Genomic DNA, 57,671 nt, shown 5'->3' with positions numbered 1-57,671 from the left:
ACTCCCTGCGCAGCGACGGCACCCAATATAAAACAAACCTGTGCAAAGCGTCGTGCCGGCATGAGATATTTTCCTTCGAACAGTTTACCTCGTTTCCTTTTCAACAAGATTGGGTGCTTTCTCCTCACTATGCCTTTGACTCTGACTTGGAGCAGCTTGGCCATCAGATGAGACGCTGGAAAACCATGCGGGGCAGGAGCCTGCCACCCAAGCATGAAACCTTCCCTGCTATTGATAAGATTCCCCTGCTCTTCGATGCAGCGATCGTCGCAGGGCTTATGAATGCTTGGTTAGACAGTCATGATCATCCATCCATACGTTGCTCAGCAGCCACGCTTCGCTTTGAGCCGGGAGCAGTGGCCGATTCCCTCCCTCACCATCCGTACGGCTATCTGCTGCCACCGGCCACCCTTCTGTCCCCAGGAGACAGGAACAGTGAATTGCTGGAGGCGCTGCGTGAATATCCGCCCTTCTTTGGACATTACGATTGTCAATTGCCCTTCCACCAAGATCAGGTTCATTCGCCCTGTGCGATTTTTGCCGCGCTCACATCCAAGGGGCTTTATCAGCAGGACAGGCTGCGGGTTTGCGAAGGGATCTCCCAATTGTACACAGAGGAGAAGACAAACCGATTCCATTTGTTACCGGCCTCCATGTATGAGACAGACCTGGATTCTTGCAAGCCTGTCGCCCCTGTCTGGATCACTGGAGATGCCTTGCCGTTGTTTTCCTGTCTCCTGGCTGGCTTTGGTCCCAAGCAAACCATCTGGCCTCTTTCCGAAAAAACTCGTTCTTTTTCATTGCCTGCCTACCTGTTTTACCATCCGTTTGAAAGGAGCCATGCTTCGTGAACTATGAGGAAGCCCTTTTGCAATTGTTACAAACTGCAATCCGCACAAAACTGCCCATTGGCATCAAGTCTTACCAATATTGTCTGGATGAAAAAGTCATGATTTCTTCCGCTGGGACGCAAACGAAGGAGGCTTTTGCCGACATTACCCTTTATTGGGAAGACTCCAGTCTGTCGCGCCACCGCATCGCTCTGCCTTTTCCCCCAGACACTCCATTGCCTATTCACGTGTGGCAGCGCGTACGATATTTTGATCCACACTCGGCATCACTGGATTCACAAACGTCTGGACACTCCTCGATTGCTTGCGATCAATCAATCCTGGCATTGCTGGAGAAGCCTTTCTCCGCACGATTTTCAGGACCTTTGAAAACAACTGCTTACATTCATACGCGAAAATTAGCCAGCTCTCATGGCGAGCAAAAGCAGGAGATCGTCACGGAAGCTCTCTTGCAGGATACCAGCCCTTATGCAAACACGGTATACCACAAGCGCAGATTACCGAATGAACAGGAATTGACCTATCTTCACGAGGAGCAGCTCTGGATGCGAACAGTCGGCAGCCATGTGTCGGGCCCATTGGGTCAACGTCAGGAAAAAGCCTTCCTCCTTTTTTCCCCCGATGCCTTGCGTGCGATCCTGCATTCCGGATTTGCCGCTTTGTTGACAGACAAGCGAAAACGGGAGCACATGCTGCCTTTTATCCGGTTTTGTGCCGATCATTCCAGGCTTTCCGTTTCCCACGATCCCTATCGGCCGTGGTCAATCGGTACCCGCTCTCTCTGGCCAGATGGTTCCCTGCCAAAGAAGCAAGTGCTAATCGCACCTGCGCTCACAGAGCTTACGGAGCTGCCGCGCTATTATGAGGCTGCTTCCCTGCATGTGAATCATCCGAACATAGGGCAATTTCACCAGTGGCTTTCTCAACAGGAGCATGTCGATTATGTGCCGCATGTACAGGTCCAGCCTTCCTTTTCCCCCTATTCGCAGGAGATGGGGTGGGTATCCTGTGCGACCCGCTTCATCCAGGGAAGGCCGACGGTACAAGGCAATTTGACGTTCACTTTTTCCTTGGCGGCACTGGTTGCTTCCCCTCATCTGACACTGATCGCCAAGGTTGGCTGGGACGGATATGGACTTGCTATCCCCTATCGCGATCTGGTTTACACTCCCTGAGTAGGTTGGGCCACCTCGAATCAAACTAGCTACTGGAGGTGGCCAAAAATAATGAAAAAGCTAGTCTATCCGCTTTCGTTACTCATGATCGTCGCGGCGATGACGGCCTGCGGCAACAACAACGCAGCTGACAATAACGGAGCCATGAATCGCGGTGCGCAGACGCAAAGCGCCAATGATCAAGCACACCGCCTGAATGGTTATCAAGCCCCGACATATACACGTGGAAATTACAGCAATACCGGCACACTCGGCACACGCTATGGCAATAACGCCGGTTACGGAACCACAGCAAACAATTATGCAGGCACCCAAGGGTACAATCGAGTGCTGGCTGACCGCCTGGCCACAGCAGCCGACCAGGTACCCGGGGTAGAAAGCGCAACCGCCATCGTTTATGGAAACGACGCGGTAATCGGGGTCAACACCCGTTTTGCCACACTCAATGATACGCGCCAGCGCAGTGTCGTAGAGCAGCAGGTTCTATCCCAGACAAGATCGATAGCGCCTCGGATGAACATCCGCGTCACATCTGATCCGAGCATGATGACGAGAATCCGTAACCTGGATACTACTTTCCGCGGGAATGCTGGCACCACTTACGGCACCACTACTGGAAATGGCTACGGCTACAACGGTACGGGTACGGGCTATCGCCCCGGTACAGGAATCACAGGTGGTAACGGTACGCTCACTGATACCAATCGCACCTTCACCGGAGGTCCGGCAACGGTTCCTGGCAACCTGAGCAACGCTGCAAACGATTTCGGCGCTCTGGTGCGAGACCTCGGCCGTACCGTCACCGCTCCTTTCCGTTAAACGGTTTATGAACGAAAAAAAGAGGAGCATCTCGCTCCTCTTTTTATTTTTTCACCATATCTGGCACTTTCACCACAGGCTCTTCAACTTGAAGTTCGCCAATGCCGCGCACCAATTTTTTCGCATAAATTTTTTCCGGTTTCAATACGGATACCATGTAGTCGATCGCCAATTGAGGATCCACTGTTTCACCACAGGTGTAGCAATCCAGCGCAGCAAATCCGCGCTCAGGATATGTGTGGATGGATAAATGACTTTCCGAGAGAAGAACCAGAACGGTCGCTCCTTGTGGAGAGAATTGCTTCGCCTGAACACTCAGGACGGTAGCACCACATGCCTCTGCGGCTTCGATCATTTCTTTTTTCAAGAATTCGGCATCATTCAGTAGATCAAACTGAACTCCCCATGTGTCAATGGCAACGTGTCTTCCGAAAGTAGAGTATTCCATCTTTCGGTTCCCCCTTCCTAGCATGTGTAGTATTAAACATCGCTAGGACCTGCGTCATTCACTAACGGGGGCGGTTTCTCTCATGTTATCCACCCTTTAAAGTGAATCCTGGTTCCTAATCCTGTTTTCTCAACGAAATCAAAAATAACATGCTTCGGGCGAATTGACAATACCCTTTTCAAAAATTAAATGTTGGAAAAAGAAAAACGGGCGCATTGCGCGCCCGTCCTCATGTTTGCCCGCGTCGTTACGCTTCCAGCGTGAACAACTGACGCGACAAACCCGCTAATTTTCCGTCGATCGAAGAAACTTTTTCAGGGGCATGTTTCATTGCCCAATTACGCAAATCAAGCCATTTGTCCGTTTCTTTCCGGATCATGCTAATTTGGTCTTCAGCGCCATTCTGTCTGAACAAGCTTTCTAGCTGCTTCTTCATGTCGTGTGTATGATTTTCGAAGACGGAGACTTCCGCATCTTCGGTCACTTCCTGAATACTGATGACCGAACCTTCATCGTAGTGATAGACCACGGTGAAGTTATCATAAATGCGATGGACGATACCATGCCCGCGAAATGCTTTCATCGCTTTGCGCATCGTGTTCGCCAAGTGAATGTCCTTAATCATGTATGAGCTTTCGCAGATGTAATGATTCCCCATGCGCTGGAAGCTCAACTGGATTTCGCCGGACCGGTCGGCCAGAATGACATCCCGATCTCCATTATCGCAAATCTTAACTTGTACATTGATGTTTTCATTTGTGAAGTGCTTGATGAATTGGTCAAGCTCATCTCCACTCATGGTGAAGGTGGCGGTCGCGTAATTGGTAGCCAAACGCTGTGCCATAACTATCGCCTCAATTCTCCTTTTTTGCCAAGCCAGACTAACGCAATACAGTCGATGTTTCCGACTTACGCATCCAAGGAGTGGAGCTAGGTATCAACAAACGAACGTTGCAAAACTTGGCCTTGCCCCGAGAATCGAACATCGATTTGGGTAATGAAGGCGGATCACCTACTTTTAGGATTTCAAACAATCATCCACATTCATTATTATACACAATGCCACCCCAAAAGTCTTGAGAGAAAAGCGGAAGAATTCCAGCAAAAACAGGAAATATCCGTTATCAGCCGGATTCTGCTGAAAAGAACCCCACACTTCTAACGGATATCTCCCGTTTCTTTGGAAATCCAGCTTGATTTACCCGATTTTGGCAGAAGCCTTTTTGATGGCGGTCAGCTCTTCTTCCGACAGATTGTAAATGGACTTGCCCCCCTCTATGGGCTTGGCGTAAGTCCTCGATTCTTCGCGTCCATAGATGCTGGTGATGACAACCCCATTGAGATTATCATCCAAAAGAGCCAAGGAGAAGCTCAGATCGCTTCCCGTATCGCCAAAGGCATTGTAGCGGATCACGCTCAGGTTGGCGCATTGGTTGGCGATTTTCTGTGCGAGTCGATTCAATTGGAACTGCTGATCGCTATGCTTCTGCTTCCACTCGTTCATTTCATCCAGCAATCTGATCAAGCTGCTCTCTAGATTGTCGCCACCTACTCCGGTAAATACTTTGCGATTGAACTTGCGCATCCGGTTGGTACGGACAAACAGGATGGTCAAAAGGATGATAAATAACAGATTGAGAGCGATCAGACCAAGGATCACTTCAGGTGAGACAAATAAAGACATGATCGGCGGCATTCAATTTCTTCCTTTCTAACCTTCACGAGACTAACATACCCTTCCCTATTTTACATATGCGTTGGCCATCCAGCAATTTGATTTGTTTGCTTCTTCATCCGCGGCCAGTTTTTGCATATTTATGCACCAGTCCTTTCCTGGTCAGCAGAGACATGGGCATGCTGACAAAACGGCTGCAAGGAACATGTTGAACACTGCGGCGATCGTTTTCGGCAAGTCTCTTTTCCGTGTTCCACGATCAACGCATGCAGCAGCCCCAGCTCGTCCGGTGTATGCAGCTGTGCCATCATTGCCGATCGGATCGGTCCATATGTTCCTCTTTCTCCGGTTAGACGTTCATGCAAGCGTCTTGCATAAGCATCCCCCGAGATGGCAGGGCGAAGAAACACATAGGCGAGAATCGTGTCTGCAGTCTCCTCTCCAATCCCTTTTATCGAAAGGAGCTGTCGCCGCAGTACTTCGGTCTCCAATGCTGTAGAAGCTGCCTTGTCGATGCCCCCAAGATCCACCAACCAAGCGGACAGGCGAATGATCGTCTCGGCTTTTCTCTGCTGAAAGCCTGCCGAATGAATGACGGGAATCAACTTCTCTGGTGTTTGCCGGGCCAGTATATCCGCTGCGAGCATCTCTTCCCCCTGCATACGAGTAAGAGCCTTGCTCGCATTTGACCATGTTGTGTTTTGAACGAGCACGGAACCGATCATTCGTGCAAACGGATCATCAAGTCCCCACCACCCGTCGATCGTTACCGTCGGATATTGGCCACGAAGCCGTTCGTAAATCATGTGCCACACGAATGGATCACCTCCTTTTTCCCATTATACTGTCTCCATAAGCAAAAACGAAAAAAGCGACACTACTCACATGCGGAGCGCGTCGCTTTTATCCTGAACACTCATAATCCAGATCCATGATCAACCTACCCATCATCCATAATGTTGCCCGGTTACACTTCCAGCAAAAGCATCTCGCGGCGGAGCTGCTTCAGCCTTTCTTTGGAGCGTTTCACCTGTGCCTTGTCATTGTCTTGAATGGCGTCATGCAACGTAGCCAATTCATAATCCAATTCGAGCCGCAGAACGGGAATCCGTTCCTCTGCATCCTTTCGTTTCAACGCCGCAATCACCTGATCCATCGTTACACTGCACGCTTTTTCATAGATCACTTTTTTCTCAGCTCCTTTAATCTCGACTATTCTCACTGCCTCCCCATAGCGGATGTTTTGAACCACAATCTGTCCTTCATCAACAATTTTCACAATCGCGTGCCCCTTTGCCTGCTCGATGAAGCGATAGAGCGTAAAGGCCAATCGGATGTCACGAACAAAGTAGTCACATTCATCAAATTTGAAAGAACCGTTGATTTTTTGAAACGTCAAGGTGCTGGGTCCATCTGATGTGTGAACTTGAAGCTTAAGCTGTTTCTTTGATTCTTTCCAGGCAACATCGAGACCTGCTTCCACCAACGCATGCATCATCTGATGAACAGTGGGGCGATCGAACCATACAGCGACATTGCAGTACTCCAACTCTTTGTGTGCCTTCATACATAAACCCCTCCCGTTTCCTGAAAACTCTGACATATGCGGCGGCGGTCTGTTGAGGGAGTGAGTGGTATATCATATTATTCGACCTTCACTTTTGCTATTCCCTCTTCTGACTTTTTTCTTTTGCTACTTTTTTACCCGCTTTTCCCGATCGCGAATCCTTTTTTTAGATCTTTCTGTTATTTGTTATTATCCGATTTTTCCGACACTTTTTCTACATGAAGTTATTGGGAAAATTCGCTTCGATTATGTTATTATATGGTGGATTTTATCGCATCATCACAGGACAACCGCCTGTTTTGTCCATAGATGTCAAAATTCACTTCCCGGGAGGCGCAAAATTCCTATGGTCTCATTTACAGGATTTCAGCAAGAAGATTTCGATGTTTTTGCCATTGACGGCTTGGATCAACGCATGGAAGCCATCAAAAGCGTCATCCGGCCAAAATTAGTGGCGTTGGGCGAGCATTTCGCACCAGTCCTCAGCGTATCGACTGGCGACGAAATGGTCTATCACGTAGCGAAGCATGCGCGGCGTACGGTGAACCCGCCAAAGGATACCTGGGTTGCCTGGGCCAATGACAAACGCGGCTACAAAAAACATCCTCATTTTCAAATCGGCTTGTGGGGTACGCATCTTTTTGTCTGGTATGCCGTCATTTATGAATCTCCGTTTAAAGAGCAAATCGGACAAGCCATGGAGAAGCAGGTGGAACAGATTCTCAAGACTGTCCCCGCTGATTTCGTATGGTCGCCTGATCATATGCAGCCGGAGAGCACAGCGCAAAGCGAGCTTGGCAAAGATGGTCTGCTCACCCTCATCAATCGCCTGCAGACCGTGAAGAAAGCTGAACTGCTGTGCGGCATTCGCATCGACCGCCATGATCCGATCCTTGCTAATGGTCCGCAATTATTGAAAAAGATTGAGAATTCATTCGCTGTGTTGACACAGCTGTACAATCTGGCGAAGCCAAACGCGGTTGCCTCAGCGCGGTAAGCCTTTGGTAGTCTAGATTATATGCAAAAGAACAGGTCCGCTTTCTCTTGATTTGCGGGTGCCTGTTCTTTTTTGTGTTCGTTATTCCAGTACGTATTCGTCGAGGATGTAATTGCGGTAAATATGCGGCATGATTTGTTCCATGGCGAAGATCAGCTCTTGCTTATCCTCTTCCTTCAGCCGTTTCATCGGCAGCATGTGGGTCATTTGATGAATGGCCCTGCTGAGTGTACTCGTATCTGCGAAGACGAGCGTATTGGTCTGGTCATTTTCATCGATGACGATCATTCGCCAATCTGCGTCTTTTTCCTTTTCCAGGTATACATCCTTGACAATGTATTTGTTTGCCGTCGTCGTCATCTGCATCCTCCCTGTTGCATGCACTTTTGATGTCGTCACTAGTATGGGAGGAATGAAGCGAAAATATGAAGATTACCCGTTCATCCGCTCCAAGCGTTGTAGAGACGATTGCAGCCCGGAGAACATCCGTTCAAAAAGCTGTGCCACGGTCGGCACGTCCTCGATCAAGCCAATCACCTGTCCAGCCCAACCAAACCCGTTTTCGGCATCTCCCTCATAAATAAAGGTCTGGTTATTTTTCCCGCTGATATACGGCTTCAACTGCTCAAAATCGGCGCCTTCAGCTTCCATAGTCAGGATCCGCTCCGATCCTTTTGTTTTCACCACGCGCGCAGGGGCACCGAGCGTCCGCTTGATCACGGCCGTATCGTGCTCCGTGCCTTTGAGCAGCGCTTCCTTATAGGCGGGATGCGCATGTATGCACTCTTGCGTCGCGATAAATCTTGTTCCCATCTCGACCCCTTCTGCTCCAAGCGCGAGAGCTGCCAGGATGCCACGACCATCCCCAATCCCCCCGCTTGCCAGCACGGGAATCTTGACGGCATCCACCACCCGCGGGATCAGGACAAATGTGCCGATATCATCGCGTCCAAGATGCCCGCCCCCTTCCTGACCGACTGCCATGACCGCATCGGCACCAATGGACTCGGCTTTTTGTGCCTGCCTGACCGCCGCGACCAGGACCAGCTTCTTCACATCGTAACCTTCCATTCGTTTGAACAGGGGCTCTGGATTACCGCCTGTCACGGATATCACCTTCACCCCTTCCTCCAAGGCGACCTCCAGCATGTGCTCATAGGGGCGGTTATGCTGTCCGATCGCAAAGTTCACACCAAACGGGCGATTTGTCATTTTTTTCGTTTTCTGTATTTCCTCACGGAGGGCTTCCGGTGAAGGCAAGGACATCGCCGTAATTTGCCCCAAGCCGCCTGCATTGGAAACGGCTGCAGCCAGCTCCGCATAGGCGAGGTAGGCTAGTCCTCCTTGCACCACCGGATATTGGATTTGCAACAATTCCGTTACACGTGTTTTCATGAATTTTCCACCTCCACTTTTTCACTTCTCGACTAAGCAAACCTTCTCCTGCCCACCCTAGCAATAGTCATGAAAATTCCCTTGCTTTCCGACCTGTTTTTGCTATACTCAATTTGTTTGTTTTTTCCCCTTATTCTTATAGGCAAGCGAGGCGATTCCCTTGAGACAAGCGAAAACTCCGTTATTTTCTGGACTGTTGGAGCACGCAAAACGAAACCCGATCCAATTTCACATTCCTGGCCACAAAAAAGGCATGGGGATGAATCCGACGTTCCGCGAGTTTTTGGGAGAAAATGCGCTGTCCATTGACTTGATTAATATCGCCCCGCTCGATGACTTACATCATCCCAAGGCGATGATCAAAGAGGCGCAGGAATTGGCAGCCGAAGCGTTCGGCGCAGACCATACATTCTTTTCGGTACAAGGGACAAGCGGGGCCATCATGGCGATGATCATGGCGACTTGCAATCCCGGCGATAAAATCATTGTCCCGCGCAATACGCACAAGTCCGTCATGGCAGCGATTATTTTTGCCGGTGCCATGCCGATCTTTATTCACCCCGTCATGGATGAGCGGCTGGGCATCTCCCATGGCATCACACCAAAAGCGGTGGAAAAAGCTTTGCAGCAGCATCCGGATGCAAGCGCGGTGCTCGTGATCAATCCTACCTACTTCGGTATCGCGGGAGACCTGCGGCAAATCGTCCGGATCGCCCATAATTATGAAGTACCTGTATTGGTTGATGAAGCGCACGGCGTTCATATCCATTTTCACGATGAGATGCCCATCTCCGCGATGCAGGCAGGTGCGGATATGGCCGCGACCAGCGTGCACAAGCTTGGCGGCTCATTAACCCAAAGCTCGATTTTGAATGTGCGTGAAGGACTGGTGGATGTCAATCGCGTGAAAACCGTACTCAGCATGTTGACGACCACTTCGACGTCCTACATACTGCTGGCATCGCTGGATATGGCCCGTCAGCATCTTGCCCTTAACGGACATCAGCTGGCTGAGCAAGCGATTCGATTGGCGAATCGTGCCCGCGACCTGATCAATGAGATCCCGCGTCTGTATTGTGTCGGCCCAGAGATTTTGGGGCAGCCTGCCACCTATGCCATGGATCCGACCAAAGTGCTCATTCATGTGCGCGACCTGGGGATTACCGGCTGGGAAGTGGAAAACTGGCTGCGGGAAAAACATCGCATCGAAGTGGAAATGAGCGATCTGTATAACATCTTGTGCTTCGTGACCGCAGGAGATACGGAGGAAACCATCCAAGCGCTTGTGGGTGCGCTGCGCGATCTGTCCGTGGAATTTTCCCATGCGCAGCCGGAGGAGAGACCGAAAATCTCACTTCCAAAAATTCCGGTTGTTTCCCTCTCGCCCCGTGATGCTTTTTACGCGGAAACAGAAACCATTCCACTGGAGGAATCCGCTGGCCGCATTATTACCGAGTTTCTGATGGTGTATCCGCCGGGCATTCCGATCTTCTTGCCAGGAGAGGTCATTACAGAGGATAATATTGAGTATATCCAACAAAACATTCGTGCTGGCCTGCCTGTGCAAGGCCCAGAGGATGAAACCCTGCGCACGATCAAAGTCGTCAAACGACAAACAGCGATTTCCGGTTAAGACTGGCTGGATCGCCAACCTTCCAGCATCTTTCGTAAATATTCAAACCAACCAATGAAGAGGCCTCCGGTGCATGTTGCATGAATGAATCGGAAAGCCTCTTCTTTTTTGAAGACATGTTGGCTTGCTCATTGGTTACCCTACTTCGTCAAAGGAGGCCCATCAGATGCCTGACTGGTCCTATCATCCCCTCTTTCGTCCCCTGCTCTTTTCCCTTTCCGCGGAAAAAGGGCGCGATCTTGCGTTAACGGCGATGGGGACACTTGCTTCTTTGCCTTTTGGTCCCGCTGTGATTGAACTGCTTGGTCACATGGAGCCGCCAGAACAGCTGAAAACCAGCTATTTCGGCATTTCATTTGATTCCCCTGTCGGACTTGGCGCAGGTCTTGATGTCCATGCCAGAGCCTTGCCTGCCTTGGCCAAATTTGGTTTTGGCTACCTGGAGGCAGGACCCGTAACCGTTCTTCCCGTCAAAACGGAGCAGCCCATTCAACGGATCACTGGAACGGCCGACATCTTTTATCCGGATCCTCCCCCCAATGATGGGGCAGCGGCATGGGTCAACCGGTTGCAAAGAATCGGTACGCTTCCCGTCCCGCTTGCCATGCGAATCGGATGTTCGATTGCCTCTTCTCCTGCGAAAGCTGCTTATGAGCTCCTTACACTCATGGAGCTGCTGGAGCCGTACTGCTCCTTTTTTACAGTAGAAATCCCAAGGCAAATTCAGTCACAGGAATGGTCACTAACGGAATGGCGCGAGCTCCTTTCTATCGTGAAAGAACAGAAGCGTGGCGACTTGCCTTTGCTCTTATGTATCCCTCCAAATATCCGGGAAGATGTCGCTACACAGCTGCTTGAACCGGCTTTGGAAACCGGATTCGCAGGGGTGTTGATCGGCGGCGGCATCGAGGCTGCTGATCACGCTGCCCGTATCGTGGGGGGATCAACCTTTCCCCAAAGTCTGGAGTTGGTACGCCACATTCGCAAATGGGCCGGAGAAAGTCTGCCCATTATTGCTTCGGGAGGGATTCAGGAACCAGCCGATGCCCTTCTGATGCTGGATGCTGGCGCTTCTTTGATCCAGCTGCACAGCGGGCTGATCTACTCTGGTCCGGGATTGCCCAAACGAGTGAACGAGGCCATCGCCTTTTACCAAGCGCAAGACGCAGCTATTCTTCCTCATTCGCAAAAAGAAAACCGATCCATCCCAAGCTGGGTCTGGGCAGCCATTCTTGGCGCCGGCATGATCATCAGTGGAATCATCGCTTGGCTGGTGGCAGCTACCTCTGTCGTTTTGCCCTATGATCTGAGCTTTCTCAGGATGGATGCCACCGAGCTGGATGCACTGAATCCGCTTCTGCTTCCTTTCATGTCGCATGACCGCATCAGCCTTGCCGGCACCATGATATCGATCGGCGTGATCTATCTGCAGTTCGCGATCTTTCCTTTGCGAAGGGGCATCGCTTGGGCCCGCCACATTTATATTGCTTCCAATACAGTCGGATTCGTCAGCTTCTTTCTGTTTATCGGGTACGGCTATTTTGACTGGCTACACGCATTTCTTGCCCTGCTGCTGTTTCCCTTCTTTCTCTTGAGCCTGCGAGGCTTGCACAGTGTTGCAGGGCAGCCATCCCTGCCGCCTAACTTGGTAAATGATTCACAATGGAAACGCGGACTGTGGGGACAGCTCTGCTTTGTGATCATTGGTTGCGGATTGCTCGGAGCCGGTCTGATCATCTCGCTGATCGGGGTCACTCACGTTTTTGTTCCTTCCGATCTGGCTTTTCTAGGTGCTCACGCTCATCAGCTGCATGGCGAAAATGAACGGTTGATCCCGCTTATCGCCCATGATCGCGCCGGCTTTGGAGGCGCCCTCGTGTCGGATGGAATCGCTGTTCTGCTGCTATCATTATGGGGGTTTCGCCAGGGAGAGCGCTGGATCTGGTGGACCCTGCTCACAGCCGGCTTTCCCGGTTTTCTCGCAGGGATTGGGGTACATGTATCCGTAGGTTATCTGGATTTTTGGCATTTATTTCCTGCTTATGTTGCTTTTTTGCTGTTCCTGGTTGGACTTTGGCTCTGTTATCCTTATTTGTGCAAGCAAGCTCCTCTTGTTTCAAATGCGAAATGAAATAAGGTACAAAATGAAGCAGGCGCGATGGCCTGCTTCTGATTATTCTTTATTCGTTTTCTTTCGTGTAATTGCTGCATTCGCAGTCACAAACTCCGTAAAGCGTTTTCACTTGATTCGATTCAAAATGATCAATGATCTTTCCACATTCTTGACATACAATCGTACCCACAAGTAATCCCCTCCCAAAACATTGATCGTAAACATTATCTGTACTTGATTGAGCAATTGTTATGTTACATTTATTTTATTATGCCATACCAATTGGCGTCAATAGACAATTATTTACGGGTTTAAGAGATGGATACGTAGATGTATATTCATTATCCTTTTTAACTAGTATGTCACAATCACGTTTTTGCCTGCTGATTGTGTAACCATCTCACCAAATCGGCCAGCACTTGGTCGCGTTCCGGTTCATTCAAAATTTCGTGGTAAAAGCCGTCATATTCGATATACTGCTTTTCAGGATACGGCAATTCCCGGGCAAACGCCGCCACTGCCACAGGGTCAACCAGTTGATCCGCACCCGCTTGCATGATCAATGTGGGGAGCCGAAGCTGATCTTTCTCCTTCCAAGCCAATTCCATGGCGCGCAGCAGCTCATTAAACCAACGTACGCTTGCCTTTGGGTAATTCAACGGATCGGTTTGGTACTGCACGCGCACCGTCGAATCTCTGGTGACCATCTCAGGAGTAATGCCATTGGCAATCCGCAGCGTGGGCCACACTCTGTTCAGATAGCCGGCCAGTTCGACCTTCCAGCGTGGTACGGCAAGCTTTAATTGCAGACAGGGTGAGCTGAGAACCAGTCCGTCCAAGCGCTCAGCCCCGTATACTTCCGCATATCGCACGGCAACCAATCCCCCCATGCTGTGACCAAACAGATACAATGGCAACTCCTGGGGAAGCTGATTTCTCGCCGCATCCACCCAGCTGTCTACTGTCCCCAGATAATCATCGAAGGAATCAATATGGCCCTTTCTTCCGTCGGCTTTGCCCCAGCCGGGAAGATCTCCTGCCCATGCTTGAAAACCATGATCGTTCAAAGCTCGTACAACGTGAGAATACCGCCCATGATGCTCGCCCGTACCGTGCACCACTACAACGGCGCCTCTAATCGGCTCCTTTTCCCAATGGAACACTTCCATCCCGCAAACTCCTCCCACTCCGATCCTTCCATGCCTTTGGCTGGGCTTTTTGTAGTATTTATGTATAACGCAAAAATTTCCTCTCTGGTTTTACGAAAAAAATAGAGCAGAAGCGAAGGCTTCTGCTCCCTTACCGTCGTCGTTAGTATTGGTCATCAAATTGCAAGGCAGGCAGATTTTCTTGGAAGAAATGTGCCAATGCTTCCGCCTCTGCAAAAGAATCCAGTCGGAAAATACGCTTCAGTGTGTTGGGGTCAATCGCATCCTCTGAACTAAGAATGGTCGATTGCCCGGTTTGCATACAGATGACTAACGGTTTCCCATAAAAACGATGGGTAAAGACAATTCCAAAATCATGACGTGACTGATCAGAGGCGAGTCCCATAAAGCGGACTTGCGCGGTTTCCGACACATCATACAAATTGTCGTATCGATCCATGCGGCAATCACTCCATTCTTTTTTAAAATTCAGATTTCTTATTATTGTACCATTTATTTCCGTATCCGTCACGGGTGATCGCCGATTGACAGCTACGTTTTTTCAATGGCTTATCCTTCATTTTGCCTTATAAAGGAAAATCTATGCATCACTGGTTAGAGGTTTCATCAGTCATTGTAGTTGGGGAAGGGAAAAACAGGCGGGGCTGTATTCTTGCCACACCTGCATGGGTGAGTATTCCATAGAAAATAAAAAAGGAGGGTCTCTGTCCCTCCTTACATATGCGAATTCTCCAAGCTTATTTACTGATTAGCTGATATTGGCCTGGCTCAAAAACGGTGAACGATCTTCGCTCTCCTGGATCCAGCGAACCTTTTCAACGCCGTGCAGCGCTTCTGCCAAAAAGGAAAGGCACTCAAAGAACAAGCCGACAACCGCTCTGCTGTAGCGTTCCTCCAGCTGCTCCAGGGCATATGTCAGGCGGAAGATGATCGGCACACTGCTCCGGCTGGTTTCAATGACCTCTCGCCCTGCTTGCGTGGGATATACGTGAACCACACGTCCATCTTGATCAGACTTCTCTATCGTCACCAAATTTTTTTCCATCAGCTTTTTAATATGGATGACGATGGAGGATGGATGCCAGAAAGTCCAATCCGCGATCTGTGTCACGCGTACCCCCTCATAACAGTAGATAATCCATAGAATATTCAGTTGCACCGACGAGTCCAGACCTACCTGCTTCGCCGCTCTCTCCCAATCTTCTTTATTGACAACGTTAATGGCTCGCAACGTATTTAACGTCTCGTAAACATGTCGAACGGACACGTCTTGCATGGACACACTCCTCCACTGATTCGTCTCTTTTTTCTATTTATTTTCGTTAATTTTTTTACATTGTACACTTTTCTGAAAAGACTAGCAATTGTTTTCCTTCGTCGCTTTCCTGTGTCAAAGTTGTCAAAGGGAGGAAGGAATGCTACACTACTTGTTGGAAATAAGTTTGTCGCGTATGGGAGTGAAGGTCCACGTGAATATGCAATCGGCCTATATTTATCTAGTAGAAGGCTCCACTGTCACGCAGGCAACGCTTGCGGATGTAAAATCGACGTTGCAGCACTATATGGAAACCACTAAAAAAACGGGACAACAACTAGGATGGACATACAGCGATGTGGCTTTCCCTTATCAGCTGGAAGAAAAGCACGACGGCACGAATGCATGGTTATTGCTTCGCGGCAAAGATCCAAAATCGTATAAATATATCATCATCGGTGTAGGTTCCAAGGAAGAGAACGGGAAAGAAGTACATTACATTCAGGTAACACTGCCTGAAGCTGGGACTCAGGGCGATTACAACAAAGCCAACGAGTACTGCCGGTTTATCGCCCGCGAATACAAGGGAGAGCTCCATTTATTCAATAATCGCGTTCAATATTTTCAACCGCGTAAACCTTAATTCGTAAAATGTGGCTATGCCCGTTTTTTGGCGAAGCCTTCGTCGACGAGTGAAAAACAGTCCTGATTCTTCAGTGACTGTTTTTTTCTTTCCTCCATATGTTGATACCAAGGGAGGGATGAATGCTGGAGACAAGTGAATTTATCAATTTGGTGGCAGGTCCAGCCCAGCGAAGTTACTTGGATCATCATATTTTTGCGTCGGTGACCATCGCACAAGCCATTTTGGAATCGGGATGGGGGAAATATATTCCCGTAGATCCCGCTACACAGCGGTCCTCCTATAATTTGTTCGGGATCAAAGGAGTCGGTCCAGCCGGCTCTGTGCGCATCGCCTCTCAGGAAGTGGAGAATGGTCAAACCATCACGCGTGTCTCAGAATTCAAAGCCTATTTTAATTTTCAGCAATCCATCGATGATCATGCCCAATTTCTCTTGCAGCCGAAGTACAAGCAGGTGATCACCGCCAGCGACCCATTTGCAGCAGCCCACGCTCTGGAGACAGCCGGATATGCCACGGATCCCAGCTATGCGGAAAAATTGTCCAATCTCGTTCGCACTCATAATCTGACCCGGTTTGATCTGGTGGAGCCGGCTGTCCCAGCGGTCCCGCCATGGAAGCTCGACATCGGCAAACGCGCGCTAAATGAAGGCTTGCTTACCGATCCAGAATGGCTTACCAAGCTGGATGAACCCATGCCGACTTGGGCGGTGTTAACCGTTGCGCTCCGGGTGCTTGATAAAGCCAGAGGCATTCCGTAGGGAAAACAGCAAAAAGGTTCTCCTCTTGGGGAGAACCTTCCAGCGTCAACGTCCTATGTTATGAAGCTTGTGAAATGGTTTCAGATCTTGACAGCGAATAAAATCTTCCATCAATCATCCTGATCCCCAGGTCGACACAATACACCGCGCTGTCCGTGACTCCATACAATACCCATTCCGATGAGTGATGGTTGATATCGAAATCGGTATAGGAATCCATGCCATCATTTCGGACTTCCAAGCGGTCAGTCACGTCATACAGTCTGAGCACAAACGGAAGTTCTGCAAACGGTATCGCGAACTTCTGTTCCACTTCCTGTCGATAACCGTCTGTCATGTGCCATGTGGCCAAAATCGATTGCTCATCTTTCCAAGCAATCCGTATACTCGGGCCATCGACGTCTGTGGAGGAACGTGCGGAGTTGTTCTTCATTCGCTTCCATCTTCCCTTTCTTAAGCAAACTAGCGATAAAGGCCTTTCCTTTTCGTGCTTATATTATACCATGACCCAGATAAATGTGAAACCGCATACAGGCTGTAACTCTCCCTAAAATACAGTTGGCATACACCAGTCCAGCTGATGTATGCCTGATCGGTACGTCATTATCTGCCTACAGTAAAGCTGTTTTCACCAACGACTACGTAATCCTTGTATTTTTCTGTTTTCATTTTTAATTGCACTTTGTAAGTCCCGTACTTGGACAGCTTCGTGGAGACGAATGGCTGGGAGAAGTAAAAACTGGACCCGTTCTTGGTGGAATAGGTCACCTCTTTGTCTTCCACCTCTTTGCCATCCGGATCGATCAAAGCGAGCTCCATTTTCAGCTGCTTCGCTTCAGGCGCCCCGTCCACTTCTACAAACACGCCGAAAGTCCGCGGCACATCTTTGTCATTGTACGTTTTGATCGGATTGCTGAAGACAATATTTTTGCCCTTTACCTGCTGGATGCCTTCCAGGATCAAAATATTGACTTTTGGTTTTTCCACGCTCAGCTTGCCCGTTTTTCCGTCATAGCTGGTAAATCCGCCCAGTGAATGGACAATCTTTTCAACCGAGGAGGATTCGGAGGCGGGAACACTTGTATCGATCCGGTCTTTTCCCATCCATATGCGAATCTGACCCTCACCAATGGCGGTTGTGGCGACGCCGGCAATCATCATGGTCATCAGTGCAGTCATCCAAACTTTCTTCATCTTGCAGTCCTCCAATATCATGTACACCATTGTGGATAATTCGTACCGTTTACTGATTCATATACTTATACGCATCAGGAAGAAAATAGTTGTGGTGTTTTTGATAATTTTTTCAACAAAATCCACAATATCCACAGGCAGAAAATGGACTAGATTTTCGACTTATGCACATGGGTGTTAATAACTTCCAGTATTGCCGAAAATACAACAAGACCTTCTCCTAGCAACAGGCTGGAAAAGGAAATGAGAGGACTGCCGTGTATAAAGCCTTTTTTCTTACATGTTTATGCCGTCAAGATACAAAAAAACGCCATAGCCTGGCGTTTTTTTTATATTTATGCGGATTCCGTCGCTTTCTTTGCCAAATAGCCGGTGACCATCCGAAGCGCCACTTCAATCGCCTTTTCATCAGGTTCAATCTTGGCATGATGCAGTCCATATGGCGTATTCACGCCCAGCCAGAACATAAAACCGGGGATCTCTGCAAGCATATAGCCAAAGTCCTCTCCTGTCATCGCTTCGGAGCAATGGATCACTTCGATGCCCGGCTGCTCTTGGGCCCACTCCATGAATAGCAGCGTCTCCTGCTCGTCATTAAAGACCTGACAGTAATTGGAGCCATAATCGATGGAAGCCTTGCATGCAAATCCTGTTTCAATCCCTTGGACGAGCGCCTCGATTCGCCCTTTTATTTTTGTCATCGATTCCATGGAAAGTGTGCGGATCGTTCCCTCGATGCGCGCTTTCTCGGCAATGATGTTTTGCTTGGTGCCGCCCTCGATCTTCCCGATGGTCACGACTCCTGAATCAAGCGGATCGATATTGCGGGCGATGATTGTCTGTAATTGAGTAACCAAATGGCTGGCTGCGACCACCATATCATTGGCCCGATGCGGATAGGCGGCATGGCCCCCTTTCCCCGTCAATTCGATAAACAGCTCCGATGTGTTGGCAAACAGGATGCCCGGGCGAGTCGCGATGGTGCCTACCGGATACTCTGGCGCGATATGCAGGGCATAAATCAGATCGGGACGCCACGCTGCGAATTCTTCACTTTCCAACAGCGGTTTCGCTCCTCCTGGGCCTTCTTCCGCTGGTTGGAAGATAAACAGCAAGTCATCTTCCACTGGATGATGGACAAAGTGGGTCAGCACACCCAGCGCAATGGCCATGTGCATGTCGTGACCGCAAGCATGCATATATCCTTCGTGCGTGGAACGAAATGGGTAATTGGTCTCCTCCGCAATCGGAAGACCATCCATGTCGGTTCGCCAGGCGATCATTTTGCGCGGATGGCTGCCCTTCACTTTGACCAGGATGCCAGTGCGCCATGTCTTGATATCGATTCGATCCTGGGGAAGATTTTGCAGATAATCCAGGACATATCGCTGTGTCTTGAATTCCTGGAAGCCCGGCTCCGGAATGAGATGAAGCTCCCGGCGTATTTGGATAAATGTTTCTACGGACATGCGCTTCTTCCTTTCTTATGCAGTTGGCGCTCGATATGAAACATCCGCCCATCCTTGGCAAAAGAATGAGCGGATGTTACCATCTGACCTACAATTGGCGAAGCTCTTGCTTAATCTCTGTTTTCGCTTTTGTTTTTTCGTCAATTTGCTTGATGACACGCGCTGGTGTGCCAGCCACGACCGTATACGGCGGAACGTCTTCGATCACTACCGCTCCCGCAGCTACAACCGCTCCTTTACCGACACGAATCCCTTCCAGAATGACCGCATTGGCGCCAACCAATACGTCATCTTCAATGATGACAGGCTGTGCCGATGGTGGCTCGATGACACCCGCAACGACCGCGCCAGCACCGATGTGGCAGTTTTTCCCGATCGTGCCACGACCGCCTACCACCGCGTTCATGTCGATCATGGTGCCTTCCCCAATGACAGCCCCAATGTTGATGGTCGCGCCCATCATGATAACGGCATTGTTTCCGATGGTGACTTGGTCACGAATGATCGCACCTGGCTCGATCCGCGCCTGAATGCCTTTTGCATCGAGCAGCGGAATCGCGGAGTTGCGGCGATCGCTTTCTACCACATAATCTTCAATCTGCGCTTGGTGCTGTTCCAAAACAGGCTGGATTTCTTTCCATTCGCCAAACAGCACGCCAACTCCGCCTTGAATGAAGCTTTTCGTATTGGCGCCAAAATCAATGCCATCGAGCTGGCCTTTAATATGTACTTTCACTGGCGTTTTTTTCTCGCTCTTTTGAATAAACGAGATAATTTCATTTGCATCCATCATGTTCATGTTCTTTTCCTCCTAATTGGCTTCCATATTTACATACAAAAAATGCAATGAGTCAAGGATCGCCTTACTCATTGCATGTCATACTCTCGCAAATCATAAATAGCGCTCCATGAAAGTCTCCTTCCATGACAGGATGAATGTTTTTCACGATTCACCCCAGCTCCGGTCGCTCGGGGCAACAGCCGGAACTTCGGCGCATTGGCCTTTCCTTCTCTTCACGTTCCCCAACCTCGTCAAAGAAAAGAAGTAATCATCCGTTGCGCACCTCTATTTAGACAAACATATGTAATTGCTATTAACTGTATCAAATTCCTCTTCCGGTGGCAACCATCTATCTTCTCGTATTCACGTTTGCATGTTACAATTTATAACCCAATGTCTTTGAAACGGAGGAGAATCTCTATGCGGCAATGTGAACCTGCTCTATCCATCCGCCCTTTCCACGAGGTGGATGCCCATTCCCTTTTGGAGGTGCGCGTGAGAAATCGAGAATTTTTGCAGCCTTTTGAGCCTATACGGCCGGAATCCCATTTTACCCTGGAAGGATGTCAGGACCATATCGCTGCAGCCGGACGCGACTGGCAGGAGGACAAGGCTTACGCATATGGCATTTTTCTGGACGATCAGTTGGCAGGCCGGGTTGCTTTGGCCAATGTCTCCCGCGGTGCTTGGCAGAATGCGACGATCGGGTATTTTATGGATCAGCAGCATAATGGAAAAGGCTATATGACAAAAGCGGTACGGCTTGCTGTCACGGAAGCCTTCGACAAGCTCGGCCTGCATCGTGTGCAAGGTGCCGTTATGCCGCGCAACGTCGCTTCCATCAAGGTATTGGAGAAAGCGGGCTTCCGTTATGAGGGCTTGTCGCTGCGTTACTTGAATATTCATGGCGTATGGGAGGATCATGTGATCTATGCCATCACGAGTGAGGATTTGCAGAAGCAGGATGAATATTAGAAAACCTTGGTTCCGCCAAGTCTTTGGTGAAGCCTTCGTTTGTCTTATGTCACTGAAATTATATATCGACAAAAAAACTTGCCCCTTGTTATAAGAGGCAAGTTTTTGTCTTTTATTTCAGTACAATTGTAGTTGTAAAGACTTGTTCCTGTTCGACTCTATCGATATCCTTGTCATCTACATCGTGACGTCTGTCAACTTTACACTCATTATTCGCAAGCTCGTGGGTGATCCGGATCGTATACTTTCCTGGCTTCGCATCGTTTGCTTTAATGATGGATTCCAGGTTCAGCGATTTCATGCCGGATTTATCCCCAAAGTCCCGTTCACTCTTTGGCCGGATCGTCTTGATCACTTTGCCTTCGTAGAGAATGTCGACTTTATTTTGGGAGAAAATATTGCCGCCAAAATTCTGTTTTTCTCCAAAATAGTTCACATCGTATTCCCAGCGCACATCCGGAACGTTCAAATAGGTACGGTTCGATTTGGAGCCCTTTTTAATCCGTTTGGTCCCATAGTTGGCCACATGATTCGCCTTCATGGTCAAGGCATCATACTTGGACAGCTCGGATAGAGAGTTGATTTCCACACTTCCGTTTTCCGGCAGTTCCTCTCCCTTGTCCGTCTCCAGACGAATTGGAATTAGCTGCGGGCTTGGACCGGATTCATCAGCCTCGCAGGTCAAGGATGCCAACACAGGCGGCTCGTCTTCAATGATGCGGATGCTGCCGCACCACTGCGTCTTTGTGTTTCCCTTGCTGATGTATCTGATATTGTGCGTCCCAACGCCAAACGAAGCAATATTGAGCCCGGTATGATCCCAGTTCAATCGGGCAGCATCTACGACCACATTGTTTACAGCCCAGATACCCGGACCTTCTTCTTCATCTGCCCGGCTTCCATGCTCCATATGGTCAGCTGACGTGGTAATCCAGATTTCATGCAGCGGGTCTTGATAGATATCAAGCGTCGTGGTGGATGACTTCAGATTGATTTTTTCCAGCTCCAGATCGGAGTCATCGTTCGATTTTGTCATGATGTCCAACGTGGCCAGCGCTTGACTTGGATCGCACGTATTCGTTGCAGGACTCTCTCCCACTGGCACGTCAATTTGCACTTGGCTCGGGGTGGCACCATCAAAACCATCCGGTTGATAGTAGACGGTTACGGTCATCCCGCGGAGCGTTTCAGGGAGCATGACTTCAAAATCTCGCTCATTCGTTGTTGCCTGATTGGTCCCGTTTACGTACCATCTCCCGGGTGTATCCGCACTCAGCTGGATAATAGCCGGCACACTGGGAGCCGTGATTTTTTGACCCGGTGCTATTTTTTGCTTTTCCCCATTCACGATCTGGTAGATCGGGGGCAATCCGATTTCGAGCGTGATTCGCCACTCTTCCGCCCCTTCCTTCAGCGGCTTATAGGCGATCTCATAGGAGCCGGCTTCCAAGGTACCCGTATTGTATCGGAGTCCGTACGCACCTTTTAACTCCGTGGCCGATCCCTTGGTATATACCTTCCACGTTCCCTGTTCGCCCGCATAAAACCTCATGGAGCCACTGCTGGCGAAAATGGTCTGCGTAGAGCCCGACGCAATCAGCGGTCCTGTGGCATCCGTTCCTTGGTAAACATTGAGACTGGACGCTGGCTCCTCGACGATAAATTTCACGCTGACCGTCCCCGCCTGGCCATTGCCATCCTCCGCGATAAAAGTCAGGAGATGCTCGCCAGCGGAAAGAAGGGATGCCGGAATCGTAAAGCGCGGTACCTTCCAAGGAAGCACATGCTCTGGGGAACTTACCTCCCCGCGATACTCAACCAGCTCGGTTCCGTCTAAAATGACTTTTTTGCGGTTAACCGCATTCTTCCCCTCTGACGAATACGTATATTGCAGTATATCAATATCCAGCGGAGTATTGGCCGGCAAGATAAACTCATTATTGCGCACCCAGTTCCATCCATTTTCATTTAATCCAACGACCTGGTAATCATTGAAGGAAATCTGGTGATGGAGCGGCTTTTTTACTGTGGCCACGTTCTTTTGGCTCTGCAGCGCTGCATTAGCCGCAGCGGCATTGGAACGGTTGGCTGCGCCGGCGTCACCAACAGGGACGACGCCTGCAACCAAAAGGACGGTAGCCAGCAGGCAGGTAACAGATCGTTTCACTCTATGTCCCTACTCTCTTTCTTTTTGATAATCGTATTCTGTAGTATATTACCACGATTCACTCATTCATTTCGACACTGAAAAGCTGGTATTTCGTGAAAATTGTCGCCACATTAGCGGATATCCTTGCCCCGCAGCTGGGCAATCCCTTCTTTGCAGACCCCATACGGCAGCCATGAGCAGCCTGCACACAATACATCCAGATCGTCCGGGGCTACTTTTTCGCGGGTCAAGGCCACCAGCTCCGACTTTTGGTACGACTGATTTTCCTGCAAGCCGAGATGACCGATCACATTGCGATCAAGCGTCTGTACGTGCTCTTCGGATCCTTCATTGGCTTCGCAGGCTACTGCGCCCTTATGGGGACAGACCTGACAGGTCATATCAAAGCCTCTGATCACCTGGATCGGAAAATCAGTATCGACATCCCGAATCTGCTCCACGACACTTCGCATTTTTTCGACAAATGCCGGACTGTATCCCATGCCGCGAAATCCGTGCACGCACAGGAGATGATGTCCGCGCAAGACTACTTTCTCCATAGATCCCCGTCCCGTCATCCCTTTCTTTCTATCATAACACATGCAAGCGCTTTTCTTGGGACAAAATAGCAATAACATCAAGAAGGAGAGGTTACCTGGATGAGTCGGATGGATACAAAACAGAAAAGTCGTATGGGCACGGGAACGATCTTGGGCATCATTTTTGGTACATTGGCCTTGCTCATTGTCCTCACCTATGTGACGTTATACAGCTGAAAACGTTTTGGGCGGAACGAAAAAAGACCCGGCACTGGCTAACAGCCGTACCGGGTCTTTTTTCGTTGCGAGTGTGAATGTTGTCAGGCTTTTACAATACGTACGAGTACGTAAGCATCATCGTACACTTTTGCTTTAATTTTTACAGGATAATCATATGGATTCGTAAATTTAAAGTCCAATGCACCATAGGCTACCGTCGCATCTTTGCCTTGGGGAACATACGGAACCGTCTTGCTGTGTGAATGGCGCTCGACCATCACCATCCCCGCTTTCTCCGCCGCATTGAACAAGGTAGAGGATACTTGGCAGATCCCGCCGCCGTAATCTTCGACCAGTTTTCCGCCAACGTAGGTACCTGCTTGCTTCCAGCCATCTCCTGCAATATTGGAGTTGCCGACGGTCTCATTGTACGAGAATGTTTCGTTTGGGCCAATCTCGACACCATTGATTTGTTTCGCGGCTTTTCTCACATTATGAATGCGCTCGTCCGTGCTGGTGAACATCGTCGTCACGTAGATGCCCAGAAGCGATGGGGACTGGCGTGTAAGAATCTTTTTCAAATCCTTGTCCATCTTGTCATCCAAAAACGGGGAGGTTTGTTCATTCGCAGCTGCGGCTTTCGCATCGGCTGCTTGCGGGAATCCGCCCAAGAGGACTCCGCAAGTCAAGAACAGGGCAAGTGCCGCGATTGTGATACGCTTTTGATTCATGCTAAGCATTCCTCCTGTTTTTCTATCGATTTATGTTTATGTCAACGACCATTTCAGGCGAAAGAAAAACCAGCCATCAGCTGGCCGGCAATCTAATTAACGCTACATCATGTTTTGTTGAGGGGTTGTAGTTGCTACAATTGGAGTCTACTACACGGCGGGGATCCGGCTCAATGCAAAAAAAGTGGAAGGAGAAGAAAAAGACGGATCTCTCCGTCTTTTGGCTTCGAATTTATGCCGTTGGCAGCATGCCTGCTGCGTAATGCTTGCTTGTGTTCTTTTCTGCCGTCTCCAGCGAGATTTCAACAGGAAACTGATAGCGGGCTGCCAGTTGCTCCAGTAGTTCTCGCGAGCGGTCCAGCTGCCGGCGATCCGCCTTGAACTGCTCCTGTACGCCTTGCTGATATTTTCCGCCGACCAATCCGATCTGATTGATCATCACGGTGCAGCCGCGGCCCTCGATCTTACCGCTGGTCGCGTGTGTGCAGATCCGCAGGAATACATTCTCTCCCAGCTTGTTCAGCTGCAGCGGATAATCATAATCCGCATAATCGTAGTCCCACATGCTGCCGCGGATAAAGCCCAGCTCATGCAGCACATCATCCAGCTCAGCAAATGAAAATTCCTGACCTACCAGATTCGTTTCAATGTTTTTCATCTTGGTTCTTCCTTCCGTCGTATGCCTTCTTAGCTCATACTATAGAAGGAAGAGCGCTCCGCATTTGTGATGTTTCTCACAAAAATCGTGACGAAATCATGAGCATTACCGTTCAGGGACCACAGCATCCCAATCGGGCAGGAGCCTTTCCGCTTCACTGACCGGCAGCTCTTGCACACTGCGCAGGCGTCTTTCGATGGCACGGGTGCGAACGGCCGCTGTTTCGATGGTGCTGCTCGCTTCCTGCAGTTTTTTCTGTGTTTTGGCGAGCACGTCTGCAAACTTCCCAAATTCGGTTTTCACCGCGCCCAGCAGCTGCCAGACCTCGCTCGACCGCTTTTGGATCGCGAGCGTGCGGAAGCCCATCTGCAAGCTGTTCAGCAAAGCTGTCAGCGTCGTCGGGCCGGTAATGATCACCCGGTACTCCCGCTGCAGCGTGTCCCATAGGCCGCTTCTGCGCAGCACCTCCGCAAACAAGCCTTCGATCGGCAAAAACATAATCGCAAAATCTGTCGTATATGGCGGCTCCAGATATTTCTCCCGTATCGTTTTCGCCTCCAGCTTGATGCGCGCTTCCAGCTGCTTCGCCGCTTCCTGGGCAAGCAGCACATTGCCTTCTTCCTGCGCATCGAGCAACCGCTGGTAATCCTCGAGCGGAAATTTCGAATCGATCGGCAAGTATATATGGCCTGATTCTTCGCCAGCCGGCAGCTTGACCGCAAATTCCACGCGATCGGCCGAACCTTGTTTGGTCGCTACATTTTGCTCATACTGCTCCGGGCTCATCATCTGCTCGAGCAGATTGCCCAGTTGGATTTCCCCTAATGTGCCGCGCGTCTTCACATTTGACAGCACTTTTTTCAAATCGCCCACACCCGAAGCCAATGCCTGCATCTCGCCCAGCCCTTTGTGGACCTGCTCCAGACGCTCACTGACCAGCTTGAAGGAATCCCCCAATCGCTGTTCCAGTGTGGCATGCAGCTTCTCGTCGACCGTCTGCCGCATCTGCTCCAGCTTTTTATTGTTATCCTCCTGCAAAAAGGTAAGCTTTTGCTCCATCGTCTCTCTGACCTGTCCCAGCATCTGCTCGTTCAGACGGGTCATTTCTCCCAGACGGTCCGCAAAGCTGTCCAGCAGATGCTTTTGCTGTGTGGCCATCTCGCCCATATTGGCCATCAGCGTACGATTCATCAAGCTCAGGGATTGGTGCAGCTCTTCCCGATTCTGTTTCGCGGTCAGACTGCCCTCCTGGCGGTTGTGCGAAATCTCCTCGCGCATGCTTTTCTCCAGCTTGTCCAGGCCATTTTGCAAGACAGCAAAACGGGACTCCCACTCTCTGCCGCGATCATCAGGTGCCTTGCGGGTCAGCAGGATCAATACCAGCACCAGCATGATCAGGTTGAGACCTACCGAGGCCACCATCAGCCATTCATTCATTGTTGTACCACCTCTTGCCACATACAGATTGTCTTGTATCTATACTTTACCATAGTTGCCCAGATAAAGCGAACAATCGTTCTTATGCTATGGTACCAGCTAAAAAAATAACCCGGAAGCATTTTGTCCGGATCATTTCTGTTTTTCCTTTTCCATGGCCTGGATTCTTTGCTGCAGCTCATGCACTTCTTTCTCCAGCTGTTGGGTACGGCTTTGACTTGTTCGATTCGCCAGCCGGACGACGAAATACACCACGGAAATCATGATGAAGAGGGGGATGGAAAGAAAGAGTAGCTGGATGCCGATGGTGCTGCTTTCCAGCGAAATGCTTCCTAAATCGATCATGGGAAAACACTTCCTTTTCTATTGAGCGTCATCCTTATTTTACCAGACGAAAAAAAAGAGCCTTGGTCATTTTTTTGATCCTTGGCTCCTGTTGTATTTACAGCTGTTTGTCATTGTCATTGTCATTCATGGCTTCGGCCGGTAGGATGTTCATCCCGCGCAGAATGGTTTCTGTTTTCTTCCTGGCACGTTCTCCATTGCGATCCTGGCCGCTGGTTAGATGTGTGGCAAAAACAAACGTCTTTTCCTTCGTTTCCACATAACCGACGTACCAAGCGTTTTCTTCCTTTTCGCTAGCCATACCTGCGTATACGAGGCCATCCTGTTTGTGAATAAGCATTCCCTCTTTTACCGCATCGATCTTGTCTTGATCAACCGACAACTGCCCTGACAGCATGCGCACCAGAAATTCGACCTGCTCGCGGACGGTGATCGCGGTCGTGCCATCGCTTGCTTGATGACCGTATCCGAGCTTCTGAAGAGATTGCTGCAACGCTTCCTTCTTTTGCGAATCTTGTGTCAGAAACGCGAGTGGAATATGTACGGTTGATAAAGGTGAAAAGCTTTTCTTCGCTTCCTCTTCATTGACCATATAGGTTGACGTGCTTTGCAGATCGCGCATGACAAAAGCGAGTTTTTCCTCATGGATCGCCGCGGTTTGTTTCAACATTTCTTGGCCCTGTGCTTGGGCCTTCTCTTTCTGAATCCACTCTGGTATCTCAATCCCAAACCCGCTCGCCACCGCTAGTAACAGCAGAGCCGCCAGCATGAGAAGATTGATCTGTTTCATATGAATCCCCCTGTCCAAACACCCTAACAAGTCTCCCTAACGTACGATACCTCACGCATCGTCTGTCTTCCATAAAATCATCTTCACATTTTGATGATAAAACGATGATAGCTCGATGATACGGATCGGCAAGATAAGCTTGTTTTCGTTAGAGGTCAGGACCAGGCGGAATGTTGATTACCGCACAGAAAGCCAAGAGAGTACTTTTTCGATGACCACAGGAAGATGGGATGTAAAACCGTGATCTCCCTCTTCTACCAGCAACAATTCCTTGGGCCCGTGGTATTGCTCGTAGAAGATACGGGAACCTGCTGCGGGCACAGCTGCATCCTGTGTGCCGTGAATCAGCAATACAGGGGCTTGATAGCTTTTGCTTGCCTCCACCGGATCATGACCGCTCTCCAGCAAATCATGGACAAACGTCGGTTCCAGAAAATAACTGCTGCCATAAAAGTGAGAGATGGTCTTGCCGGATTCCGCTTCAGCCCATTGCTTAGGACCGATAATCGTCTCACGAAAGTTATCGACCAGATTGATCACGGGAGCGAGTGCAATCCGTCCGGCGATCGGCACTCCCTGTACATCGGTCAAAAGGACGATCGCTCCGCCAAGGCTATGGCCCAGGAGATAGAGATGAGATTGGTGAAAACGTGGTTGTCCAGCAGTCCATTGGACCACCTCATGGAGATCCTCTATCCATCCGGAGACGGTCGTCTGTGCTGCAAATGTGCCTTCACTGTCCCCGGATCCGGCAAAATCGAAACGAATCGAAGCATAACCCGCTTGTTCCAGCGCATTGGCAATATGTACAAGCCGTTGTCCACCGCCTACTTTTTCCCCGGTAAAGCCGTGTGCGATCACGACAACCGGCGGATGCTCCACTCCAGTCGGCAGCTGCATCATGGCAGACAGCTGCATGCCGCGGCTCTTGATCCAGACATGTTCCTTCGCCATCTCGTTTCCCACCTCTCCTATTTCTTATCGATCAAGCATATAGCCAAAGCGGGGGATCGTGACAATCTGATCACCGTATTTGCCCAGCTTTTTACGAATCCGATAGACAAGAACGGTAATCTCATTTAACCCAACATCCGGAACGCCGCTTGCGCTTTCCTCCTGACGCTCGGGCCAAATATGCAGCTTGATCTCGTCAAAGCTGACCGCCTGATTCGCCTTCTGATAGAGAAACAGCAACAATTCCATATCCTTTCCGGCCAATGGGATCAGGGTACCGTCTACAAATACTTCCCTGCGCTCAGGGTGGATGATCAATCCCCCTGTTTTGCCTTCTTTCCAGCCAGGAGGGAAGACAAATTCCTTCGTCTGCTCCCATTCCTTTTCAAATTCATTATGAAAATGCAAGATCGCCTCACCCTTGGCCAAGCGAATCTGGTCGCCATCCCGCAGTAGCACAGGTTTGCCGGTAACCGCCACACCATTCACCTCGGTGCCGTGCTTGCTTTCCAGATCCTCCAGATAGCATTCCTGCTGCTGGCGCCTGATCACCGCATGCGCCCTGGAAATATACAGGCTGGTGAAGGCGATATCCGGGATATGATGATGCGTGCTTCTGCCGATGGCATATTCTTGATCGGTAATGGCGATGATACTGCCTTCAGGGAATGGCTCCCCTTTTTCCACCACCACATACACGTCGTGTTTCATTTATGGTTCACTCCGCTTTTCAAAATACTAAGCAAAAAAAAGAAAGCCCTTTACGCAGATTGTACACGAAAACGCTCGATCGTGTAACTGCTCAAAAGGCTTTTCCCTGTTTCAGCGGACATTCCAGGAATTTAACTGCTCGATCGGGATGATGGCCGTGCTGTTAATCATGGGGGTACCGGACACTTGTGCGATATTTTCCGTAATATAGACGCGGACTCCCGCAGCGAGCGTCATGATGCGGACCCCTTCCCTGCCGTTGAGGAACCGATTGTGTCGAATGGTGACCGAACCTCTCGTCATTTGCACGGCGATCGCACGGTCCGAAAACCCGTCGAACACATTTTGCGTGATGTCGATCATCCGATTTGCCGTTGATTCGCTTTTGCCGATGAAGATGACATACGGCGAGCTGTTGTTGCGGAAACGATTATCCCGAATGAGCGTGTGAAGATTTGCATCCTTGCCGGTCTGCTCGAGCGTCAGGATCGATTGCCTCGTGCGATTTTCGAGAAAATCATTGTCAATAAACCGGATATCCTCCGCAGATTCATCAACCATGATCAAGTGAGAATACGTGGTCCCATCGACGGGATCGGTGCCATTATTGCGAAAGATATTACTTTGCACCAGGATGTTTTTCCCGTTGGCTAAGCCTAAGCCGAGCGCGTTATTTTCCACCCGGTTCTGCACAAACCAGGCCTTGAATGTCGTTCCACCCTGATTGTTCTGATCCCCCGACAGCTTCAAGTTGGCCGGGTAGCCCCGAATATGATGGAAATAGTTATTGTCAATGTGCAAATACCGTCCGGAGCCAAACATATCGATGCCGTCCCCATTCAAATGACGAAACTCGTTGAAGGAAAGATATAGGTTTTCACTGTCTCCTCCGTTGAATTTCACTCCGTCTCCCGTTGCTTTTTCGAAGAGGCATTGAGTGATGACGACATTGTTGGCCTTCTGAACCATGACGAGGTTGTCCACAAGATATTCCCCGGAAACGGTGCATTTCTCCAGGCGCAAAAATTGATTCCAGAAAGTCTTGTCTTGATAATCGATTGGGTCGCCGTCATAGGTGCCATAAAAATACGCCAGGGCGCCATTGGTCATATGGCAGTCCAGTAGGGTCACGTGTGAAAGACGAATACCACGCAAAAACCGGGCTGCCCCTTGCGTGGATGGTGGTTCATACGTGAGTCGATACACTTGCACATGCGAAGAATCCTGAATTCGGAATAAATCGTGCTTTCCCCCTCTGATGACAGACCCGTTTCCTTCTATAAAAATGCGATTGGCTTTGGTCAATTCCAACGGAGCCGAGATTTTATAGATGCCTTTCGGAAAGAGAAGTACAGATGCTTTTCCGCTCGCCACGACCTTTATCGCTGCCTTGATCGCGGCTGTGTCATCGGTGCTGCCGTCTCCTTTCGCGCCGTATTCCATGACGTTGACTCGCTCTCCAGCCTCCAACTGAATGGCCATAACAGCTTCCCCCTTCCTTGCGGGTATCGTGCAAGCCAGTTACTATCACCATTCTATGTGGGCGAACATTGAAATGTGAGCGTTTTCTTTTCACTCTTTCTCACGTTTTCATGAATTCACGGACCGTCGCACCTTGATAAGTAGGAACGATATGATGCAGCAACATGATGATTTCCTCGTTTAAAGAGGGGGTATAGCTTTTTTGGACGATCTGCTCCAGCTTGCGCAGCACATAGGTGAATTCCTCGTACGAAAGCTCGCTAGGTTTGCCTACGAAAATGCGATTGTGCTTGGAGGCGGTTGCTCCTTCTTCCTGCGTCAGGATCTCTTCAAACAGTTTTTCTCCAGGGCGTATGCCTGTGTATACCACCTGAATGTCAATCCCCGGCTCCAAGCCGGAGAGACGGATCAGATCATGGGCCAGATCGGCTATTTTGACTGGTTTGCCCATATCGAGGATGAAGATTTCCCCTCCTGTCGCCAACGCTCCTGCTTGAATGACAAGCTGCACCGCTTCGGAAATCGTCATGAAGTAGCGGACCATCTCCGGATGTGTGACCGTGACTGGCCCGCCCTGCCTGATCTGCTGCTTGAACAATGGGATGACACTTCCCCGGCTTCCGAGCACGTTGCCGAATCGCACGGCCACGAATTTCGTTTGGCTCCGTTTATCCAGGCTTTGGATCATGAGCTCGGTAATTCGCTTTGTCGCTCCCATGACGCTCGTCGGGTTCACCGCTTTGTCCGTCGAGATCGCGACAAAACGCTCTGCCTGGTACGCATGCGCGCATTCCGCCAGATTGCGGGTGCCAAAAATATTGTTCTTGATCGCTTCTACGGCATTGCGTTCCATCAGCGGCACATGCTTGTGCGCGGCCGCATGAAAGACGATAGCTGGACGGTACATCTCGAAAATCGATTCAATCCGGTTGCGGTCCTGGATATCAGCAATGATCGGGATGATGTAGGCCGTCGGATCCAACCGTCTCAATTCATTTTCAATCGCATAGATGCTGTTCTCGCCATGGCCGAGGAGCAGCAGCATGCGCGGATGGAAAGAGGAGATTTGACGGCACAGCTCAGAGCCGATCGAACCGCCTGCCCCTGTTACCAGCACGACTTTATCCATGATGTATGCGGAAATTTCCTGCAAATCCACCTCCACTGAGTCGCGTCCCAGCAAGTCCTCCACTTGCACGTCGCGAATATGATCCAGGGATATCTTGCTTTGGACCATATCGCTCAGCCGGGGCAGCAGCTTGACCTGGATCCGGGCTGCTTTGCAGCGTTCAATGATGCTCGCCACCTCCACCTTGTCTAAGGAGGGAATAGCAATAATGACGAGATCGATCCGGTAGGCTTCCACCGTCTTGACGATATCGTAACGTGTCCCGACGATTGGAATGCCCATCACATTCAGCTTTTGTTTTCGCAAGTCGTCATCGAGGAAAGCAACCGGAAACACATCCGTATCGGCAGAATGCAGAAGCTCGGAAACAATCAGCTTGCCAGCCGAGCCGGCGCCAAACACCAACGCTCGCTTCTGATGGGGCTGATACTTGTTCATGCTGTTATGAAAAACACGCCATGCGATGCGGGATGAACCGATGCCGATCCAGGAGAGCAAGCAGGAGAGGATAAAAATCGAGGTAGGAATCGGGATGTGAAACTCGATGACCTGCAAGGCATGGTAGGCGCTCCATGCCATGACCACCGCGAGCACTCCGGCCTTGATGATCAGGAGCAGCTCTCGAATCCCCGCTTGCCGCCACGAGCAGCTGTATACCTTCAGGAGAAAAAACGAAACCAAAAAGCTGCCAGCGATCAACAGCAGCGCATAGGGAATCCCCGCGAGATACCGTTCCGTGACACTCCCCTCGAAGCGGATCAGGTAACTCAACAGGACAGCCACAGCGAAAAGCATGAGATCCAGTGCGATCGAGGATAACAGCCTTTGGTTCCGATTCATTGTTTATCCTCCCATGACTAGTAAGCCTACCCACCCACGGTCCGGCAGGGTCTATATAGATCCTATGGTCTTATGCCTCATTTCATGAGTAAAATGACTGGACTTATTGCCCACGTATTGCTTTCACCAGCATGACTTCATCGTATTTGAGCATCGTGCTGCCTGCTTCATAAGCGCCAAGCCGCGGTACATTGGGCCTACCCTGCAAATTGGCGGCCAGGCAGGCGAAGTAGTCCTCCCCGCACAGGTATGCATGCGGATAGCCTCCGCCAAATCTCGGGTTGATTTCCGATATGACATACGACTCTCCAATTTTAAAGCAGTCGATATCGATCGGCCCTCTTGGCTGCAGCTTATCAATCAGCCGGTGAATCAGCCCGGTTAAGGCAGGGTCTTGGATCGCCAGCGATCGATCCGTTTCCCCGGCTCGCATCCGCAGCTTCCTTTTCGTAAAGATCGAGACAGGCTCTCCTGAAATCAAATCTACGTAGGCGTCGACCCCGTATTCATCCCCATGAAGATAAGGTTGGACAATCAGCTCTTCTAGTCCTTTGCCAAGCACCTGCTTCAGATCGGTGATGGAGGTCACCACCGAGATTCCTTGGCTCGCGCTCCCTTTGCGAGGTTTCACCAGCATCGGGAAGGAAAGCACGCCCTCGGAGATCGCATCCGTGATCTCTTCTACTGTCCCATAGGTCGGAATGTGCGGGAAATCATGCTTTTGCAAAAAATCACTCGTTGCTTTTTTATCCAGACATAGCTCTACCACTTCCGGAGAGGAAACAATGACCTGCACCCCTGCATCACGGAATGACTCCGCCTGCCGGGCGAGTAAAGACAGTTCCGGATCGATCAGGGAGAGCACGGCTTCAATCTGATAATGGATGCATATCTGTAACAGCACATCTACATAGTCCGGCTCATCAATCCGCGAGACGATTTGATGCGCATCCGCCGCATAAAGCGCCGGCGCCGTCCAGTCACAATCAACCGCTACGACCTTTCCTTTGCCCGCCAAGGACTCCTTCAGGCAACGCACCAAGTTTACGCGCCGTCCCACACTCGTCAACAATACATTCATCTCGCATTCTCCTCTTGGCCGCTTGGCTGGCTCGGAAAGTGGTACAGCTCATCGGAAAAAAACGCTTCGATCGTTTCTTTTCTCCTGGCAATCAGCCATTCGTCTTTGCGTGTTGCGATTATCGGAGGTCTTTCTTTGATAAACGGCGGGGAAAATACGATGGTATAGGCGCCGACATGGCTGAACAGGAGGAAATCCCCTATCTGCGGCTCAGGAGCCTTATGGCCAAACAGCAGGTAATCCTTTTCCATACAGGTGTACCCGACCACGTGATATTCCGCTTCCCCATTACGCGGATCGGGACTGATGATCTGCATCGGCAGATTATGGGGATGCATGGTCGGTTTTATGTTGTGGACGCTGCCATCTACCAAAACGAAGCGCTTGCCGCGATTTTCCTTGCGATCGATCACTTTGCAAACAAATATAAACGTATCAGCTACCAGTGAAATGCCCGGTTCCAGTATGAGGGTTGGCTTCTTTTCGAGCTTCCGCAGCTCTTCGTGCATAGCCGAACAGATCACCTCGGCGTAATCCTCGTAGCTGGGGATGTCTGTTGCCTGGAATGTATCCGGGAGCGGGCCATACATACCACCGCCGACGTCGATGTAGGAGAGGTTGTCCCCCAACGTCTCGACTGCCAGTTGGCACAGTGTACGCGTAATGGTTTCGTAGACGGACAGACTGCGATTCGCAGAAAAATGACCGTGCAGCCCAACGACGCTGACATTGGCTACCCCTTCCAATCGCTGTAAGGCCATGTGGTAGCTGCCATTTTCTACGCAAAATCCAAAACGACTCACCTCATATCCGGATTGAAGCGGACTTTTTCCATCCTGATCGAGCTGAAAATTGACCCGCAGTCCGACGTTGATCTGCCGCAATGGGTTCTCCCTGGCACAGTTGATGACCATCTCAAGCTCGGCCCAGGAATCGAGATTTACGATGCAGCCCTTTTGCAGCGCTTCCTGCAGCTCGGCTTCTCTTTTCAAGGGGCCATTGAAAATGATGTGCTGCGGAGCAACCCCCAGCTTGCATGCTAGTTCATACTCCAAGCCGGAGACCACCTCGGCATATGCCCCTGCTTCGTGCAGCGAATAGCAGAGATAAGGCAAATAATTCGTCTTGTACGAATAGCCAATCCGCACGTCGGGATATCGCTGTGCAAAGGCCTGACGCATTCGGCTATAGTTGCCTAGCAAGCGATCGGCATCAAACAAGTAAAAAGCGGATTGATAGAGCTCATACCATCGGGAAAGCTGATCATAGGTATACATGCAAAGCCTCCCCGCTAGAATGGGATTGGCAACTCCGGATCGTTTCGATCACGCGCAGCTGCTCTTCTTCTGTCAGGCTGGAGCCGGAAGGGAGACAGATACCCTGATCAAATAAGCGATCTGCTACGCTGATATTCTCGTCATGCGGATAGAAGAGACATCCGGTGAACAAGGGCTGCTGATGCATGGGCTTCCAGACCCTCCTGGACTCGATGTCGGCTTGCTCCAACGCTTTGATGACCGCCGACGCGGTGCAGCCAAAACGTGTTTCGTCAACAGTAAACACACTCAGCCAGCGTGTAGATCGACCCGTTGCTGCCTCTGGCATGCTCTCCCAGCCTGGCAGATGCGCCAGCCCTTGTTCATATCGCCTAAAAACCTGACGTCGTGCTGCGATACGGTCTTCCAGAACACGCAGCTGCCCTCTTCCCACTGCTGCGAGCAGATTGCTCAGCCGATAATTATATCCTTGTTCATGATGCAGATAGTAAGGGACTTGCTCACGTGCCTGAGCAGCAAGGAACCGGGCACGCTCGAGCGCGGCCCTATCATCGGAGACGAGCATACCTCCGCCGGATGTCGTGATGATTTTGTTGCCATTGAACGAATACACGCCAAATCTGCCAAACGTCCCACATGACTTTTCCCAATACGATGCTCCAAGTGCTTCCGCAGCGTCCTCAATGATCGGCACCTCGTATTCCTGGCACACCCGGACGATTTCATCCATCTTGGCGGCTTGCCCATACAGATGGACGACGATGACCGCCTTGGGTAACCGTTTTTTTTCCTTCGCCTCCTGCAAAGCCCGGCGCAATGCAGCTGGCGACATATTCCACGTATCAGGCTCCGAGTCAATGAACACGGGTGTGGCTCCCAGATACAACACCGGATTGACGCTGGCGACAAAGGTAAGGCTGGAGCAAAACACGAGTTCCCCCACCCCGATGTCCAGCAGTCTCAGGGCAAGATGGATGCCCGCAGTCCCTGAGGAAAGAGCCACCGCTCCTTTTGCTCCGACCCGCTCGGCCAGCTCCCGCTCAAACGCTTCCACCTGTGGCCCCAGGGGAGCAATCCAATTGGACGCGAAAGCTTCCGCCATAAAAACCTGCTCTTCTGTGCCCAGATGCGGAGGCGACAGATAGATACGCTTGTTGGTCGTCATCGTTTCTCCTCCTGTTCAGCCGAATGATTGCCCGTCCACCGCTTCCTTTTTGCTTCCGGCAAAATCCTCGACGACCAAATACTCCTGCTGGGCAGTCTCTTCGCGATGAAAGACTTTTCCCGCCGTCATCCAGAGAATGCGCAGGTCAAGCAGGAAGGAGCGGTGATCCACGTACCACACATCCAACGCGAACTTTTCTTCCCAGGTCAGCGCATTCCTACCGTGTACCTGGGCCCAGCCGGTGATCCCCGGCTTTACCTCGTGCCTTCTGGCCTGTTCGGGACTGTAAAGCGGCAAGTACTCCATCAGGAGCGGCCGCGGCCCGACAAGGCTCAACTCGCCTTTCAGCACATTCAACAGCTGCGGCAGCTCATCCAAGCTGTACTTTCGCAACATCCTGCCCAAAGGAATGATTCTGGCCTCATCGGGCAGCAGCCGCCCTTGCTCATCTCGCTGATCCGTCATGGTGCGAAATTTATAGATGATAAACGGCCTCCCCTGAAAACCTGGGCGCCTTTGCTTGAACAACACCGGAGAGCCGATTTTGACACGAATCAGAATGATCAGAACGATGAGAACGGGAAGAAGGCAAAGCAAAAGCAGCAAAGCGACGGTGAAATCGAGGCATCGTTTCATCTGCTTGCCTGAGTTGTGCTTTTCAGTCTGACGAGACGGGTTTCCAGTAGCTTGATGACTTCTTCCCCCATGTCCGTACGGGCTAAGGCGAAATCAATGGTTGCTTCGATGAACCCCAGCTTGTCACCGACATCGTAGCGTTTTCCATGCATCTCATAGGCCATGACCGCCTGACGTTTGGATAGGAGCCGCAGCGCATCCGTCAGTTGGATTTCTCCGCCCGCCCCCGCCTCCAGCCTTTCCAAAATAGCGAAGATCTCCGGACGGATGACGTAGCGTCCCATAATCGCAAGGCGAGAAGGCGATTCCTCGCGGCGCGGCTTTTCGATCAGATCGCTGACATGATAGAGACCACTGCTGGCAGGCATCCGTTCCCCACAGACGATTCCGTACCGCTCCACCGCTTCCTCGCTTACCTGCTGGACACCGATGACCGAGGTATGGAAATGTTCGTAAGCCTCGATGAGCTGCCGCAAACAAGGCTTCTCCGATACCACGATGTCGTCTCCCAGCAGCACCGCAAATGGCTCATCGCCGATAAAAGTACGGGCACACCAGATCGCATGTCCCAGCCCCTTTGGGTCCTTTTGCCTGATGTAATGGATGTCGGCCAGATTGGTGATCCGTTCGATTTCCTCCAGTTCGGCAAGCTTCTGCTTGGCAGAAAGAATCGCCTCTAATTCATACGATTTGTCAAAATGATCCTCTATGGCTCGCTTGCCCCGCCCCGTGACGATGATGATATGCTCGATCCCCGAGGAAACAGCCTCCTCGACGATGTATTGGATCGTTGGCTTGTCTACGATGGGCAGCATCTCCTTCGGCTGCGCCTTCGTGGCAGGCAGAAAACGGGTCCCAAGCCCCGCTGCCGGAATGATCGCTTTTCTGACCTTCATTTTGCCCATACCCTCCCTCTGGCAGATACCGTCTGCGCCTGGTTCAATGCTTTTGCCAATAGCTCCTCCATTTGGCCGGCTAACTTGATGCGGTCGTATTTTTCTTCTGCCAGACGCCGTGCACGAATCCCCATGTCCCACAGACGTTCCTTGTCGTTTTTCACAGCACGCAGCAAACGGGCGAGATTCTCCGGCTCGTGCGGATCGACATAGAAACCGACCCCATACGACTCTACGATCTCTTTCGTCCACCCTGCCGCATTGACGATCACCGGCTTTCCTGCTGCCAAAGAGTCGAAAAACTTGTTGGGAGAATTGGTCGCGAGGATCGGCAATGGACGAAACGAAGTGACCGTCACATCAGCCATGGACAAATAAAGCGGCATCTCTTTGCGCGGAACAGCCCCCGTAAAAAGGATGTTGGTTAATCCCTGTTCCCGTGCCGTTTTCTCCATCTCCGGTCTGGTTTTTCCCTCTCCCGCAAAGATAAAGAAAATCTCGCTTTCTCCCAGCTGCTGTAACAGGATGGCGGTGCGGATGAGAGAATCAAGCCCATTGGCGACGCCCATCGCCCCGCCATGCAGGACGACCAGCTTTCCTTCAAGAGACAGTTTCCTTCTTATCACGGCGGCACTCCCCTGCACCGTGGCGTTTGATGGGTCAAACAGTTCCAGATCAGAGCAGTTGGGGATCATGCTTACCTTTTCCTGCGGGATCCCGGTGTCTAGGATACCCGCAACCATCCCCGGCGACAGACCTACCACCTGTACCGCCTCCCGATACGTGGTGCGCTCCAGCCATCGCAGCAGCCGGATTGCAAGCCGGGAACGGACTGCCCCCATTTGGATCGGAGCCTCCGGCCAAAGGTCCCGCACCTCAAACACAAACGGAATCCTTCTAAGCTTTTTTAGCAGTAAAGCAGTGATGGCGACAGTCAATGGGGTCGAAGTGGCGAATACGAGGTCGTGCCGCTTGAGAAAGAGAGCGATCCACGTGGAAAAGAAGACGAAGGCGAAAAAGGCGAGCGCTCGGCGCAGAAAGCCCATGTAATTGGAGTACGCATTTTTTACGGCAATGATCCGGATTCCGTCCACCGTGCAGGTGCGAGTGAACCAACCTGCCTCCTCCCCCTCCATCGGCGGCAGATAGGAATCCCCGGTCAGTACGGTCACCTGGTGCCCCTTTTTCACGAAATATTTGGCGAACTCGTAGGAACGGGTGCCGAGCGTGCCTTCCCGGGTCGTAAAGTATTGATGGATATACAAAATTTTCACCGGGACCACTCCTTTTCGCCTAGCAGTTGCCAGCATGTATTGTTACTAGTACTTTATTCATGGCCATCCCTGCACAGAACCAAAGTCCCCTATCGGTAAGACTGGCGCAGCCAGATCTCCAGTGCCAACGGATTGAAAATATCCTTGAACCAGATGGTGCCTTTTCCTACAGGCTGACGACAGTACTGCTCGTACTTGGCCAACAGGTTTTGCCGGTGGATGAGTCCATGGGTAAAAATCAGGCTATCCGGTGAAAAATAGCGGAGCACCTCGTCTCTAAGCTCATGCTTCAACCATTCGCTTTGCGGATTGACGAAGCCTTGCTTATCCTTTCTCCAGGCGATTTGCGCTGGAAGCAGCGGCTCCATGGCTTTGCGGAGCAGGTATTTGGTCCAGCCGTCGCGCAGCTTGAAGTGCGGGGGCAAGGGAAGGAGCATCTCAATGAGTCGATAGTCCAAAAAGGGCAACCGCACCTCTCGCGACCATGCCATGGACATCCGATCCTCGTAATGGGTAAGCACAGGCACCGAGAACCGGGTGATATCGAGCAGCTGTCTTTCTGCTACCGTCATGCCTTTTTCCAGACCGAGCTGAACCGGTCGATAGCTCTGCAGCGCTTCGCCGGCAATATCGGCTTCCTTTGCTTTGAAAAAAGATGGCAAGTAGCGCTTGGCTTCCGAGTACGAAAATTGATGCAGGATCGTTTTCTGCCGCCAGAATGCAACCAGCACCTGCTGTGCCTCCCGATACTTCCCTTGGTGCATCAGCGCTTGCAGATAGAAGCCCACATATTTCCGGTAGCCGCACAGCAGCTCATCCGCCCCCTGTCCGCTCAAGATTACAGTAATCCCGAGCTCCTTGGCATGCTGCATCAGCAAGTAATGCGCCACGGTGGAAAAGCTGCCGATCGGTTCGTCGTTGTACCAGGTCACATTATGCAAGTAATCAAAAGCCTGCTTCGCCTCGAATTGCAGCATGACTTTATGAACAGGCTGCTGCAAATGCCGACTCATCATGTCTATATGGGGACTCTCGTCAAATCGCGTGTCATGACTGACCGCTGACAGGATATGCAGGTTGTCTTCCCCTTTGGTGAAGGTGTTCATGACTGCTGCAATGGAGGAGGAATCCAGACCGCCGGAGAGCAGCACTCCGACCGGAACGTCGCTGCGCAGACGCAGCCGCACCGCATCTGCAAACAGCTCTTGGACTTGTTCGATCAGTTGCTTCTCTGTCTTCGCTTCGTTCGTCTGGAGCTGGGGAAATTGCCAGTACGGCTGCAGCTTCATGTCAAGGGAGCCGGAAGCCAGATCGAGCGAAAGCGTATGGCGAGGGGGGACTTTGCGGATCTCTTGATAAAACGTGTCTTCTGTGGCGCAGAGCAATGATTGCTGGATATAAGCGCCGATGGCGGCATGATTCAGGGCAAAGGTGCGATTCGCAAGCTTGAGAATGGTCTTGATTTCGGAGGCGAACAAAAGCTCACCGCCTACCTCGGCATAGTAAAGCGGCTTTACGCCGAAGCGATCCCGACTCAGATGCAGCTTTCGATTGTCGAGATCAAGCCAGGCAAAAGCCCACATGCCGTTGAAACGCGGCAAGGCCGCTTCGATTCCCCAATGATGCAAAGCCGTCAGCACTACTTCTGTATCACTGTCACTGATAAACTGGCACCCTTGCTCGTGTAGCTCACGGCGTATTTCCTTGTAGTTGTACACCTCGCCGTTGTAGATCAATACCCCTTTTTTCCGCTGGTAGACAAACGGCTGTGCGCCTAGCTCGCTGCGATCGAGGATCGAAAGCCGCTGGTGGGCAAATCCCACGGTACACTCCCCGAGCCGATAGACACCAATCCCTTGCCCATCTGGTCCGCGATGACGCTGTATCGCTTCTGCCTGCAGCAGTTGTTCATGGATGGATGCAGTCGCTTTGGTTACGATGCCAGCTATCCCGCACATCGGTTAGCCTCCTTTCTCCATGGCGAGATCTTGAAGCGCCGTTCCTCTACCGACACCCAGCAGCGGGAGAAGGATGTCCCCGATGACCCGCTGCTCGGTAAATCGCTGTGCTGTCCTTCCTGCAGCCGCGCTGAGCTGGGCGTGTAACGCCGGAGTCTGGAGAACCTTTTCCACATAGAAGGCAATCTCTTCCGGACTCCGCGGGTTGACAAGAAACCCGTTTTCACCGTGATGGACAAGCTCAGGGATCATTCGCCACTGAGAAGCAACCACAGGTACAGAAGCAAAAAACGCTTCCACGATCACTGCGGGATACCCTTCTCCCGGGTGGTAGCTGGGCAGCAGCAGCAAATCATAGCCGGCTATCGTTTGCACCACGTTTTTTTGCGCCAGGATGCCCCCATAGCTCGCTTCGGGAAGCTCCGCCAGCAGTTGAAAAAATCGCTCACGATCCTGCCGAAAGATCGGGCCGTAAAAGGTACAGGACATGCCTGGCACCTGCTTCATAGCTTCGAGGATGTCAAAGACACCTTTTTCAGTGCGAATCTGACCCACGAAAACGGTACGGATCTTATCAATGACTGGCTTTTCCGTGTACGCGATGGGCTCAAAAGGGAGAAAATTGGGGAAATGCACCACCTTGGCCTCCGAGACTCCCTGCACTTGGGTAAAATAGCGGCAGAGCTGTTTCGTTTGCGGCAATAAAACATCCACTTTCGAGAAGATCCGCATAGCCAATCGTTGAAACCAGCGCGGGAGTCTGCCGAACTCCTCGGCAAAATCTCCGCCAAACAGCTTGAGGATCAGCCTTTTGTTGAAAAAATGAAACAGCAGGATCAGCACCAGCCCGATCGTATAGGCAAAGCGATTGTTTGCCCAGATCAGCATGCCGTCAACCGTGTTTCGCTTGAATAGAGCAGCACCGGCAATTCTGATAGCATTGCACAAATCGCGCCAATCAAGCCTGCGAACGAGTCTGCTTTCTTTTTCTTTACGTGAAGTATCAATGATCTCAAGCTGAATCCCGGCTTCGCGTAGAAGACGATTTTCTACTAACCGGGAAAAGGAGATGGTATCTCCGCCAATGGGAGGAGGCAATGGTCCTACCGCCAAGTACCTGTACGTTCGCATCTTTCCCCTGCTCCTTCCTCTACCCTCCCATGTTCAAATGCTTGCTCGTAGGCGTTCACGACCTGTTTTGCATCGTATGCCAACGCGCGTTCACGACCGGGAGCAAACTTGTATTCCCCGCACAGCACGCTGATCATCCCCGCTGTCAAGGCGGCTACCCGCTCCGGTTCGACCAGCAAGCCATATCGGTTTCCTTGTAAAATTTCACGAGGACCGCTTGGACAATCTGCCGCGACCACCTGACATCCGCAGGCTAGCGCTTCGAGCAAAATGTTGGGAAAGCCCTCCCAGCGCGACGGAAGCACAAACAGATCGGCTTGGGCCAAAAAAGCATATGGATTTTCTTGAAAGCCCAAAAAACTAACCCGTTCCTCTATTCCGAGCGCGCGAGCCTGCGCTTTCAGCTCGCCCTCCAGCGGACCTTCTCCGAGGATCGCGAGCCGAGCATCTTGTACAGCCTTGGCCACTTGGGCAAAGGCAGCCAGCAGCAGGTCAAACCCTTTTTGATAGGTCAGTCTCCCGGCTGCGACAATCTGCTTTCCCGCTGGCAGCAAAAAAGCTTCCTCTTTCCTCGCCGCTTTTTGGAGTACGCTCGCCACATCAAGCGGATTGTAGATGCGGATCACTTTTTCCTGCGAGAGATGGGGTAAAAAGTCTAGCAAATCCTGTTTCATTCCTTCTGACTGCACGATGACCAGATCTGCCTTCGGATAGAGCAACCTGTACAACGCTTTAAATGCCACACGTTTCAGAGAAGAGAGGGCTCCGATGGCATGTGTAGGCGTATTGGCTTCCCTGATGACAATCCGCGGCTTTTTCGCAAACGCCATCTTCCCCGCAATTACAGCCAGGTTCATATAATCCATCGTGGACATCACGACCGCTGGCTGCAGACGGTTGATTTCTTTGACCATCTTTCGCCAAGCATGGCGCACTCTTCCCGCCTGCAGATTCACGACCTGTACATCTTCCGGGATCAACGCGACATACGGTCCTGACAGCTCGACGGTCATCAGGATCGGTTCAAAACGGCTGCGGTCCAGATGACGCAGCACCGTGACCATGACCCGCTCCGCTCCGCCGCCTGCCAGATTGGGCATCACGAAAACGATTCGTAACGGTTGCTTCATCGTGTTACCCCCTTGCTTTAATGCGCCCTCACACCGGTCGTGAAGGAAGCCAGCCACGCTTTCCTTGTGCTTCATACAGCAGATAGAAGGAAGCCGCGGTCAGCAGCCAGCAACTTTTCTCCATATAGCTCACCATGCCAAAATCCCAGAGGAAGGAAATGACGGTCATCAACAGGACCAACAGATTGCGGCTGTCCGCGAATATTCCCCGCATGCAGAAGGCGATGATGACCAGATCCGTCAAGTAAAACAATGTCGTCCCAAGTAGGCCGAAGTCAGCCAGCATCTCCGCAAAATTATTGTGCGAATACGTGCCATAAGACCCTAATACACGGAACTGGTCGATGCCATTGCCGATCAACGGATGCTGCACCCAGAGTGCGAGCGCCTCCTCGATCATCGACAGCCTGGTTGCCGAGCTTGTATTTTCGCCGGCCAACAGATCGAGGAAACGTTTCGTTACCGTTATCTCCTCCAGATGACCATACAGATAACTGCCAACAAACAGCGGGATGGTCACAAGCAGCAAATAGATCGCCACCATTCCCGCCTTTTTCAAATAGGAGGTACGTGACCATACATGCAGCTTTACCGCCGCAAAAAACAGAAAGACCGCCCAGAATAAAATCATCTTGATGCTGCCCGAGAAGATCGTGGCAAACAGTACAAATCCGGTTGCTGCCAGACCGTGGCCAATCTTTCCTTTGTCCGCCGCCATCATGATAAAAGCTGCGGTTGTCAGATGAATCGCCATGCCGTTGGGATTGCCAAGAATTCCCGCAAGCCGCATATTGCTTTCCGCTTCTGCCATTTCCGGCAAGGTGCTGAGGATAATGATGACACCGCTCCACAAACAACCTCGCACCACCGCCTGCCAGGAAGCGCCAGCCAACAGCGCAGTCCACACCACAAAAGCCCCCGCGGAACTGGAAAGCAGACTGACCATCGAGATGAGGGCAGTGCCCTGGTCAGCTGCCCAAAGGATGGTTGCTAGCGCATAGATGATAAAGAGAAATGGCAGCATCATCCACCGCGATAGCAGCAGCTCCTCCCGCTGGTGATACCGGATCAGCAGCATAAAGCCGATGATGCCGGCCAGCACAATGCTGCTGCGGGAAAGGAGGGGGATTTCCGGAAAAAGCAGCACGCTGCAAACGTATAGGAAAACCAATACAGACAAAGGACGATCGCACTCCGGTTCATGTGCTGGTTTCATGACCCTTCACCCTCAACGTGTCACATGGGATATCGTATACCGGTATTTGCCGGAGGAAGTCGGAAGTATCTCGTCCAGAAATTCCACTTGCACCTCGCATGCCATCACACGTTTGATCTCCTGCTTGATGCCCGCAACTTCCTGGGCGTACACCGCATGCGGATCGCCCCCCTTTTTTACGGGAGCAATCAAGATCCGCAGCAAATCGACCCGTTCCTGAATCACTTGGAACTTCCGGATAAATGGCTTCGGATCAAGGATATAGAGAAAGACACGGCCATCTATCCAACGCCCATCCGTATCCACAAACATATCTGTGACGCGTCCGGAAACCTCCTTTAACAAGGGCAGCCCCCGCCCGCAGGAGCATGGCTCGGTGGCCCATGCTCCCATGTCACCGATTCGGTAACGTATGTAGGGCATCGCATAGTTTTGCAGCAATGTCACCACGATCTCCCCCGTCTCCCCGGGCTTTGCCGGCCTCCCTTCCTGATCCACGATCTCGAGCAGATGTGTGGCGGAGGAGACATGGAGACCTTGATGACATTCGCATTCACAGGCCATGTCGCCGGCTTCCGTGGAGCCATAGCGATTGAATACTGGCGCTTGAAAGACGCGTTCGATGGTCTGGCGCATGTAGTCGTATAAGGTCCCCGCCGAGGTCATGATCGCTTGGGGCGAATAGACGGTCAGACCTTCACGCTCGCAAAACCTGGCCAGCTCATAGAGGCTTTCCGCATACGCCAGGATTTGAACCGGACGAAATTCGTTCATTTCTTTTACATACCGAATCATATCGTCCGGCTTCATGCGAAACGAGCTGTACCAGCGTTCATTGCGAAACCAGCGGCCAATGTGCGTTCGGATTTTTTCGTGGCCGTCCATGATGTCCCGCTCCGACCCCCACAGCCGCACCTGTTTGTCAATCAGCGAACGCCCCGTCCATTCATCGTCCAGCGCTTTGATGGCCTGATTCCAGCAAAAATATTCCCTGTCCCGGACAAAGCGAACCGGCACGCCCGTCGAGCCACCTGTCGTCCCCTCATACCAATTGCGCGCAGCAAGATCATCAGAGAGCAATTCCTGAAAATGCTGGGTAACGGCTTCTTTCTCCAGAAACGGGATCGCCGTAAACCGCTCCAAGCGAACCTGCCCAAATCTGTCGACAATCGCATGCCGCTGGAACAATTCGCGATAATAGCGGGTATGATCATAAGCATGCTGCAGTACGGCGAGCAATCGCTGCTGCTGGAGCTCATACAGCCGATCGGCAGGCAGCCACTGCCATTCCCGCAGCTGATCCAGATAATCGAGGGTCTTTCCCTGCCAGGACACCCTTCTCTCCCATACAAATCGTTTGAAATGACTCATGGCGTACCCTTTCATCTCGTTTTGACCTTGGATACCGTATAGCGATATTTCCCGGAGGCCGTAGCCGGGATCTCGTTCACGAACATGATCGCAATCTGGCAATCCTCCCCCATCAGGTATTGGCACTTGGTACGAATCAGATCGACGTGCTCCCAATACTTCGCCTGCGGATCCGGGACATCTTGATGGAGGACGATGGCGATGGAAAGCTGATTCATATCTTCCTGTACGACTTGAAATTTTTTAATGAAAGGTTGTGTCCCCAGCAGGATGACGAACAAGCGGCCATCGACCAACTCCCCGCCAGTCTTCACGAACATGTCATTCATCCGCCCTGTAATCTCGCCCAAAAGCGGCAGCCACCTGCCGCAGGAGCAAGGCTGATCCGCCCACTTGCCAATATCGCCAATGCGGTAGCGGATCAACGGCATGGCGTAATTGTGCAAACACGTGATGACGATATCTCCGCGCTCCCCCGGTTGAGCAGGGATACCGTCCTCCCGAATCACTTCCACGTAATGTGTCAGCATAGACACGTGCAGACCACGGTGCACCTCGCATTCACAGGCAATTGCTCCGGTTTCCCGTGAGCCGTAGCGATTAAAGACCGGGGCCTGAAATACCCTCTCGATGGTGTCGCGCATATGCGGATAAAGCATACTGGCCGTCGTCATGATCGAGGTTGGCGAGTGAACCGGCAGGCGGCGCTCCTCTGCAAAGCGGGCAAGCTCGTACAGGCTTTCCACAAAAGCCAATAATTGCACGGGCTGAAACCGGTTGATTTGCGCGAGATAGTCTTCCATCCGAGCTGCGGACATATTTCTCGTGTTCAACCAGCGCTCGTTGCGCATCCAGCGGCCCATGCAGGTGCGCCAGGTCTCATGACCGACCATCAGATCGCGCTCAGACGCCCAAAGCATGATTTGCCGATCGACCAGATCCCTGCCGCTCCACTGATCAAACAACATCTTCAGCGCCTGATTCCAATTGAAATACACTTGATCCTGCAGCAAGCGAATCGGCTGACCGGTCGAACCTCCCGACCAGTTCTCATACCATTTACGCCGTATCAAGTCATCGGACGTCAGCTGATCAAAGCAGGAATGAAAATGCTCACGCTCCAAGAAGGGAATATGCTCAAACCGCTCCAGCGACACCTTGCCCCCAGTTCCGACGATACCCGCTTGCTGCAAGACATTCCGATAGTAAGGCACATGTTCATAGGCATGCTGAAGCAGCCTGATGAGTTTCTCAGCTTGCAACTGGCGCAGCTGATGATCATTCAACCATTGTTTTTGACCCAGCTCCTGCATGTAGCTTAATGTGTGCCCCTGCAAGGCAATCCGTTTTTTCCAGGCGTACGCCTTCAAATTGAGCATGCTATCCCCCTTCCCGCTGTCCCAGCTCTTTGGCCGCCGCTTCCTCCAAGCGAAGCTTCCGCCATCCGTAGACCACGACGCAGACAATCAACAACCCGTTGAACAAAGCCCCTACCACACAATAGAACGCGATGCTGGTCCGTGCATCGGCATGGGTCACTCCCCAATACAGAATCGATGTACGGGATAAAAACAGGGCGATTTCGTATCCGAGGAGAAAATGCTGGAGACCGTACACCTGCGCGGTAGCAAAGGAGGGCGAGCCCAAAAATCCGATGAACAGCCAGATGACCAGCCATTGCCCATAGCGTCCCGCCTCCTGCCACTGCTCCCCGAGCGCAAGCATAAACAACTCGGGGCCAAACATGATCACCAGTAGAACAGGGATCAAGACCGTTAAGGCGAGACTGATGGTAGACTTCACCAGGAGCCCGTACACATCCGCTTTTTGTTGAGAAGCTGCCGAAGCGCGCTGGTAATAGACTTGGGTCAACGACTGACCGAGCAGGCTAAGCGGCATTTCCAGCAAGCGATGAGCGAGCGCATACCAGCCAACCACAGTTGAACCATAGGCATTCATCAACAGAAAAGTCGGTACATTTTGTGATATGGCATTCAGCAAGGATTGGGGAGCGCTGTAGAGAGGAAAGCAGAGATAACGGTGACCTGCCAGTTTGATTTTCTCCCAAGACCACATCTGGCGAAATAATGAGCCTTGATCCTTCCACGTCTGATAGGCAAGGACACCGGAGGCCATGAGTTGACCGAGGAGTTGACCGCCAAGGAGTCCGATTAGACCTTGCTGGAGGATGCCGCCAGACAGCTGCGCGGTATTCACTGCGACGGAGCGGCTGATTTGCGCAGCGGAGAGGCGGACATACGCTTCCTTTCTCGTGCTCCAATAGGTCAGGCTTTGAAACACTCCCATCGCAAGCAGGCTCAACGGAATCCACCAGAGCCAGGGAACGATATGCCTAGGGACATAATCGGCGACGAGCTTTTGCCCACCGAAAAGCAAAAACAAGAGGGCGGCACTGGATATGCCAGCTGCGGTCAGGATTGCGAGCACCAGGAGATGACCGGCTTCTTCATCACGTTTTGGCAGGCAAATCGCCACCTCATAGCGCAAGGAGGCAATGACCGCAAGCACACTGACGATCGAGGAATAGAGAGAAAAGTAGCCAAATGCGGATGGCTCATACAAACGGCTGATGATCGGAGCAAGCAGGACCGTGATCACTTGAGCGAGTCCCGTCCCCGTCATCACGATCATGATTTGTCTCACGAAGCGGCTTTGGCCAAGCCGGATCACACCTGCGAGCCGGCTTGTTTTCATTTCAGGGAGCGAAACCAGCGCACGTATTCCCGCAGCCCCTGCTCAATCGGGACTTGCGGCTGATACCGCAAGATGCGCTTGCTTTTGCTGAGATCGGCCCAGGTAGCGGGCACATCCCCTACTTGAACGGGTTGCCATTCGATGATGGCTTCTTTGCCAAGCACACGCTCTAGGGTACGGACGAGATCGATCAGCTTGGTCGGCTGATCATTGCCAAGATTAAACACATGATAGCCGGTCAGCTCGACCTCCATCGCCTTGCGGATCCCAGCCACGATATCCGAGACAAACGTATAGTCGCGGCTGGTTGTACCATCCCCGTAAAGCTGGATCGGTTCCCCTTGCTCCATTTTTTTGACAAACGTATGGATGGCCAAGTCCGGTCGCTGTCTGGGTCCATAGACGGTGAAAAAGCGCAGGGCAATCACATCGAGTCCATAGCAATGCGCGTAACTCTGACAAAGCGCTTCCCCGGCGATTTTCGTAGCCGCATAAGGAGAGGCGCAGCGAAGGAGAGGATCCGTTTCCGCAAATGGCACCTTCTCATTGAGACCATAAACCGAGCTGGATGATCCGAAGACAAACCGCTTGATGCCATATTGGACAGATAAATCGAGGAGATGGGTCGTACCGACAATATTTGCTTCCACATAAGAGAGCGGCCGCTGGACGGAAGGGCGTACGCCCGCGCGAGCAGCCAGATGCAGCACCATCTCCGGCTGCCAGGATTTGAATATCTCTTCCAGCATCCCTCGGTCGCAGATATCCACTTCACTGAGCAAATATTTGTCGTGCAATCGATGCTGGGCGATGTTTTGCTCCTTCACCTGGCGATCATAGAAGGAATCGAATTGATCCACAACATGTACATCGAACCCGTCCTCCAACAGCTCATCGACGAGATGACTGCCGATAAACCCTGCTCCTCCTGTCACCAGGACACGCTTCCTAACAACTCGCTGTCCCTGACCGATCCCCGTGTATTGAAAGCCTGCCTGGCGCAAGTGATTGGCGTTCAAAAAATTCCGTGCGTCCACAATCCTTCTTTCCGCCATGCGCTCACCAAGCTGGGTATAAGGCAGATCGCGGAATTCTTTCCATTCTGTTACCAAAATGACCGCGCTCGCCCCCGTAAACACGTCCTCCACTCGTGGACAATAAGTGACGCTTAGATCCGGGAAAGCTTTTTTCGCGGCATCCATCGCTACCGGATCGAATGCTTTCACGCTCGCTCCCTTTTCGTTTAGCTGGCGAATCAGATCAATCGCCGGAGCATCCCGCAAATCATCTGTATTTGGCTTAAAGGACAACCCGAGCAGCCCAATCGTGCGGCCATCCAGTCTTGGAACCGCCTCCTCCAAAAGCTCGATCACATGCTCGCGCTGTTTTTGATTGACCGTAAGCGTCGACTCGACGAGCTGCATCCGGATGCCAAGCCGTTTGCCCTGCTGGACGATCGCCTTGGTGTCTTTGCCAAAGCAGCTCCCGCCCCAACCGATTCCTGCCTGGAGAAAATGCGTCCCGATACGCCTGTCCAGACCGATGCCTTTAGCCACATCCCCAATTTGGGCCCCAGCCTTCTCCGCCCAATTGGCAAACTCATTGATAAAGGAAATTTTCATCGCTAAAAACGCATTGCCCGCATATTTGATCATTTCCGCACTGGCGGAGTTGGTCACCAGCCATGCAGGTTGCGTATATCCATCCGGTCTCGGAGCGGCAGCAGGCGGAGTAAACTGCTGCTCCAAAATCGGTTGATAAAGTCTGCGGATCAGGGCGAGAGTCTGCTCGTCATCAGCACCGACGATGATCCTGTCGGGATAAAAGGCATCCTGCAGCGCTTCCCCTTCGCGCAAAAACTCCGGATTGGACAGGACCTCCACCCGGCCAAATTGCTTTCGCCGTACCAGCTCCTCCTGAATCACGTCACGTACGGCTGCCGACGTTCCTACGGGTACGGTTGATTTGATCACAACCGGCGGCACGGCCTTTCCTACCACTCGTTTGCCGATCTCTCTGGCCGCAGCATGAACATAGGAAAGATCCACTTCACCCGATTCCAAGGAAGGCGTTCCGACAGCGATGATCATGACGTCCACATCAACCGGAACATCCTCCCAGTCGGCGGTGAAGACCATACTGCTTTTCGCTATGGAAAAAACCTCAGGAAGGCCTTTTTCATGGAAAGGTACCCGTCCGTCTTGGAGGCTCCCGATTTTCTCCTGATCAATGTCCAACAGGGTCACTTGATGCCCCAAATATGCGAATACGCAGCCCGTCGTAAGTCCTACATAGCCCGATCCAATGATCAATACATGCATACTTCGGCCTCCCATTTTACGCTTGCTTACCAAAACCACCATTTCCTTGCGGGAGCTTGCGCAGGCTCCTTCACGCGGCACGGCAGACCCCGCAGCACCGCTTTTGCATTTTCGTGAAAAAGAGCCGCCTCTTCCTTGGACAGGAGTTCTGTGAGGACGGAAAAGGCAGCGGAAAGCTCGGCCCGCCGGTGTGTCGCATGGTGAGCATCACTGGCCAGCAGGTGAACCAACCGATTTTTCACCATGGCTTCCGACACCCGTTTGGTGCTTTTGCCCATCTTTCCGGTGAGACTATCTGCCGTTACCTGTGCCACCGCTCCCTTAGCGATCCAACGTGCGAGCAGCTGCGGTTGGTTACAGAGCACCTCCAGCCTTTCCGGATGGGCAATAATCGGCGTAACTCCCTTCTTCAACAACTCCTCAATCAATTTATCCGTAAAACGCGGCAATTGGTACGAGGGCAGCTCCAGCAGCACATACTTGTACTGGTCGCAGAGGGTTGCCAGCAGAGCCGTTTGGAGATTCTCCACCAACTCGAGATGGATATGGATCTCTGCTCCCACATGCAGCGTCAGCGGTATCCCGCGACTGCTGAGCACCTGCTGCAGCTGCTCTACCGCTTCTCTGATTTGCGCCAAAGAATTGTGGTAGATGCCGTCATGTGTGTGGGGGGTTACAATCATATCAGTGATGCCGTCGAGCCAGGCGTTTCGTGCCATGGCGACAGCTTCCTCAACTGATCTCGCCCCATCGTCCAATCCAGGCAATATGTGGCTATGGATATCGATCATACGCCGTTCATCCTATCGACTGTTTTTTTCCGCATACTCATAATAGTAGGAGCTGTTTTTGCTCACTTTTTTATCATTGAGGACCGCCCCGATCAGATTAGCGCCAACATGCTCCAGCAGCGCCTTCGCCTTTTTGACATGGTCCATTTTCACCTTTCCGCTGCGCACGACCAAAAGGACGCCATGGACGAAGGTGGCAAACAGTTGACTGTCCGTGACAGGCAGGATGGGAGGCGTATCGATCAGGACCATATCGTAACGTTCCTTCAGCTGCTCCAAAATGGCCCTCATCCGTGGTGAACTGATCAACTCCGCCGGGCTCGGCGGGATGGGGCCTGCTGTGATCACGTCAATGCCGATATCGGGTATCCGCTGGGTCACCTCTTCGATTCCTGCCCGATGGAAAAGCAAATCAGACAAGCCCTGTTCATTGCTCAGACGAAAAACGCGATGCAAAGCCGGCTTTCGCATATCCCCGTCGAGGAGCAGCAGATTTAGTCCACTTTGCGCCAGAACGATCGCCAAATTGGTGATCGTGGTCGTTTTTCCTTCCCCCGGCTCGGCACTGGTGATCATCAGCGACTTTTGGAATTGTCCATAGCTGGCAAACTGAATATTGGTGCGTAGCGTACGAAAGGCTTCTGCGGCAGGTGTTTTGGGATCGGTGAAACAAACCAGCTTGCTGATCGGCTTTTTATCCCTCATGTCGGACTACGCCCCCCTCCAGCCTGCTTTTATTGGCGTTTTTGGGATCAATATTGGAGATGACCCCCAATACCGGAATTCCCAGTACATGCTCGATTTGCTCTTCTCTGCGGATCGTTTTATCTGCAAATTCCAGTAAAAAGGAAAGAGCGATACTGACTAACAGCGCTAGCAAAAAAGCGATGGCCATATTCAAAAAAGGCTTGGGACGGATCGGTTCCGGCTCTGCTATTGTACGCGCTTCATCCAGAATGGCTACGTTATCCACTTTCATGATTGAACCCACATTTTGCTGAAACGATCTGGCAAAACCATTAGCAATGTCCGCAGCACTACCAGGGTCGTAATCAATGACGCTGATCGTCGTGACCAACGACTCCTCTGTCTCTTGCACGCGTACCTTTTTCAGCAATTCCTCCGCCGTGACCGCCAATTGCAGCGAGCGAATGACCTCATCCGCAATTTTCTTGCTCTTGATAATGGCCCCATACGTTTTGACCAGCTCCTGATTCGCGCGGAGGTCGTTATACAGGGAATCCTCCCCACGACTTTGGCCCTGGACGACGATTGTGGCTTTTGCCTCATACTCTGGTTGCAACACATAAAAGCTGATCCAGCCGGCCGCAGCAACGGAACAGGCGACGAGCAGCACGATGAGCCATGCCCGTTTACGCAATATTTTGCCAATCGCCGAAATATCAATGGTCTCCATATCAGCCCGTAACCCCTTACGTAAAATGCTTCTTCTTTCAAGCAACTGATACATTCAGCATATGGCCCATCCTAGTCTTATATGACTGTGGTGTTAGACAAAAGCAGTGAGCACTAGCCGGATTACTAGAATGAAGTGGAATGGTTTTGCCCGCGGCTTCATACCTATAGGCATAGGCATTCTCTTATTCTCACACGCAGGAGAGATTCGCATGAAACGATGGCTGAAAATAACACTGCTGGTTCTCGCATTTGCGCTGCTGGGATTAGGCGGATATGCCTATTATCTCTATCATTCGGTAAAGCAGGTCATGGAACAGACGTACGAACCGATACGCAAACAGCCTGCCAACACCCCCAAGCTGCGTCTCCAGGAGCCTTCCATCGCGCAAAAGGACCCGATCTCCATCCTGTTCTTGGGCATCGACCAGCGCAGGGGAGATGCCGGACGCTCGGATACGATCATGGTGCTTACGATCAATCCCAATACGCATCAGCTGCTCATGTTTCATATTCCGCGTGATACGCGTACGCAAATCAGCGGCTTGGAAAAGGAAGACAAAATCAATCACGCCTATGCTTTCGGTGGCGTCGAGATGGCTGTGAATACGGTTGAAGCCTTTTTGCAGATTCCGATTGACTACTATGTCAAGGTCAACATGAATGAATTTGTGAAGATCATCGATGAGCTTGGCGGTGTCGATGTGGAGAACAAATTTGCCTTTTCTTATGAAGGTCACTCCTTCGCTGTTGGGAAGCTCCATCTAAAAGGGGAAGAAGCCCTCGCCTACTCGAGGATGCGCTACGACGATCCAAAAGGAGATCTGGGACGCAATGAGCGGCAGCGGCAAGTCATCCGTTCCTTGATGGACAAGGGAAGCCATCCGGAGGTATTTACGAAGGCAGAAGCTATTTTTTCACATGTACAGAGCAGTGTAAAAACAAATATAACGTTCGAGGAGCTGCAGCAGCTGGCGCTGGATTACCGCTCCTCGATTCAGCAGGTAGACGTCATGGAGATCAAAGGGGAAGGCGTGATGATCGACAATATTTATTACTATGCGGTCCATACCGAAGAAAGAAAGCGAATCACCCAGCGGCTGCAGGAAAGCCTTGGGATCCCCTCACCCCAGAAAGACGCAGCCCATCCGCCGCACAACGGTGTTGAATAATCGGAAACAAAAAAACGATTGTCTCAAAAGAAACAATCGTTTTTTGCGAGAAAAATTTGTGAGTCCCAGCAACGGACAACGCTCAGATTCGCGTGATGGCAACCAACGCGATCTTGGCCTCTGCCTCGATCGCTTTCGCTGTCGAATCGGTATGCGGATTGTAGCTGTCCAATAGATCCGCGTCCGCATAGCCATCAATCGCCAGAATGGCCCCTGCCTTCATCCCGCGCAGCGCAGCAATCACAAACAACGCCGAATTTTCCATTTCTACTGCCAACACACCCGCTTTTTTATAGAGCGCGTGGGGAAACTCCAGCACGCCATTGTAAAACACATCGATGGTCAGGGTGATCCCCTCGGTGACAGGCAAGCCTTGGTGATGCTCCCGTGCCGCATCGCTCAATGCGCTGACCACTTCCCGATCGGCAACGGCCGGAAACCCTGGCGGCACCAGTTGGCTGGTCAAACCATCCGTCCGGACAGCAGCCGTACTGACGACCAGACTTCCCGGAGGTACCTCCTTTTGATAAGAACCCGCCGTACCTACACGGATGATCGACTTCGCTCCGCCCTTCGCCAGCTCTTCAAAGCACACCGCGGCCCCCGGAGCACCGACTCCGTGACTTACCACGGCGACGTTCACCCCTTGGAAAGAGCCTGCATAGCTGTGATACTCGCGGTTTTCGGCAAGCTGCCGCGGGTTGTCCAGCAATCCCGCGATGGTGGCGGCGCGCTTCGGGTCACCGCAGACAATGACACGCTCCGGCAGTTCCTGTGGATCGATTTTTAAATTTGGCAGCATCCTAATCAAACTCCTTTTTCTCCCACTCATCTTCCGGTATCGGCAAAGCCTCTCCGGAAAAACGCTCTTCCAAGAAAGGATCCCCATTCAAATGAAAGCCGTTTTGCTCCCAGAAGCCCGCCTGATTCTCCTGCAAAAATTCGATTCCGCGCAGCCACTTTACACTTTTCCAAAAGTACAGATGCGGCACGATTACCCGCAATGGCCATCCGTGCTTCGGTGTGAGCGGCTCGCCATCGAAGCTGTGGGCCAACAGCACGTCATCCCCCAGCAAATCCCGCAGCGGTACATTCGCCGTATAGTCGTTATCTCCGTGCAGCATCACATACTCTCCACGCGGCTCGATCCCCATCGCCTCGAGGAAATCCCGAAACCGCACTCCGGTGAATGAATTGTCGAACCGCGACCAGCGTGTGACGCAATGAATGTCGCAATGAATCGTCGTCTGCGGCATCGCCATGATCTCTTCGTACGTCCATGTCCGCTCTTGATCCACCTGGCCGAAAACGCGCAGGCTCCACTGCTTCATATCGTATTCCGGAACGTCGCCCTCATGCAAAATCGGGAAGCGCTCTGTCAGGACTTGCCCCGGCGGCAAGCGTTTTGCCAATGCCGGATCGATCGCTGGCACTTTCATTTGTTTAATCCGTTCTGCCTTGCTCTTCATTCTGATTCCTCCCTCTTATCGCCCGCTCTGCTGACTTGCCCGGTTGCTGCCCATCCCGCGATCCTTTAGGAAGAACATCGCGGCAATCGTCAGGATATACGGCAGCATGGCGGTAAATTGTGTCGGCAGCGAGAAGCCTTGCAAACGAATGCTAATGGCGTCCATCAACCCAAACAGGAGGCTGGAAGCAAGGATGCCAAACGGATGCGACTGACCCAGCATCATGGCTACCAAAGCGATGAAGCCTCTTCCTGCCGCCATCCCTTCAGTGAACATCGTCACTTGCCCCAAAGACAGCTGTGCACCTGCCAAGCCGCACAAGATGCCGCACAGACTGATCGCCAGGTACTGCAGCCGTACTGTATTCAGACCGATGCTTTTCGCTGCGGTCGCATTCATGCCTACAGCCCGTACGCGAAAGCCCGTGACGCTGCGGTAGTAAAACAGATACAGCAGGATAGCAGCTGCAAAAGATACATAGACCAACGGCGAATGCCCAGACAGGATTGGCCCCAGCAAGGGAATATCGTGCAGCACCGGTATCTGGAGCTGCGGCAGCCCCTGCATGTCTTTATCGTAAAAAGCTCCCTTGACCCCGAAAATGGCGCGCAGCAGAAACGTCGTAAGCCCCAGCCCAAGGAAGTTGATCGCAACCCCCACCACGATTTCATTGGCCCGCAAATGCACCGTCATATAACCAAAAAGCAGGGAAAACAGCAACGTCACGAATGCCGCCAGCAGCAAGGCAAGCCATAGGCTGCCTGTGAAATGATTTCCCACGATCGCAGCAAATGCACCTACGAGGATGAACCCTTCCAAACCGACATTAAAGATCCCGACCCGGGCACACAGCGACCCTCCCAAAGCCGCCAAGAGGATCGGCGTCACCATCCGGATCGTTGAACTGACAAGGGAGCTATCGAATATGTCAAGCATGTGATTCCCTCCCTTGTTTCCGTTTCTTCCACCATGCATACGTAAATCTTGCCGAAATAAACAGGATCAGCACGGCTTGGATGACGCTGGCCAATTCCAGCGGCACCTCCGTATTGCGCTCGACGCCCATCGCGCCGGTCTGCAGGGCCGCCAGGAAAATCGATGCAAATATGACGCCGATCGGATTGGAATTGGCCAACAAGGCCGCCATCAGACCCGTCCAAGCATAGCCCGGCATCGTGAGGGCTCCATCGACAAAGCGATATTGAGCTCCCAAGACCTCAACCGTTCCTGCCAATCCCGCAAAACCGCCGCTGACAAACATGCTGATGAGCATGACACGCTTTTGCGAGACACCGCCGTATAATGCGAAAAAAGGATTAGAGCCCAGCATCTTCACTTCATAGCCAAAGGACGTAAAGCGAAACAGCAGAAACAGCCCGACAGCTGCCACAATCGCGATCACGAAACCGGCATGCAGTGTCATCCCTGGGAAGAGCTTAGGCAGCCAGACGCTTTTCTCCAGCATCGCGGTCTGCGCCAAAGCCGCTGAGCCTGATTTGTCTTGGAACGGATCGCTGACCAGATAGCTCGTAAATAGTACCGCGATATAGTTAAACAGCAGTGTGGAGATGAGCAGCTGGATTTTAAATTTCGCTTCCAGCACGCCCGCCAAGAGCGACCAAAGACCGCCTACTACGATCCCGGTGATCAGTGCCGCCAGCAGCTTGATTACTCCCGCCCCGGGCATGTACAAAGCGACGAGGGCTGCGGATAAGGCCCCGAGCACCATTTGCCCCTCTGCTCCCATA

At 51.6% G+C, this 57,671-nt stretch carries 57 protein-coding genes and 1 riboswitch (2 of these 58 cut by a window edge); of the genes, 10 read left to right on the top strand and 47 right to left on the bottom strand.

From position 1 onward, the window contains the following. The 3 genes in view from EIZ37_RS16685 to EIZ37_RS26240 are tightly spaced (at most 51 nt apart) and all read left to right on the top strand, a layout consistent with a single transcriptional unit that may run on beyond the window. Positions 1-851 carry the 3' portion of a hypothetical protein gene (locus EIZ37_RS16685; protein ID WP_134685898.1) on the top strand. The gene continues 481 nt to the left of window position 1, outside the view, so only the last 851 of its 1,332 coding nucleotides appear in the window; its start codon lies beyond the left edge, outside the window; the stop codon is at positions 849-851. After that, on the top strand, positions 848-2,026 hold the full coding sequence (locus EIZ37_RS16680) for a hypothetical protein (protein ID WP_134685897.1): 1,179 nt from the start codon (positions 848-850) through the stop codon (positions 2,024-2,026). Before EIZ37_RS16685 ends, EIZ37_RS16680 begins: the two co-directional genes overlap by 4 nt. 51 nt (positions 2,027-2,077) lie before the next feature. Further along, positions 2,078-2,845 carry a YhcN/YlaJ family sporulation lipoprotein gene (locus tag EIZ37_RS26240; protein WP_205683847.1) on the top strand — a complete coding sequence of 256 codons (768 nt, stop codon included), beginning with the start codon at positions 2,078-2,080 and terminating at the stop codon, positions 2,843-2,845. Between the two features lie 43 nt (positions 2,846-2,888). Here EIZ37_RS26240 and speD read toward each other — a convergent pair whose 3' ends face one another. The 5 genes from speD to EIZ37_RS16650 all read right to left on the bottom strand — a co-directional run bounded on the left by speD (position 2,889) and on the right by EIZ37_RS16650 (position 6,535). Next, positions 2,889-3,293: an adenosylmethionine decarboxylase gene (gene speD / locus EIZ37_RS16670; protein ID WP_134685896.1), complete on the bottom strand. Its 405-nt coding sequence runs from the start codon at positions 3,291-3,293 to the stop codon at positions 2,889-2,891. A 247-nt stretch (positions 3,294-3,540) separates the two neighbouring features. Further along, positions 3,541-4,137 carry a hypothetical protein gene (locus tag EIZ37_RS16665; protein WP_134685895.1) on the bottom strand — a complete coding sequence of 199 codons (597 nt, stop codon included), beginning with the start codon at positions 4,135-4,137 and terminating at the stop codon, positions 3,541-3,543. Positions 4,138-4,491: 354 nt separating this feature from the next. Then, complete coding sequence (locus tag EIZ37_RS16660) at positions 4,492-4,989, bottom strand: DUF4446 family protein (protein WP_235828067.1); 498 nt, start codon at positions 4,987-4,989, stop codon at positions 4,492-4,494. 119 nt (positions 4,990-5,108) lie between these two features. After that, a complete protein-coding gene (locus EIZ37_RS16655; RefSeq protein ID WP_235828074.1) occupies positions 5,109-5,774 on the bottom strand; it encodes an endonuclease III domain-containing protein in 666 nt (221 codons plus the stop codon). Positions 5,775-5,935: 161 nt separating this feature from the next. Continuing rightward, positions 5,936-6,535, bottom strand: a complete 600-nt coding sequence (locus EIZ37_RS16650) for a hypothetical protein (protein ID WP_134685893.1) — start codon at positions 6,533-6,535, stop codon at positions 5,936-5,938. Positions 6,536-6,881: 346 nt separating this feature from the next. On the opposite strand from EIZ37_RS16650, the gene EIZ37_RS16645 reads away from it, so the two are divergent. Then, entirely contained in the window at positions 6,882-7,532 is a 651-nt protein-coding gene (locus EIZ37_RS16645; RefSeq protein WP_134685892.1) for a YktB family protein, read from the top strand. Positions 7,533-7,613: 81 nt separating this feature from the next. Here EIZ37_RS16645 and EIZ37_RS16640 read toward each other — a convergent pair whose 3' ends face one another. Beyond that, complete coding sequence (locus EIZ37_RS16640; RefSeq protein WP_134685891.1) at positions 7,614-7,892, bottom strand: hypothetical protein; 279 nt, start codon at positions 7,890-7,892, stop codon at positions 7,614-7,616. A 72-nt stretch (positions 7,893-7,964) separates the two neighbouring features. Continuing rightward, positions 7,965-8,927 carry an NAD(P)H-dependent flavin oxidoreductase gene (locus EIZ37_RS16635; RefSeq protein ID WP_134685890.1) on the bottom strand — a complete coding sequence of 321 codons (963 nt, stop codon included), beginning with the start codon at positions 8,925-8,927 and terminating at the stop codon, positions 7,965-7,967. Positions 8,928-9,087: 160 nt separating this feature from the next. On the opposite strand from EIZ37_RS16635, the gene EIZ37_RS16630 reads away from it, so the two are divergent. Both EIZ37_RS16630 and EIZ37_RS16625 read left to right on the top strand, forming a co-directional pair. Then, on the top strand, positions 9,088-10,560 hold the full coding sequence (locus tag EIZ37_RS16630; RefSeq protein WP_134685889.1) for an aminotransferase class I/II-fold pyridoxal phosphate-dependent enzyme: 1,473 nt from the start codon (positions 9,088-9,090) through the stop codon (positions 10,558-10,560). A gap of 166 nt (positions 10,561-10,726) precedes the next feature. Further along, complete coding sequence (locus tag EIZ37_RS16625; RefSeq protein WP_134685888.1) at positions 10,727-12,691, top strand: dihydroorotate dehydrogenase; 1,965 nt, start codon at positions 10,727-10,729, stop codon at positions 12,689-12,691. Between the two features lie 49 nt (positions 12,692-12,740). Here the strand turns inward: EIZ37_RS16625 and EIZ37_RS16620 are convergent, their stop codons facing one another. The 4 genes from EIZ37_RS16620 to EIZ37_RS16605 form a co-directional block, all read right to left on the bottom strand. Continuing rightward, entirely contained in the window at positions 12,741-12,863 is a 123-nt protein-coding gene (locus EIZ37_RS16620; RefSeq protein ID WP_134685887.1) for a GapA-binding peptide SR1P, read from the bottom strand. Positions 12,864-13,041: 178 nt separating this feature from the next. Continuing rightward, a complete protein-coding gene (locus EIZ37_RS16615) occupies positions 13,042-13,842 on the bottom strand; it encodes an alpha/beta hydrolase (protein WP_134685886.1) in 801 nt (266 codons plus the stop codon). 142 nt (positions 13,843-13,984) lie between these two features. After that, positions 13,985-14,281 (bottom strand): DUF3055 domain-containing protein, encoded by a 297-nt coding sequence (locus tag EIZ37_RS16610; RefSeq protein WP_134685885.1) that lies wholly within the window; start codon positions 14,279-14,281, stop codon positions 13,985-13,987. Between the two features lie 309 nt (positions 14,282-14,590). Further along, a complete protein-coding gene (locus EIZ37_RS16605) occupies positions 14,591-15,118 on the bottom strand; it encodes a MarR family winged helix-turn-helix transcriptional regulator (RefSeq protein WP_134685884.1) in 528 nt (175 codons plus the stop codon). A gap of 193 nt (positions 15,119-15,311) precedes the next feature. Between EIZ37_RS16605 and EIZ37_RS16600 the strand changes: the two genes are divergently transcribed. Both EIZ37_RS16600 and EIZ37_RS16595 read left to right on the top strand, forming a co-directional pair. Next, on the top strand, positions 15,312-15,740 hold the full coding sequence (locus EIZ37_RS16600; protein WP_134685883.1) for a DUF1885 family protein: 429 nt from the start codon (positions 15,312-15,314) through the stop codon (positions 15,738-15,740). A 125-nt stretch (positions 15,741-15,865) separates the two neighbouring features. Next, the gene (locus EIZ37_RS16595; RefSeq protein ID WP_134685919.1) at positions 15,866-16,501 is read left to right on the top strand and encodes a glycoside hydrolase family 73 protein; all 636 of its coding nucleotides are present in this window, start codon (positions 15,866-15,868) and stop codon (positions 16,499-16,501) included. Between the two features lie 58 nt (positions 16,502-16,559). On the opposite strand, the gene EIZ37_RS16590 is transcribed toward EIZ37_RS16595, so the two are convergent. From EIZ37_RS16590 to dapD, 4 genes are all read right to left on the bottom strand, one after another. Continuing rightward, positions 16,560-16,934, bottom strand: coding sequence for a DUF4912 domain-containing protein (locus EIZ37_RS16590; RefSeq protein ID WP_134685882.1), 375 nt, complete (start codon positions 16,932-16,934; stop codon positions 16,560-16,562). 170 nt (positions 16,935-17,104) lie between these two features. Continuing rightward, entirely contained in the window at positions 17,105-17,695 is a 591-nt protein-coding gene (locus EIZ37_RS16585; protein WP_134685881.1) for a hypothetical protein, read from the bottom strand. Between the two features lie 335 nt (positions 17,696-18,030). Continuing rightward, complete coding sequence (locus EIZ37_RS16580; protein WP_134685880.1) at positions 18,031-19,164, bottom strand: N-acetyldiaminopimelate deacetylase; 1,134 nt, start codon at positions 19,162-19,164, stop codon at positions 18,031-18,033. Positions 19,165-19,252: 88 nt separating this feature from the next. Next, complete coding sequence (gene dapD / locus EIZ37_RS16575; RefSeq protein WP_134685879.1) at positions 19,253-19,963, bottom strand: 2,3,4,5-tetrahydropyridine-2,6-dicarboxylate N-acetyltransferase; 711 nt, start codon at positions 19,961-19,963, stop codon at positions 19,253-19,255. A gap of 92 nt (positions 19,964-20,055) precedes the next feature. Continuing rightward, a riboswitch (Lysine riboswitch) is annotated at positions 20,056-20,241 on the bottom strand. A gap of 124 nt (positions 20,242-20,365) precedes the next feature. On the opposite strand from dapD, the gene EIZ37_RS16570 reads away from it, so the two are divergent. Further along, a complete protein-coding gene (locus EIZ37_RS16570) occupies positions 20,366-20,920 on the top strand; it encodes a GNAT family N-acetyltransferase (protein WP_235828066.1) in 555 nt (184 codons plus the stop codon). Positions 20,921-21,032: 112 nt separating this feature from the next. Here the strand turns inward: EIZ37_RS16570 and EIZ37_RS16565 are convergent, their stop codons facing one another. From EIZ37_RS16565 to EIZ37_RS16430, 28 genes are all read right to left on the bottom strand, one after another. Continuing rightward, a complete protein-coding gene (locus EIZ37_RS16565) occupies positions 21,033-23,087 on the bottom strand; it encodes a hypothetical protein (RefSeq protein ID WP_134685877.1) in 2,055 nt (684 codons plus the stop codon). Positions 23,088-23,200: 113 nt separating this feature from the next. Further along, complete coding sequence (locus tag EIZ37_RS16560; protein WP_134685876.1) at positions 23,201-23,629, bottom strand: DUF1284 domain-containing protein; 429 nt, start codon at positions 23,627-23,629, stop codon at positions 23,201-23,203. A gap of 299 nt (positions 23,630-23,928) precedes the next feature. Further along, positions 23,929-24,558 carry a VanW family protein gene (locus EIZ37_RS16555; protein ID WP_134685875.1) on the bottom strand — a complete coding sequence of 210 codons (630 nt, stop codon included), beginning with the start codon at positions 24,556-24,558 and terminating at the stop codon, positions 23,929-23,931. 232 nt (positions 24,559-24,790) lie between these two features. Beyond that, positions 24,791-25,216 (bottom strand): YugN family protein, encoded by a 426-nt coding sequence (locus EIZ37_RS16550; protein WP_134685874.1) that lies wholly within the window; start codon positions 25,214-25,216, stop codon positions 24,791-24,793. A gap of 105 nt (positions 25,217-25,321) precedes the next feature. After that, entirely contained in the window at positions 25,322-26,653 is a 1,332-nt protein-coding gene (locus tag EIZ37_RS16545; RefSeq protein ID WP_134685873.1) for a DNA recombination protein RmuC, read from the bottom strand. A gap of 132 nt (positions 26,654-26,785) precedes the next feature. Beyond that, positions 26,786-26,998 carry a hypothetical protein gene (locus EIZ37_RS16540; RefSeq protein WP_134685872.1) on the bottom strand — a complete coding sequence of 71 codons (213 nt, stop codon included), beginning with the start codon at positions 26,996-26,998 and terminating at the stop codon, positions 26,786-26,788. A 97-nt stretch (positions 26,999-27,095) separates the two neighbouring features. Beyond that, positions 27,096-27,788 carry a hypothetical protein gene (locus tag EIZ37_RS16535; RefSeq protein ID WP_134685871.1) on the bottom strand — a complete coding sequence of 231 codons (693 nt, stop codon included), beginning with the start codon at positions 27,786-27,788 and terminating at the stop codon, positions 27,096-27,098. Between the two features lie 177 nt (positions 27,789-27,965). Further along, a complete protein-coding gene (locus EIZ37_RS16530) occupies positions 27,966-28,742 on the bottom strand; it encodes an alpha/beta hydrolase (RefSeq protein ID WP_134685870.1) in 777 nt (258 codons plus the stop codon). A gap of 24 nt (positions 28,743-28,766) precedes the next feature. Further along, positions 28,767-29,453, bottom strand: coding sequence for an FHA domain-containing protein (locus EIZ37_RS16525; protein WP_134685869.1), 687 nt, complete (start codon positions 29,451-29,453; stop codon positions 28,767-28,769). 111 nt (positions 29,454-29,564) lie between these two features. Continuing rightward, positions 29,565-30,935, bottom strand: a complete 1,371-nt coding sequence (locus EIZ37_RS16520; protein ID WP_134685868.1) for a right-handed parallel beta-helix repeat-containing protein — start codon at positions 30,933-30,935, stop codon at positions 29,565-29,567. A 100-nt stretch (positions 30,936-31,035) separates the two neighbouring features. Beyond that, positions 31,036-32,904 carry a polysaccharide biosynthesis protein gene (locus EIZ37_RS16515; protein WP_134685867.1) on the bottom strand — a complete coding sequence of 623 codons (1,869 nt, stop codon included), beginning with the start codon at positions 32,902-32,904 and terminating at the stop codon, positions 31,036-31,038. 103 nt (positions 32,905-33,007) lie between these two features. Beyond that, on the bottom strand, positions 33,008-33,985 hold the full coding sequence (locus EIZ37_RS16510) for an ATP-grasp domain-containing protein (protein ID WP_134685866.1): 978 nt from the start codon (positions 33,983-33,985) through the stop codon (positions 33,008-33,010). Further along, the gene (locus tag EIZ37_RS16505) at positions 33,982-35,262 is read right to left on the bottom strand and encodes a type III PLP-dependent enzyme domain-containing protein (protein WP_134685865.1); all 1,281 of its coding nucleotides are present in this window, start codon (positions 35,260-35,262) and stop codon (positions 33,982-33,984) included. Before EIZ37_RS16505 ends, EIZ37_RS16510 begins: the two co-directional genes overlap by 4 nt. Then, the gene (locus tag EIZ37_RS16500; protein ID WP_134685864.1) at positions 35,249-36,427 is read right to left on the bottom strand and encodes a DegT/DnrJ/EryC1/StrS family aminotransferase; all 1,179 of its coding nucleotides are present in this window, start codon (positions 36,425-36,427) and stop codon (positions 35,249-35,251) included. The genes EIZ37_RS16505 and EIZ37_RS16500 overlap by 14 nt, the downstream gene beginning before the upstream one ends. Before the next feature lie 15 nt (positions 36,428-36,442). Further along, on the bottom strand, positions 36,443-37,063 hold the full coding sequence (locus EIZ37_RS16495) for a sugar transferase (RefSeq protein WP_134685863.1): 621 nt from the start codon (positions 37,061-37,063) through the stop codon (positions 36,443-36,445). Continuing rightward, complete coding sequence (galU, locus tag EIZ37_RS16490; protein WP_134685862.1) at positions 37,060-37,959, bottom strand: UTP--glucose-1-phosphate uridylyltransferase GalU; 900 nt, start codon at positions 37,957-37,959, stop codon at positions 37,060-37,062. The genes EIZ37_RS16495 and galU overlap by 4 nt, the downstream gene beginning before the upstream one ends. Further along, the gene (locus EIZ37_RS16485; protein WP_167568951.1) at positions 37,956-39,233 is read right to left on the bottom strand and encodes a glycosyltransferase family 4 protein; all 1,278 of its coding nucleotides are present in this window, start codon (positions 39,231-39,233) and stop codon (positions 37,956-37,958) included. Before EIZ37_RS16485 ends, galU begins: the two co-directional genes overlap by 4 nt. Positions 39,234-39,322: 89 nt before the next feature. Beyond that, the gene (gene asnB / locus EIZ37_RS16480; protein WP_134685860.1) at positions 39,323-41,191 is read right to left on the bottom strand and encodes an asparagine synthase (glutamine-hydrolyzing); all 1,869 of its coding nucleotides are present in this window, start codon (positions 41,189-41,191) and stop codon (positions 39,323-39,325) included. Positions 41,192-41,194: 3 nt separating this feature from the next. Continuing rightward, a complete protein-coding gene (locus EIZ37_RS16475; RefSeq protein ID WP_134685859.1) occupies positions 41,195-42,322 on the bottom strand; it encodes a glycosyltransferase family 4 protein in 1,128 nt (375 codons plus the stop codon). Further along, entirely contained in the window at positions 42,295-43,452 is a 1,158-nt protein-coding gene (locus EIZ37_RS16470; RefSeq protein ID WP_167568949.1) for a glycosyltransferase, read from the bottom strand. The genes EIZ37_RS16475 and EIZ37_RS16470 overlap by 28 nt, the downstream gene beginning before the upstream one ends. 28 nt (positions 43,453-43,480) lie before the next feature. Next, complete coding sequence (locus tag EIZ37_RS16465; protein WP_134685857.1) at positions 43,481-44,668, bottom strand: O-antigen ligase family protein; 1,188 nt, start codon at positions 44,666-44,668, stop codon at positions 43,481-43,483. A 12-nt stretch (positions 44,669-44,680) separates the two neighbouring features. Continuing rightward, positions 44,681-46,003, bottom strand: a complete 1,323-nt coding sequence (locus tag EIZ37_RS16460) for a phenylacetate--CoA ligase family protein (protein WP_167568947.1) — start codon at positions 46,001-46,003, stop codon at positions 44,681-44,683. 47 nt (positions 46,004-46,050) lie between these two features. Beyond that, positions 46,051-47,418 (bottom strand): phenylacetate--CoA ligase family protein, encoded by a 1,368-nt coding sequence (locus EIZ37_RS16455; RefSeq protein WP_134685855.1) that lies wholly within the window; start codon positions 47,416-47,418, stop codon positions 46,051-46,053. A gap of 1 nt (position 47,419) precedes the next feature. Further along, a complete protein-coding gene (locus EIZ37_RS16450; protein ID WP_134685854.1) occupies positions 47,420-48,754 on the bottom strand; it encodes a lipopolysaccharide biosynthesis protein in 1,335 nt (444 codons plus the stop codon). Further along, a complete protein-coding gene (locus EIZ37_RS26235; protein ID WP_205683846.1) occupies positions 48,751-51,075 on the bottom strand; it encodes a nucleotide sugar dehydrogenase in 2,325 nt (774 codons plus the stop codon). Before EIZ37_RS26235 ends, EIZ37_RS16450 begins: the two co-directional genes overlap by 4 nt. A 26-nt stretch (positions 51,076-51,101) precedes the next feature. Next, positions 51,102-51,866, bottom strand: coding sequence for a tyrosine-protein phosphatase (locus EIZ37_RS16440; protein WP_134685853.1), 765 nt, complete (start codon positions 51,864-51,866; stop codon positions 51,102-51,104). A gap of 12 nt (positions 51,867-51,878) precedes the next feature. Further along, on the bottom strand, positions 51,879-52,571 hold the full coding sequence (locus tag EIZ37_RS16435; protein WP_134685852.1) for a CpsD/CapB family tyrosine-protein kinase: 693 nt from the start codon (positions 52,569-52,571) through the stop codon (positions 51,879-51,881). After that, positions 52,561-53,283 (bottom strand): YveK family protein, encoded by a 723-nt coding sequence (locus EIZ37_RS16430; protein ID WP_167568945.1) that lies wholly within the window; start codon positions 53,281-53,283, stop codon positions 52,561-52,563. Before EIZ37_RS16430 ends, EIZ37_RS16435 begins: the two co-directional genes overlap by 11 nt. 211 nt (positions 53,284-53,494) lie before the next feature. On the opposite strand from EIZ37_RS16430, the gene EIZ37_RS16425 reads away from it, so the two are divergent. Then, entirely contained in the window at positions 53,495-54,454 is a 960-nt protein-coding gene (locus tag EIZ37_RS16425) for an LCP family glycopolymer transferase (RefSeq protein ID WP_167568943.1), read from the top strand. 82 nt (positions 54,455-54,536) lie between these two features. Here the strand turns inward: EIZ37_RS16425 and EIZ37_RS16420 are convergent, their stop codons facing one another. The 4 genes in view from EIZ37_RS16420 to EIZ37_RS16405 are tightly spaced (at most 15 nt apart) and all read right to left on the bottom strand, a layout consistent with a single transcriptional unit that may run on beyond the window. Further along, positions 54,537-55,256: a nucleoside phosphorylase gene (locus tag EIZ37_RS16420; protein ID WP_134685849.1), complete on the bottom strand. Its 720-nt coding sequence runs from the start codon at positions 55,254-55,256 to the stop codon at positions 54,537-54,539. A 1-nt stretch (position 55,257) separates the two neighbouring features. Next, complete coding sequence (locus EIZ37_RS16415) at positions 55,258-55,923, bottom strand: sulfite oxidase-like oxidoreductase (protein WP_134685848.1); 666 nt, start codon at positions 55,921-55,923, stop codon at positions 55,258-55,260. A 15-nt stretch (positions 55,924-55,938) separates the two neighbouring features. Next, positions 55,939-56,859, bottom strand: coding sequence for an ABC transporter permease (locus EIZ37_RS16410; RefSeq protein WP_134685847.1), 921 nt, complete (start codon positions 56,857-56,859; stop codon positions 55,939-55,941). Next, positions 56,852-57,671, bottom strand: partial view of an ABC transporter permease gene (locus tag EIZ37_RS16405; protein WP_134685846.1) — the 3' portion only. It continues 242 nt past the right edge of the window; the window shows 820 of its 1,062 coding nt (coding positions 243-1,062); its start codon lies beyond the right edge, outside the window — the gene reads right to left on this strand; its stop codon occupies positions 56,852-56,854. The genes EIZ37_RS16410 and EIZ37_RS16405 overlap by 8 nt, the downstream gene beginning before the upstream one ends.

The sequence above is a fragment of the Brevibacillus migulae genome (assembly GCF_004521915.1).
GTDB classification, from domain to species: Bacteria; Bacillota; Bacilli; order Brevibacillales; family Brevibacillaceae; genus Brevibacillus_F; species Brevibacillus_F migulae.
The sequence above is the reverse complement of the archived record's forward strand: the minus strand, read 5'-3'. Positions and strand labels throughout refer to the sequence as shown.

Excerpts from the sequence above, each read along its gene's own strand:
- EIZ37_RS26240 (WP_205683847.1), top strand. The coding sequence starts at position 2,078 with ATGAAAAAGCTAGTCTATCCGCTTTCGTTACTCATGATCGTCGCGGCG.
- speD (WP_134685896.1), bottom strand. The coding sequence starts at position 3,293 with ATGGAATACTCTACTTTCGGAAGACACGTTGCCATTGACACATGGGGA.
- EIZ37_RS16665 (WP_134685895.1), bottom strand. The coding sequence starts at position 4,137 with ATGGCACAGCGTTTGGCTACCAATTACGCGACCGCCACCTTCACCATG.
- EIZ37_RS16660 (WP_235828067.1), bottom strand. The coding sequence starts at position 4,989 with ATGCCGCCGATCATGTCTTTATTTGTCTCACCTGAAGTGATCCTTGGT.
- EIZ37_RS16655 (WP_235828074.1), bottom strand. The coding sequence starts at position 5,774 with ATGATTTACGAACGGCTTCGTGGCCAATATCCGACGGTAACGATCGAC.
- EIZ37_RS16650 (WP_134685893.1), bottom strand. The coding sequence starts at position 6,535 with ATGAAGGCACACAAAGAGTTGGAGTACTGCAATGTCGCTGTATGGTTC.
- EIZ37_RS16645 (WP_134685892.1), top strand. The coding sequence starts at position 6,882 with ATGGTCTCATTTACAGGATTTCAGCAAGAAGATTTCGATGTTTTTGCC.
- EIZ37_RS16640 (WP_134685891.1), bottom strand. The coding sequence starts at position 7,892 with ATGACGACGACGGCAAACAAATACATTGTCAAGGATGTATACCTGGAA.
- EIZ37_RS16635 (WP_134685890.1), bottom strand. The coding sequence starts at position 8,927 with ATGAAAACACGTGTAACGGAATTGTTGCAAATCCAATATCCGGTGGTG.
- EIZ37_RS16625 (WP_134685888.1), top strand. The coding sequence starts at position 10,727 with ATGCCTGACTGGTCCTATCATCCCCTCTTTCGTCCCCTGCTCTTTTCC.
- EIZ37_RS16615 (WP_134685886.1), bottom strand. The coding sequence starts at position 13,842 with ATGGAAGTGTTCCATTGGGAAAAGGAGCCGATTAGAGGCGCCGTTGTA.
- EIZ37_RS16610 (WP_134685885.1), bottom strand. The coding sequence starts at position 14,281 with ATGGATCGATACGACAATTTGTATGATGTGTCGGAAACCGCGCAAGTC.
- EIZ37_RS16605 (WP_134685884.1), bottom strand. The coding sequence starts at position 15,118 with ATGCAAGACGTGTCCGTTCGACATGTTTACGAGACGTTAAATACGTTG.
- EIZ37_RS16590 (WP_134685882.1), bottom strand. The coding sequence starts at position 16,934 with ATGAAGAACAACTCCGCACGTTCCTCCACAGACGTCGATGGCCCGAGT.
- EIZ37_RS16585 (WP_134685881.1), bottom strand. The coding sequence starts at position 17,695 with ATGAAGAAAGTTTGGATGACTGCACTGATGACCATGATGATTGCCGGC.
- EIZ37_RS16580 (WP_134685880.1), bottom strand. The coding sequence starts at position 19,164 with ATGTCCGTAGAAACATTTATCCAAATACGCCGGGAGCTTCATCTCATT.
- dapD (WP_134685879.1), bottom strand. The coding sequence starts at position 19,963 with ATGAACATGATGGATGCAAATGAAATTATCTCGTTTATTCAAAAGAGC.
- EIZ37_RS16570 (WP_235828066.1), top strand. The coding sequence starts at position 20,366 with ATGCGGCAATGTGAACCTGCTCTATCCATCCGCCCTTTCCACGAGGTG.
- EIZ37_RS16560 (WP_134685876.1), bottom strand. The coding sequence starts at position 23,629 with ATGGAGAAAGTAGTCTTGCGCGGACATCATCTCCTGTGCGTGCACGGA.
- EIZ37_RS16555 (WP_134685875.1), bottom strand. The coding sequence starts at position 24,558 with ATGAATCAAAAGCGTATCACAATCGCGGCACTTGCCCTGTTCTTGACT.
- EIZ37_RS16550 (WP_134685874.1), bottom strand. The coding sequence starts at position 25,216 with ATGAAAAACATTGAAACGAATCTGGTAGGTCAGGAATTTTCATTTGCT.
- EIZ37_RS16545 (WP_134685873.1), bottom strand. The coding sequence starts at position 26,653 with ATGAATGAATGGCTGATGGTGGCCTCGGTAGGTCTCAACCTGATCATG.
- EIZ37_RS16540 (WP_134685872.1), bottom strand. The coding sequence starts at position 26,998 with ATGATCGATTTAGGAAGCATTTCGCTGGAAAGCAGCACCATCGGCATC.
- EIZ37_RS16535 (WP_134685871.1), bottom strand. The coding sequence starts at position 27,788 with ATGAAACAGATCAATCTTCTCATGCTGGCGGCTCTGCTGTTACTAGCG.
- EIZ37_RS16530 (WP_134685870.1), bottom strand. The coding sequence starts at position 28,742 with ATGGCGAAGGAACATGTCTGGATCAAGAGCCGCGGCATGCAGCTGTCT.
- EIZ37_RS16525 (WP_134685869.1), bottom strand. The coding sequence starts at position 29,453 with ATGAAACACGACGTGTATGTGGTGGTGGAAAAAGGGGAGCCATTCCCT.
- EIZ37_RS16520 (WP_134685868.1), bottom strand. The coding sequence starts at position 30,935 with ATGGCCATTCAGTTGGAGGCTGGAGAGCGAGTCAACGTCATGGAATAC.
- EIZ37_RS16515 (WP_134685867.1), bottom strand. The coding sequence starts at position 32,904 with ATGAATCGGAACCAAAGGCTGTTATCCTCGATCGCACTGGATCTCATG.
- EIZ37_RS16510 (WP_134685866.1), bottom strand. The coding sequence starts at position 33,985 with ATGAATGTATTGTTGACGAGTGTGGGACGGCGCGTAAACTTGGTGCGT.
- EIZ37_RS16505 (WP_134685865.1), bottom strand. The coding sequence starts at position 35,262 with ATGTATACCTATGATCAGCTTTCCCGATGGTATGAGCTCTATCAATCC.
- EIZ37_RS16500 (WP_134685864.1), bottom strand. The coding sequence starts at position 36,427 with ATGACGACCAACAAGCGTATCTATCTGTCGCCTCCGCATCTGGGCACA.
- EIZ37_RS16495 (WP_134685863.1), bottom strand. The coding sequence starts at position 37,063 with ATGAAACGATGCCTCGATTTCACCGTCGCTTTGCTGCTTTTGCTTTGC.
- galU (WP_134685862.1), bottom strand. The coding sequence starts at position 37,959 with ATGAAGGTCAGAAAAGCGATCATTCCGGCAGCGGGGCTTGGGACCCGT.
- asnB (WP_134685860.1), bottom strand. The coding sequence starts at position 41,191 with ATGTGCGGGATAGCTGGCATCGTAACCAAAGCGACTGCATCCATCCAT.
- EIZ37_RS16475 (WP_134685859.1), bottom strand. The coding sequence starts at position 42,322 with ATGCGAACGTACAGGTACTTGGCGGTAGGACCATTGCCTCCTCCCATT.
- EIZ37_RS16470 (WP_167568949.1), bottom strand. The coding sequence starts at position 43,452 with ATGAAGCAACCGTTACGAATCGTTTTCGTGATGCCCAATCTGGCAGGC.
- EIZ37_RS16465 (WP_134685857.1), bottom strand. The coding sequence starts at position 44,668 with ATGAAACCAGCACATGAACCGGAGTGCGATCGTCCTTTGTCTGTATTG.
- EIZ37_RS16455 (WP_134685855.1), bottom strand. The coding sequence starts at position 47,418 with ATGCTCAATTTGAAGGCGTACGCCTGGAAAAAACGGATTGCCTTGCAG.
- EIZ37_RS16450 (WP_134685854.1), bottom strand. The coding sequence starts at position 48,754 with ATGAAAACAAGCCGGCTCGCAGGTGTGATCCGGCTTGGCCAAAGCCGC.
- EIZ37_RS26235 (WP_205683846.1), bottom strand. The coding sequence starts at position 51,075 with ATGCATGTATTGATCATTGGATCGGGCTATGTAGGACTTACGACGGGC.
- EIZ37_RS16440 (WP_134685853.1), bottom strand. The coding sequence starts at position 51,866 with ATGATCGATATCCATAGCCACATATTGCCTGGATTGGACGATGGGGCG.
- EIZ37_RS16435 (WP_134685852.1), bottom strand. The coding sequence starts at position 52,571 with ATGAGGGATAAAAAGCCGATCAGCAAGCTGGTTTGTTTCACCGATCCC.
- EIZ37_RS16430 (WP_167568945.1), bottom strand. The coding sequence starts at position 53,283 with ATGGAGACCATTGATATTTCGGCGATTGGCAAAATATTGCGTAAACGG.
- EIZ37_RS16425 (WP_167568943.1), top strand. The coding sequence starts at position 53,495 with ATGAAACGATGGCTGAAAATAACACTGCTGGTTCTCGCATTTGCGCTG.
- EIZ37_RS16420 (WP_134685849.1), bottom strand. The coding sequence starts at position 55,256 with ATGCTGCCAAATTTAAAAATCGATCCACAGGAACTGCCGGAGCGTGTC.
- EIZ37_RS16415 (WP_134685848.1), bottom strand. The coding sequence starts at position 55,923 with ATGAAGAGCAAGGCAGAACGGATTAAACAAATGAAAGTGCCAGCGATC.
- EIZ37_RS16410 (WP_134685847.1), bottom strand. The coding sequence starts at position 56,859 with ATGCTTGACATATTCGATAGCTCCCTTGTCAGTTCAACGATCCGGATG.